Annotated in this window: 42 protein-coding genes; 10 read left to right on the top strand and 32 right to left on the bottom strand. The window is 64.8% G+C overall.

Going from position 1 to position 55,546, the window contains the following annotated elements; all coding sequences use genetic code 11:
- Window positions 1-109: 109 nt before the first annotated feature.
- The 3 genes from ACFTZB_RS07710 to ACFTZB_RS07700 all read right to left on the bottom strand — a co-directional run bounded on the left by ACFTZB_RS07710 (window position 110) and on the right by ACFTZB_RS07700 (window position 4,595).
- A complete protein-coding gene (locus ACFTZB_RS07710; RefSeq protein ID WP_378430879.1) occupies window positions 110-1,129 on the bottom strand; it encodes a hypothetical protein in 1,020 nt (339 codons plus the stop codon).
- Window positions 1,130-1,920: 791 nt separating this feature from the next.
- Window positions 1,921-2,262 carry a hypothetical protein gene (locus tag ACFTZB_RS07705; protein ID WP_378430877.1) on the bottom strand — a complete coding sequence of 114 codons (342 nt, stop codon included), beginning with the start codon at window positions 2,260-2,262 and terminating at the stop codon, window positions 1,921-1,923.
- 344 nt (window positions 2,263-2,606) lie between these two features.
- Entirely contained in the window at window positions 2,607-4,595 is a 1,989-nt protein-coding gene (locus ACFTZB_RS07700; protein WP_378430876.1) for a cutinase family protein, read from the bottom strand.
- Window positions 4,596-4,801: 206 nt separating this feature from the next.
- On the opposite strand from ACFTZB_RS07700, the gene ACFTZB_RS07695 reads away from it, so the two are divergent.
- The 3 genes from ACFTZB_RS07695 (at window position 4,802) to ACFTZB_RS07685 (ending at window position 8,196) form a co-directional block, all read left to right on the top strand.
- A complete protein-coding gene (locus tag ACFTZB_RS07695) occupies window positions 4,802-5,329 on the top strand; it encodes a winged helix-turn-helix domain-containing protein (RefSeq protein ID WP_378430875.1) in 528 nt (175 codons plus the stop codon).
- A complete protein-coding gene (locus tag ACFTZB_RS07690; protein WP_257890504.1) occupies window positions 5,308-5,883 on the top strand; it encodes an IS630 family transposase in 576 nt (191 codons plus the stop codon). Before ACFTZB_RS07695 ends, ACFTZB_RS07690 begins: the two co-directional genes overlap by 22 nt.
- A gap of 321 nt (window positions 5,884-6,204) precedes the next feature.
- A complete protein-coding gene (locus ACFTZB_RS07685) occupies window positions 6,205-8,196 on the top strand; it encodes a type IV secretory system conjugative DNA transfer family protein (RefSeq protein ID WP_378430874.1) in 1,992 nt (663 codons plus the stop codon).
- Between the two features lie 11 nt (window positions 8,197-8,207).
- Here ACFTZB_RS07685 and ACFTZB_RS07680 read toward each other — a convergent pair whose 3' ends face one another.
- Window positions 8,208-8,537 (bottom strand): hypothetical protein, encoded by a 330-nt coding sequence (locus tag ACFTZB_RS07680; protein ID WP_378430873.1) that lies wholly within the window; start codon window positions 8,535-8,537, stop codon window positions 8,208-8,210.
- Window positions 8,538-8,556: 19 nt separating this feature from the next.
- Here ACFTZB_RS07680 and ACFTZB_RS07675 point away from each other — a divergent pair, with 19 nt between their 5' ends.
- Window positions 8,557-8,856, top strand: coding sequence for a DUF4913 domain-containing protein (locus ACFTZB_RS07675; protein ID WP_378430872.1), 300 nt, complete (start codon window positions 8,557-8,559; stop codon window positions 8,854-8,856).
- A gap of 402 nt (window positions 8,857-9,258) precedes the next feature.
- Here ACFTZB_RS07675 and ACFTZB_RS07670 read toward each other — a convergent pair whose 3' ends face one another.
- Genes ACFTZB_RS07670 through ACFTZB_RS07655 form a run of 4 tightly spaced genes read right to left on the bottom strand, consistent with a single transcriptional unit; the run spans window position 9,259 to window position 15,330 of the window.
- Window positions 9,259-12,144 (bottom strand): tetratricopeptide repeat protein, encoded by a 2,886-nt coding sequence (locus tag ACFTZB_RS07670; protein WP_378430871.1) that lies wholly within the window; start codon window positions 12,142-12,144, stop codon window positions 9,259-9,261.
- Complete coding sequence (locus ACFTZB_RS07665) at window positions 12,141-13,343, bottom strand: VWA domain-containing protein (protein ID WP_378430870.1); 1,203 nt, start codon at window positions 13,341-13,343, stop codon at window positions 12,141-12,143. Before ACFTZB_RS07665 ends, ACFTZB_RS07670 begins: the two co-directional genes overlap by 4 nt.
- Window positions 13,340-14,296 carry an AAA family ATPase gene (locus ACFTZB_RS07660; protein ID WP_378430869.1) on the bottom strand — a complete coding sequence of 319 codons (957 nt, stop codon included), beginning with the start codon at window positions 14,294-14,296 and terminating at the stop codon, window positions 13,340-13,342. The genes ACFTZB_RS07665 and ACFTZB_RS07660 overlap by 4 nt, the downstream gene beginning before the upstream one ends.
- On the bottom strand, window positions 14,293-15,330 hold the full coding sequence (locus tag ACFTZB_RS07655) for a hypothetical protein (protein WP_378430868.1): 1,038 nt from the start codon (window positions 15,328-15,330) through the stop codon (window positions 14,293-14,295). Before ACFTZB_RS07655 ends, ACFTZB_RS07660 begins: the two co-directional genes overlap by 4 nt.
- A gap of 329 nt (window positions 15,331-15,659) precedes the next feature.
- Here ACFTZB_RS07655 and ACFTZB_RS07650 point away from each other — a divergent pair, with 329 nt between their 5' ends.
- Together ACFTZB_RS07650 and ACFTZB_RS07645 are read left to right on the top strand one after the other, a co-directional pair.
- Window positions 15,660-16,730 (top strand): hypothetical protein, encoded by a 1,071-nt coding sequence (locus tag ACFTZB_RS07650; RefSeq protein ID WP_378430867.1) that lies wholly within the window; start codon window positions 15,660-15,662, stop codon window positions 16,728-16,730.
- A 22-nt stretch (window positions 16,731-16,752) separates the two neighbouring features.
- Complete coding sequence (locus ACFTZB_RS07645; RefSeq protein ID WP_378430866.1) at window positions 16,753-17,883, top strand: trypsin-like serine peptidase; 1,131 nt, start codon at window positions 16,753-16,755, stop codon at window positions 17,881-17,883.
- A 620-nt stretch (window positions 17,884-18,503) separates the two neighbouring features.
- Here the strand turns inward: ACFTZB_RS07645 and ACFTZB_RS07640 are convergent.
- The 5 genes from ACFTZB_RS07640 to ACFTZB_RS07620 all read right to left on the bottom strand — a co-directional run bounded on the left by ACFTZB_RS07640 (window position 18,504) and on the right by ACFTZB_RS07620 (window position 27,336).
- Window positions 18,504-19,856: a hypothetical protein gene (locus ACFTZB_RS07640; RefSeq protein ID WP_378430865.1), complete on the bottom strand. Its 1,353-nt coding sequence runs from the start codon at window positions 19,854-19,856 to the stop codon at window positions 18,504-18,506.
- Window positions 19,857-19,912: 56 nt separating this feature from the next.
- The gene (locus tag ACFTZB_RS07635) at window positions 19,913-23,266 is read right to left on the bottom strand and encodes an AAA family ATPase (protein WP_378430864.1); all 3,354 of its coding nucleotides are present in this window, start codon (window positions 23,264-23,266) and stop codon (window positions 19,913-19,915) included.
- Between the two features lie 78 nt (window positions 23,267-23,344).
- Window positions 23,345-25,132 carry a restriction endonuclease gene (locus tag ACFTZB_RS07630; RefSeq protein ID WP_378430863.1) on the bottom strand — a complete coding sequence of 596 codons (1,788 nt, stop codon included), beginning with the start codon at window positions 25,130-25,132 and terminating at the stop codon, window positions 23,345-23,347.
- Between the two features lie 456 nt (window positions 25,133-25,588).
- Window positions 25,589-25,792 (bottom strand): hypothetical protein, encoded by a 204-nt coding sequence (locus ACFTZB_RS07625; RefSeq protein ID WP_378430862.1) that lies wholly within the window; start codon window positions 25,790-25,792, stop codon window positions 25,589-25,591.
- A complete protein-coding gene (locus ACFTZB_RS07620) occupies window positions 25,789-27,336 on the bottom strand; it encodes a hypothetical protein (RefSeq protein ID WP_378430860.1) in 1,548 nt (515 codons plus the stop codon). Before ACFTZB_RS07620 ends, ACFTZB_RS07625 begins: the two co-directional genes overlap by 4 nt.
- Window positions 27,337-27,908: 572 nt before the next feature.
- On the opposite strand from ACFTZB_RS07620, the gene ACFTZB_RS07615 reads away from it, so the two are divergent.
- Both ACFTZB_RS07615 and ACFTZB_RS07610 read left to right on the top strand, forming a co-directional pair.
- Window positions 27,909-28,271, top strand: a complete 363-nt coding sequence (locus ACFTZB_RS07615) for a hypothetical protein (protein WP_378430859.1) — start codon at window positions 27,909-27,911, stop codon at window positions 28,269-28,271.
- A gap of 453 nt (window positions 28,272-28,724) precedes the next feature.
- Window positions 28,725-29,405 (top strand): hypothetical protein, encoded by a 681-nt coding sequence (locus ACFTZB_RS07610; RefSeq protein ID WP_378430858.1) that lies wholly within the window; start codon window positions 28,725-28,727, stop codon window positions 29,403-29,405.
- Window positions 29,406-29,841: 436 nt separating this feature from the next.
- Here the strand turns inward: ACFTZB_RS07610 and ACFTZB_RS07605 are convergent, their stop codons facing one another.
- The 8 genes from ACFTZB_RS07605 to ACFTZB_RS07570 all read right to left on the bottom strand — a co-directional run bounded on the left by ACFTZB_RS07605 (window position 29,842) and on the right by ACFTZB_RS07570 (window position 39,753).
- Complete coding sequence (locus tag ACFTZB_RS07605; protein WP_378430856.1) at window positions 29,842-30,189, bottom strand: hypothetical protein; 348 nt, start codon at window positions 30,187-30,189, stop codon at window positions 29,842-29,844.
- A gap of 419 nt (window positions 30,190-30,608) precedes the next feature.
- The gene (locus ACFTZB_RS07600; RefSeq protein ID WP_378430855.1) at window positions 30,609-31,985 is read right to left on the bottom strand and encodes a DUF2637 domain-containing protein; all 1,377 of its coding nucleotides are present in this window, start codon (window positions 31,983-31,985) and stop codon (window positions 30,609-30,611) included.
- 157 nt (window positions 31,986-32,142) lie between these two features.
- On the bottom strand, window positions 32,143-32,514 hold the full coding sequence (locus ACFTZB_RS07595; RefSeq protein ID WP_378430853.1) for a hypothetical protein: 372 nt from the start codon (window positions 32,512-32,514) through the stop codon (window positions 32,143-32,145).
- Complete coding sequence (locus ACFTZB_RS07590) at window positions 32,511-33,293, bottom strand: AAA family ATPase (protein ID WP_317611884.1); 783 nt, start codon at window positions 33,291-33,293, stop codon at window positions 32,511-32,513. The genes ACFTZB_RS07595 and ACFTZB_RS07590 overlap by 4 nt, the downstream gene beginning before the upstream one ends.
- A 1,293-nt stretch (window positions 33,294-34,586) precedes the next feature.
- On the bottom strand, window positions 34,587-35,822 hold the full coding sequence (locus ACFTZB_RS07585) for a hypothetical protein (protein WP_378430852.1): 1,236 nt from the start codon (window positions 35,820-35,822) through the stop codon (window positions 34,587-34,589).
- Window positions 35,823-36,230: 408 nt separating this feature from the next.
- The gene (locus tag ACFTZB_RS07580; RefSeq protein WP_378430851.1) at window positions 36,231-36,815 is read right to left on the bottom strand and encodes a hypothetical protein; all 585 of its coding nucleotides are present in this window, start codon (window positions 36,813-36,815) and stop codon (window positions 36,231-36,233) included.
- Window positions 36,816-38,858: 2,043 nt separating this feature from the next.
- Window positions 38,859-39,116, bottom strand: coding sequence for a hypothetical protein (locus ACFTZB_RS07575; protein WP_378430850.1), 258 nt, complete (start codon window positions 39,114-39,116; stop codon window positions 38,859-38,861).
- Between the two features lie 361 nt (window positions 39,117-39,477).
- A complete protein-coding gene (locus ACFTZB_RS07570) occupies window positions 39,478-39,753 on the bottom strand; it encodes a hypothetical protein (protein WP_378430849.1) in 276 nt (91 codons plus the stop codon).
- A gap of 814 nt (window positions 39,754-40,567) precedes the next feature.
- Here ACFTZB_RS07570 and ACFTZB_RS07565 point away from each other — a divergent pair.
- Window positions 40,568-41,014, top strand: a complete 447-nt coding sequence (locus ACFTZB_RS07565) for a helix-turn-helix domain-containing protein (protein WP_378430848.1) — start codon at window positions 40,568-40,570, stop codon at window positions 41,012-41,014.
- A 272-nt stretch (window positions 41,015-41,286) separates the two neighbouring features.
- On the opposite strand, the gene ACFTZB_RS07560 is transcribed toward ACFTZB_RS07565, so the two are convergent.
- Genes ACFTZB_RS07560 through ACFTZB_RS07550 form a run of 3 tightly spaced genes read right to left on the bottom strand, consistent with a single transcriptional unit; the run spans window position 41,287 to window position 44,122 of the window.
- Window positions 41,287-41,850, bottom strand: coding sequence for an inner membrane-spanning protein YciB (locus ACFTZB_RS07560; RefSeq protein WP_378430847.1), 564 nt, complete (start codon window positions 41,848-41,850; stop codon window positions 41,287-41,289).
- 28 nt (window positions 41,851-41,878) lie between these two features.
- Window positions 41,879-42,964 (bottom strand): GAF domain-containing protein, encoded by a 1,086-nt coding sequence (locus tag ACFTZB_RS07555; RefSeq protein WP_378430845.1) that lies wholly within the window; start codon window positions 42,962-42,964, stop codon window positions 41,879-41,881.
- Window positions 42,965-43,003: 39 nt separating this feature from the next.
- Window positions 43,004-44,122 carry a cytochrome P450 gene (locus tag ACFTZB_RS07550; protein WP_378430844.1) on the bottom strand — a complete coding sequence of 373 codons (1,119 nt, stop codon included), beginning with the start codon at window positions 44,120-44,122 and terminating at the stop codon, window positions 43,004-43,006.
- 139 nt (window positions 44,123-44,261) lie between these two features.
- Here ACFTZB_RS07550 and ACFTZB_RS07545 point away from each other — a divergent pair, with 139 nt between their 5' ends.
- On the top strand, window positions 44,262-45,317 hold the full coding sequence (locus tag ACFTZB_RS07545) for a DUF3068 domain-containing protein (protein WP_378430843.1): 1,056 nt from the start codon (window positions 44,262-44,264) through the stop codon (window positions 45,315-45,317).
- Here the strand turns inward: ACFTZB_RS07545 and ACFTZB_RS07540 are convergent.
- From ACFTZB_RS07540 to ACFTZB_RS07505, 8 genes are all read right to left on the bottom strand, one after another.
- Entirely contained in the window at window positions 45,314-45,919 is a 606-nt protein-coding gene (locus ACFTZB_RS07540; protein ID WP_378430842.1) for a hypothetical protein, read from the bottom strand. The two genes, ACFTZB_RS07545 and ACFTZB_RS07540, sit on opposite strands and share 4 nt — an antisense overlap.
- Before the next feature lie 27 nt (window positions 45,920-45,946).
- On the bottom strand, window positions 45,947-46,483 hold the full coding sequence (locus ACFTZB_RS07535) for a hypothetical protein (RefSeq protein ID WP_378430840.1): 537 nt from the start codon (window positions 46,481-46,483) through the stop codon (window positions 45,947-45,949).
- A gap of 60 nt (window positions 46,484-46,543) precedes the next feature.
- Complete coding sequence (locus ACFTZB_RS07530; RefSeq protein ID WP_378430881.1) at window positions 46,544-48,082, bottom strand: NlpC/P60 family protein; 1,539 nt, start codon at window positions 48,080-48,082, stop codon at window positions 46,544-46,546.
- A gap of 119 nt (window positions 48,083-48,201) precedes the next feature.
- Window positions 48,202-49,014, bottom strand: coding sequence for a hypothetical protein (locus ACFTZB_RS07525; RefSeq protein WP_378430839.1), 813 nt, complete (start codon window positions 49,012-49,014; stop codon window positions 48,202-48,204).
- Window positions 49,011-51,179: a hypothetical protein gene (locus ACFTZB_RS07520; RefSeq protein ID WP_378430837.1), complete on the bottom strand. Its 2,169-nt coding sequence runs from the start codon at window positions 51,177-51,179 to the stop codon at window positions 49,011-49,013. The genes ACFTZB_RS07525 and ACFTZB_RS07520 overlap by 4 nt, the downstream gene beginning before the upstream one ends.
- 24 nt (window positions 51,180-51,203) lie before the next feature.
- Complete coding sequence (locus tag ACFTZB_RS07515) at window positions 51,204-54,314, bottom strand: hypothetical protein (protein WP_378430835.1); 3,111 nt, start codon at window positions 54,312-54,314, stop codon at window positions 51,204-51,206.
- A gap of 3 nt (window positions 54,315-54,317) precedes the next feature.
- Window positions 54,318-54,743, bottom strand: coding sequence for a hypothetical protein (locus ACFTZB_RS07510; protein WP_378430833.1), 426 nt, complete (start codon window positions 54,741-54,743; stop codon window positions 54,318-54,320).
- 151 nt (window positions 54,744-54,894) lie between these two features.
- A complete protein-coding gene (locus ACFTZB_RS07505) occupies window positions 54,895-55,233 on the bottom strand; it encodes a hypothetical protein (RefSeq protein ID WP_378430831.1) in 339 nt (112 codons plus the stop codon).
- Window positions 55,234-55,546: the final 313 nt, after the last annotated feature.

Here is a 55,546-nt window from a genome sequence, read left to right as displayed (position 1 = left end):
CTCCCAGAAGACGCCCTCGACACCGTCTGCGGTCTCTACCTCAACGACCCGACGGCCTGGACCTGACCCCCAACGAACTTATGGGCGGAACCACTAAGCAACGCATTTCCTACGGAAACACCGACGGATCGATCTTTCGTGCCGAAGCAAGAAGTGAGACGAGATGTGAGTGTGCCCGCTGAACCAGTGAGAAGTTACCCGGCTCGGTGAAAGCGTCTTCGGCGGCAGCGTCATCCCCCGCCATCGGATGGATGCCGTAATTCCGAACCAAACGGACATAACCCGCGAAACTCTGGAGATCGTCGGCCAGCGTCTTCATCCGAGGACCCCTAGCAAGAAGTTCCGACACCAAGGCCTGGACCTGCGCAGTCCTATCGGCGTCGAGGGCTGCCCCCAACTTGGCATCATGTGATCGAAGCGCTTCCCCGACTGCGTACCAAGCACCTTCCATCACAGCTCCTAGGAGGGTGACCGAACTGAGGTACGAGCCACGACGTGCGGCATCGAGGCACTCGCCCAAGATTCGCCGAAGTCGATCGTTCAGCAGCGGTTCGATATCAGATTCCCACTTTTCCACAGTCAGCAGTGGAACGTGACCGACCGCGGACATCCCAGGTGTTAGGCGGAACGAAGAGGGAATCTGCACCTGTCCGATCGGAATCATCATCGGCCCGCTAGTGGAGTACATGCTGGAGCCAGAGGAGAATTTGCAGTTCAGCATGTATTCGCTCTGCGGCGGGCTTTGATTGACAGCGACGATCAGCCCCTGAGCCCCCAGTCTGGCAATCGCGAGGCGCGTGGCGTGGAGGACTTTCGCGTACTTGACGACTTGCGAGTTCCGCACCTCGTCCGGGCCTCCCATTCCCACGTCGATCGAGCCACCCAGCACGACCTCTGCACCGACGGCCTGGCAGACAGCCACGGCCGCGTCGTGCTCACTCAGTGCGACATCGTTGCTCAACGCATCAAGGATCACGCCCGTGGCTGCTGAGACGTCCGCGTATGACGGTTTCGCCGCCTCCTCCGCGATCTTTGCGATCTCCTGCTGGTTCATTCCTGGCCCCTCGGTGCTTGCTTCGTCTGACATGTGTAGCGCCTGACAGTAGTCCGTGATGACCACGACCAGCACGTCCCGATATTGCAACGTTGATCGGCACGTCCCCGGAAGCGGGTCGTTGACCGAGACTCCCTGAGCTGCGCGTTCCCGTTTGACCCGTCCGGTGATGATCTTGCTTTCGGGGCGTCAATCGGGACACCCGAACGATCTGGAGCCGCGCATTCGCGGCGGTCAATGGCGGTCCGTTGAGCCCCGATTCTGACGTGGGCGTGTCTCACAACGATGGCGGATCCGCCACCGGCCCGCCACTCACCGTGAGATTCCGCCATGGTTCTCGAGACCCTACATGACAGGTGTGCCAATCCTGTTCGACGAAACTGAACGCCCGCGCCGCCGGTGACGATCTCCGATTGTCGGAACCTCCCAGCTCACCGAGCAACCTTGGGGTGTCTGACGCTCAGCCGAGGGGTCCGTGCACATCAGGCAGGCATCGGATGGTCTCACGAACGAAGCCGCAGGAAGTCTACTTTTTGCTAGCGTAGCGCTGATAGCTAGCAGCGCTACGCTAGCAAACCAGGTCCTCGCGCGTGTGATGGCGATGCCTACCTTCCGCGGCACCCACCGTCGGCATCGAAGTAAACAGACACCGGTACCTGCTCGGCACTTCCGTCACGGTGATGAATCTTCAGCAGGCCCTCCCCTGCCACCAGGTCTACCCCATAGTCGCCACTGCTCACGGGTGGAATCGGTAGTGGCGGATGGTCGAACGAGGACAGGATGGCCTCCGGCCACAGCAGGACCACCGCGGCTTGCGATGAGCAGCATCCGTGCCGCGAGACGGCACCTCGGGGGCGTGGGGTCTCTCATGCTTCACCCCGGTCGAGGATGTCGAGCGGGACACGGTTGCGGTGGCTGATTTCCCACCGACCGGCTTCGAGATCGTCGAGGAGGTCGCGGCACTCCTGATCGGTGCTCACATCCATGCTGTGTCCGATCACGGTGACCGGGCCGCGGATTCCGTTGCGCCAGTCGATGACCGTGTAGACGAACTCACCTTGGGTGGCGAAGTCGCGGTGGCGGGTGCAGACGACGAAGTTCTCCGAGAGTGCGCGGACGGTGTAGGGGCGGCGGGGTTCGATACCGAAGCGGATCCGGTCACCGGGGGCGAGTGGGATCGGGGTGGTCGGTGATCCCGTGGTGTTCATCAGGGTCACCACGTACCCCGCACTGTGAACCTGGCTTCGGACAGTGTTTGTGTTCCTCGCTGGTTCTCGGCGAGGGTGCCGCGGTCGATACTCCCGCGGCCCAACCCGATTGGCCGGAGCCCGACGTGGAAGCAGTCACTGTCCTGGGCTTGGTGTGGGCAGGGGTAGATCGACAGGCCGCGACGCTTTTCGTGGTGGGTGCGGGCGGCGCGGGCATCCCTGCGGGTGAAGTAGGTGCGTTTATCGCAGTGCGGGCAGGTCACCCAGCAGGAGGTGCGGCGGTGGGCGTGAGGGGCCAATGTTCGGTGCTCCTGTTCGGGAGGTGAGTGAGGCGGTCGGGATCGTCAGGCGGCGCGGGTGATCTGCAGGTTCAGCCAATCCGAGACCCATTGGATGGCGTTGCGGCCGGCGTTGTCGACGACCAGGTGCTGGTAGCTCTGGTGTGCGCCGGAGGCGAGGAAGCTGGCCGCGTTCAGGCCCTCACCGACGACCGCGGCGAGATCTTCGGCGCCCTGCGAGCGCGCCATCGTCGACACCGATCCGGCGAGTCCTTTCAGGTCGAGGGTCTGTGCCTGGGTGGTGATCGCATTCCCGACCGGGTTGGCCGCTTGTTTCCCCAGGAGTGTGGGGTCGGTCTTGCCGGCTGTGCCGGTGAGCATGTTCACGGCCACCGAGGCGAGTTCGAGGCCGAGTGGGAGCAACGCCGTGGTCTGCGCGGCGCCGCCGACCGGGTCGGGGAGCACTCCGGGCGGAGGGAAGAGTTTGTCCGCGGCGGCCCACGCGATTTCCTGGGCCTGGCCAGCGATGGTGGCCAGCTTGATCACGTCGACGTTGCCGAGAACGCTGGTGACCAGCGCCGCGATCTGGGTGTAGCCGGTCGGGTCCGGGATGATCGCGAGGATCTGGGAGATCCACTTCAGGTCGACACCGGCGGCCATCTTCACCACCGGCGCGAATTGCACGTTCAGTTCCCGGGCGGCATCGCGGGCGCCGCGGACATCGCCGGCGGCGATCTTCTGCGGGAGCACGGTCAGGTTGTGCAGGATCGCCGGTATATCGAGGGCGGTGACCCCGGTGACGACGTTCAGTGCCTGGTCGACGACGACTGTCGGTTTGAGGACCGACAGCACGCTCGACGCGGAAGAGAGGGCGTCTGCCGGGGTGGCGGCGACCGGCGCGATCTGGCCGCCGAGCGTTGCGGCGGTGCCCGCGAGTTCAGAGATCTCGGGGGCGGCGGCGGGCAGGGTGGTGGTGCCGTTGTTCGCGAGCGCGGCTGCGGTGTTCGCGATCGTGGCCACCGAGTCGAGCGCACCGGCCAGGTCCGCGTGACCGGCGGTGGTGAGGACCTGGGCGGCCGCGTGTTCCGGTGTGCCCACCGGGGCTGCGGCCAGGGTGGTGGTGGCGGTGTTCGCGGCGCCGGACTGCAGCAAATCGGCCAGTGGGCGCAGCGTCTTGGATAGTGAGGTCGCGGCGTCGGCGATCTGATGCACATCCACCGTCCCGCCGGTGTCGTTGCCGGACAGTTGTTTTCCGAGCGCGTCGACATTGGATCCGAGACCGGGCAGGTCGGCGCCACTGAAATCCGAGGTCAGCGCGGCGGCGACCGCCGCGTCACCACCACCGGCGCTGGTGTTGGTGGTGCTGGGGGTCTTCGACAGGATCGACCCGAGGGATCCGAGGAACGGGTTCGCGCCCTTGCGGATCGAGCAGTACAGGTCTTTCGGATCGCAGATCGAGGCCACCCGCCCCGACAACGCGCCCATGCCCTGCGACCGGGGACCGGCGATCCCCTCCCCCGAGGTCGTCGGACCCACCGTCGCAGCGCCCTGCGTGCCGGCACCCGGGTCGGCGATCAACGCCACCCCGAGGACCCGATCCGCCTCGACCGGTCCGCGAGCGCTTCCGATCATCGACGCGAGATCGCCTGCCGCGTCCGCACCCTGGGAGTACCCGGTGATCGTGATCTTCGCGCCCTGGCACTTGTCGGCGTAGGACTCCAACACCGCGGTGGCCTTGTCGACCGCGTCGAGTTTGCTGTCGGCGTAGGTGTGGCCGTTGTCGAACGCGCGCGCCATGTACGGCAGCGTGTATGTCTGCGCGCGGGCACCGTTCTTCGCCTCGATCGCCTCCGCGACCGGGGCCAGCATCCCCACCGGCCGGTCCGGGTCGGCGTTCTCGTCGGTCTCCCAGGTGCCGGGGATGAGCAGGTTGAACGTCGACGCACAGCCAGGGTCCGCGTGCGCGATCGCGGGCGCGCAGCTGAGGACGGCCCCGCACAGCACGGCGGTGATGGTGGTGACTGCCGCGAGCCGACCCCTCGCCGACCGTGCCATCGTCCGGACTCCTATCGCGTGGCAACCACTGCTCTTCCGGCTTCAGTCTCGGATAGCAGCCCTTCTCTCAGCGACGACCCCCGCACGCGGTCGGGCGTGTCGGCGGTGGGCCACTGACGTTCTTCCCGCACGCCGTATTACTGATATTTCGGTAATAGGGCGTGTCGATACACGTGATTCGCGCCGCGCTGCTTGATCATTGACGAGTGGCAGGAAAGAAGACCAACTCCGGCGAGAAGTCCGACACCCGGAAAGTCAAGCAGTCCGGGACTCGTCGAGATTTCGACGCATTGCGTGACCGACGCATGCGAGCCGCGGAGATGTTCGCCGCGGGCCGGCGGCAGATCGATGTCGCGGTCGAGTTGGAGATATCCCAACAGACCGCGTCCCGTTGGCACAGGAAGTGGGCAGCCGGAGGTCGCGAGGCACTCGAAGGCGCAGGTCGGGCGGGACGCCGGCCGCGTCTCGACGACGCCCAGATCGAGGTGATCCGAGAGGAATTACTCAAGGGGCCCCAAGCGAATGGCTTCGCCACCGGGGTGTGGACACTGGGCCGGGTCGCGATCGTGATCGAGCGGCTCACCGGCGTGACCTACGGGCCCACCCAGACGTGGACGATCCTGCGGACCCGGCTGGGCTGGAGCCGCCAGCGACCCGCACGGCGGGCCGTCGAACGCGACGAGGACGCCATCGTCACCTGGCGGGAGAACGAGTGGCCGCGGATAAAAAAATAGCGCGGCGCCGAGGTGCATGGATCTGCTTCCAGGACGAAAGCGGCGTGTCGCTGCTGCCTGTGGTCCGAGCAACCTGGGCGCCGAAAGGCGTCACACCTGTTCTGCATCACCGATTTTCCTGGAAGCGCATGTCCATGGCCGCAGTCCTGGCCTATCGACCCGACCGCAGCGAGAGCGCGTTCGTGTTTTCCATGACCGACGGCTCGTACAACACCGACAAGCTCATCGAGTTCCTCATCGAACTGCGTGCCCACTTCGCCGGGGAGCAGGTCATCGTGATCTGGGACGGACTGATGGCCCACCGGTCTGCGGCAATGAAGGCATGGCTGGCGACCCAACGCGACTGGCTCCACGTCGAACGGCTGCCTGCGTATGCACCCGAACTCAACCCGATCGAACAGGTCTGGGGCAACATGAAATCCACCGAACTGGCGAACCTGTGCCCCGATACCCTCGACGAGGTCCGTGTGGCGACCGAGTCCGGACTGACCCGGATCGGCTCGAGCTACGACCTGTGTCATGGCTTCCTCGATCACGCTGGGCTTTCCTTGTGATCTGAGCTCACTCAATTACCGAAAGATCATTAGGCGTGCGCTGACCGTCCCCGAATAGACCCCACCACCACGGGACAGCCTCCGCAAGAGCCTCGAACATGCACTGAAGAGGATCTGGTTCATGGCATCCCCGATGTGGAGTGGCTCGTCAAGCTTGGACGTGCCCCGTGACGTCGACCCGAACATCGATGCACAGACCTGCGCGTTTCTCCGAACCCGCACCGACGCCGCCCGGCGGCGGACCGACTCCCGCTACCAGTACGAACAACGACCATGACGGAATGCGTTTGCGATCGGCCGCCCGTGAGTGGAGACAAGGAGATGGCAGTGCTCAAAGCCATCGCCGTAGTGGTCCCCGCCTCCTTCCTGCCGGTGTTCGCCTACAACCTCGGCGGGGGTGACGAAACCCTGTGGCACCCGCTCGGCCTGATCATCGATGTGGCCAAGGGAACTCGGACGTGGCCGGGTGACGCGACCGCTGTACTGATCGGAGAAGTGGTCGCCATCGCGGCGCTCGTGGCGGGCGGGTTCTGGCTGCTCGAGAAGACGGGGCGGCTCGAGAAGATTCAGGAGAAGCGCGCGGAGAAGCGGATCGACAAGTACGCCGACTCCATGACCGATCCGCGGGACGTCGAGCAGACCGACGCGGCCGCGGCCGCCGAGGAGACCAGGCGGCTTGCACCGACGATCAGCGAGACTCATCCCGGTCATGGCGGCATCGTCATGGGCAACACGGTCAGATCGAACCGCGAGCTGCGGATGCCGTGGGAGTGGGTGTGCATCGCGATCGCCGGCTCCCGAATGGGAAAGTCGGCGACCCTGGCGATTCCGGCCATCTGCTACGCGCCCGGGTTCTGCCTGGGCACGTCCAACAAGCCCGACATCTACACCCACACCCTGTACCTGCGTAAACAGATGGGACGGGTCTGGCTCTTCGACCTGGAGGGTGTGACCACCGGCAACAGGCGTGAGAAGGCGAGCTTCTGGTTCAACCCGCTGCGCCGAGTCGACGACCTGCCGTCGGCGCGGGTGGTGTGCGACTACTTCATCTCCGCCGCCACCGACGACAACGCCCGGGTCGACGCCTACTTCGACGGCGCCGCCCGGGACCTGTTCGGCTCCTACCTTCTCGCCGCCGCGCTCGCCGGCGGCGATCTTCGGCACGTGGTGGACTGGCTCCGCGAAACACAGTCCCAGATCCCGGTGAAGGTGCTCGCCCAGAACGGGTACGCCGATCTTGCGTACACCATGCAGAGCAAGCAGAGCGTCAACGCCAAACAGCGGGACGGCTTCTACGACATGGTGCGCCGGTTCCTCGGACCTCTTGACGAGCCTCGCTACGAAGAAGCGATCCTGCCGAACACCCGGATCACGATCGGGACGGACAGTGATAGGCGCATCCTCGTCACCCCGGGCAGTGAAGTCCACGACCTGCCCGAACTCGATATCGACCAGGTCGTACGCAGCACCGACACCGTCTACGCCATGAGCAAGAAGGGAGCCGGATCCGCCTCCGCGCTCACCACAGCATTGGTCGGCGCCATCGGCGACGCATTGCAGGAGTTCGGCGCCCAACAGAGCGACGGGCGGGTCCCGATCCCGGCGGTCATGGTTCTCGACGAAGCCGCGAACATCTGCAAGCTGCAGCAACTCCCCGAGTGGTACTCGCACTTCGGATCCCGCGGATGCATCCTCATCACCATCCTGCAGTCACCGTCGCAGGCGAAGAAGGTGTGGGGTGAGACCAACTACGACGCCATGGTCGATGCCTGCAACATGCTCTGGTACGGCTGCAACGTCAACGACAAAGGGTTCCTGGCCTCGTTGTCCGACGAGATCGGCGACCACTTCGTCGAGGTCGAGAACCGCAGCCGCAGCGGCGGCATTCTGGCCAGTGGGCAGACAACGATCAGCACGTCCTACCAGCGGGAGAAGATCCTCACCGTCGACGACCTCAAGGCGCTGCCACAGACTCGGGCCATCGTCACGATGGGTGGCAGCAAGCCGCTGCTGGTCCGCAAGAACTTCTGGGGCAACACCCCGTTCGCCGAGAACATCAAGCGGTCCCTCGAAGAGTGCGACGCCGGAACCGATCGCGTCGAGCAGAAAGCACTCCCGCTCGGATTCTCCGACCGGGAGGCATCGGAGGAACCCACCGGCCCGATCCCACGCATCGCTGCCGCGGCCGACAAGGACCTGATCGAGCTACCCGTTCAGCAGAGCGGCGTCGCGCCGACCACGGGCGTCTCCGCAGCACCTGATGCCGTAGACGACATCTTCGAGTCCGAATTCTTCGCGGAAGGACGGCAGTGATGGTCAATCTCTCAGCAACCGAGGACGAGTGGCAGAGCGACGACGAGACCGGGTACGAGAACCCCTACGACTACGACCCGAACGCCGTCGACGAGAACGACCCCACCCTGGGCGGGGACGATCCCAGCCTCGACCCCGACGACGACCCGGAAGAGCTCGCCGAGGACGAAGACGACGAGCTCGAGGACGTCGAGGCCGACGAAGACGACGAGCTCGAGGACGTCGAGGCCGACGAAGACGACGAGCTCGAGGACGTCGAGGCCGACGAAGACGATGGCGAGCTCGCCGAGATCGAGCCGATGTATCCCAAGCTGCGAGGCGTGGGTCGAAGGATGGTTCACCCAGGTCATCCGCCGGAAAATGGGTCCCGGTGGCGGCGAGAGCGGTCTGGCCTGGGACGCGCGATGGTGGCTGTACCCCGAAGTCTCCGGCCGGTTCAAAGCCCTCTGGTACGCATGGGAAGAAGCACAGGCGTCCGACAAACCCTCAGCGATGTCCAACTGGTGGATCCACCACCTCGAACCACACCTGCGGGTCATCCTCGACGGCGACACCGGTCCCATGTCCCACGCCAAGGCCGACGGCTCCTTTTCTGGCTGGCCGGCACTCCAACACCGGCCAGTACCGGCTGATCTGCTCGCCGACCTCACCGACGACTGAGCACAAGGCGCCACACAAGACGAAACCAGATACGACCGAGCACATGGCGCATCCTGATTTCGGTGAAGCGTGGTGAACCGTCCCTCGTTTCATTGAGAGTGAGCCAGCAGTGTACGGCACACGGTCGGTCGGGGAGACTTTGAACAGTTCGGCGAGGTAGGTGATGGTGTAGTCGGCGGTGCCGTGCATGCGGCGAAGCTCCTTCTGCCGCTTGACGGACAGCTTGGGTTGTCGGCCCTTGAGCCGACCTTTGTCCTTGAGCGGCCACTGATCCCACCGGGGACTTGCTGTCGACGGCGATCGCGCCAATTCCCCCACTCGGCCCCCACACCTGACAGGATGTGTGATGCGCCCGGCGGTGCAGCGGAGAAATTCACAGGACCCACCGTTCGGGGGTGCCGGTCAGGTTCTACCTGGAAAGCCCTCGAGTAGCTCCTCGAGATTCGCGATCTGGTCCTGATCGAGTATTGCGGCCGCGTACGTCCTGAACTGTTGTCGGCCGACGACGTCGCGCAACGTCGACAGCGCTACCGCATTGCGCTCGAAGGGTAGTCCCATGTCCTCTCGCGCGAAGAGTGCCATGATGTGCCATTTCACGGCCTCGACAGGCCGGTCGCGCGCCGCATCGAGATTGCCCAACCTGCTCCACGAGCTCGCCGTCCCGGCGCGGTCGCCGAGCTTCTTGAAGATGGTCAGCGCGCGGGTGTACTGCCGTTCGGCCTCGGCATAGTCCCCGCGGTCCTGGGCGAGCCTGCCGAGCTGTTGATAGCCGCGAGCCCTCCCGGGGCGGTCGCCGAGCTCCTCGAAGATGGCCAGCGAACGGGCGTACTGCCGATCGGCCTCGGCATAGTCCCCGCGGTCCTGGGCGATCCTGCCGAGCTGGCCGTAGCCGGTAGCCGTCCCGGGGCGGTCGCCGAGCTCCTCGAAGATGGCCAGCGAACGGGCGTACTGCCGTTCGGCCTCGGCATAGTCCCCGCGGTCCTGGGCGAGCCTGCCGAGCTGGTGATAGCCGCGAGCCATCCCGGCGCGGTCGCCGAGCTCCTCCTTGATGGCCAGCGAACGGGCGTACTGCCGTTCGGCCTCGGCATAGTCCCCGCGCCGTTGGGCGAGGATGCCGAGCTGGTGATAGCCGCGAGCCCTCCCGGGGCGGTCGCCGAGCTCCTCGAAGATGGCCAGCGCGCGGGCGTACTGCCGTTCGGCCTCGGCATAGTCCCCGCGGTCCTGGGCGAGCCTGCCGAGCTGTTGATAGCCGCGAGCCATCCCCGCGCGGTCGCCGAGCTCCTCGAAGATGGCCAGCGAACGGGCGTACTGCCGATCGGCCTCGGCATAGTCCCCGCGGTCCTGGGCGATCCTGCCGAGCTGGCCGTAGCCGCGAGCCATCCCGGGGCGGTCGCCGAGCTCCTCGAAGATGGCCAGCGAACGGGCGTACTGCCGATCGGCCTCGCCATAGTCCCCGCGGTCCTGGGCGATCCTACCGAGCTGGTGATAGCCGCGAGCCATCCCCGCGCGGTCGCCGAGCTCCTCGAAGATGGCCAGCGAACGGGCGTACTGCCGATCGGCCTCGCCATAGTCCCCGCGGTCCTGGGCGAGGATGCCGAGCTGGTGGTAGCCGACGGCCGTCGCACGCGTACCGAAGATGTTGGCTGCCTGCGTCAAGCTTCCGGCCAGTGGCCAGAGCGCAGTGGCCATCCCGACTTTGAGGCCGCGCGGTCCGTACTCGTATGTGGCACCGAAGTGCAAGCCCAACACGTCGCCGGTGGCCAGGTCGACGAGCGGAGACCCTGCGTTGCCGCCCAAGGTGAAACAGTTGTGCCTGACGACGGTTCCTTGCGCTGCTCCCGCGGTGTCTACGCCGATGATCTCGCCAGGTTGGATGCGAAGGACGTCCGACGCGCCGCGCATGATTCGTTGCGCGATGGTGGGGTCGCCTCGAGTATCTGACAACGACGGATAACCCATTACGTAGACCTTGCGCCCCACCAGGTCAGAGGGTGGCTCCGCGGCAACCACCAGCGGCGTCGGCATGGCCGACTCGTCGCCCGCCTCCACTTCGAGCGTGATCGCCTCCAGCCCCGGATCACCCACCTTCTCAACGCGTACCACGGTGGCGCGCAGCAGTCTCGCAGCATCCGCCTCGACGTCGTCCATGGCAGGCTGGCCGAATACCGATTGTGGGTGGGCCACCCGGTTGACGAAGCTCAGCCATACATCAACGCCGCGTATTGGTCTCGGGTCGCGTCTTGTGGGGTCCAGATCGGCGGCATTATTTGACTCGTGCATCAGCACCGTCCGCGGGCCGATGAGAAACCCCATCACACCGCGAGCGAAGCGCCGGTCGAATTTCCTCGGCGCCAATAGACATACCGCGCTGAGCGTCCGCTCGATCTGCTCTCGGTGCTTCTCCAACACCTCCCACTCCGGTGGTGGAGTCTCGAATCGTCCATCCTCGACGCGCAGTGCGGGACTGAGTCGGATCCAGTACTCCCTCATGGCTTGGATGACGGACGGATCTTCGCCGAGAGACTCGAACAGCACCGGCATTCGGTTGGCAGCGTAGGCCGCATCCAGGACGCGTTGCCAGCGCGTTGTCAGCGGCAGGATCTCCGCGACCGGATTGAGTCCCGCCGTCTGCGCCACTCTCACGACGTCCGCTGGTGAGGGCAATCTCGACACGAGGACGTCGCGGAGCTCGGTCAAAGCAGGCAGTGGGCTGGGCAGCGAACCTTCATCTGCCTGTACCTGGTGTACGGCGGCAGCCCGAGCCTCCAGGTCGCGGCGCATGGCGACAAACCATCGCTTGTCCGCGGCGGCGCCGCCTGCGGTGCCTTCCTCTGCCCGCGTCAGCCAGTCCTGCGCACGCCGCGAATCGATGAAGTTGAGTGCGGTGATCTGCTGCGCCTCGGCCAGACCCGGCCGGCTCAGCCAGGCCGCGCAACGCTGACCGTACTCCCAGAGGAGGCGAGCGACGTCGCGCAGGCGACCGTTGCCGAACTCCTTGACCAGGCGCTGCAGCAGCAGATCCCGTAGATCCGGGTCGATCACATACAAGTCTTGGTCGACCTCGGTGCAGAGCGGGGAGAGGAGCAACGACGCTTCGGCTGTGTACGGGAGCACGGCCGGCGGGTCGAGGAAGTAGTTGACGCGCAGCAAGTGCACCAGGTCGGGGTTGAGCGCCACCGGTAAGGCTGCGTGGCAGGCCAGTTGGACGAGGGCGGGCTCTGAGCCGGACGCGAGGTGCCTGTGTCCGGTGAAGGCACTGAGCCGGCGCTCGGCCTCCTTGCGAGTCATGACAGCGGACCGCCGAAGGATAGGGGTCTTTCCAGACGCATGGGGTGGCCGCGGAGCACGTTTACCGCTTGGTGCATGCCGACGTGGTCCATGAAGAATGTGGGGACGTGGCGGGCGATCTGGGCGGCAGTCGTACCCTTCCACACCTCACACGGCAGCGGATTGAGCCACACGACCCCGCTACTCCACTCCTGTACGCCTTTAAGGAAGGCCACCGTGTCCAGCAGACGCAGCAGATCGTATCGACCACGCGCGGCGCCGCCGTCGCTGACGATCACCACGGCGGCCCCACGCCCATAGTCGGCAACGACATCATCAGCGGAGGTGGGTGACATGAGTTCGCTGTCGCTCATCAGTGTTCCGTCCGTGAGCGCCGGAATCTCGGCCAGCACCGGATCCAGGCTGGGAAACAGCTGACCCTCGAGTTGGTCGAGTATTGACGGATCCGCACCTTCCAAGGGGACGTCGTGGAAGTAGAACAAGCCGACCCGGCCAAGACGACCGGCCTGGCGGATCGCGTTGCACACCTCGGCAACGTAGGAATGGAAAGGTGTCATCGACCCTTGTCGATCGACCAGCAACAGCAACCGGGCCCGATTACGGCGCGGTGGGCGCAGCACTGGGGGTGACATCAGTCCCAGGTTTGCGCTCCTGGCCACCGTCGCGTCGACATCGAGTTCCGTGGCAGGTCCATCCCGGGCCGGACGCCGGAGGCGCCGCCAGGTCTGGGCAACCTCACGAAACCGCACCGGGTACTGCGGAAGGAACACGTGCTCGTACGGAAGCGCAGGCATCTCACTGAACCCCAGTGGCGGCAGCCGTCCCATCGAGGTTGTGGCCGGCGCGGTAGCCGCCATCTCCAGCTCGGGCGAGGGAAGCGGCAGGCCGTCTGGTTCCACCCCCGACTCCTCTGCCGGACTCGCACCGGCCTCGACTGGCCCCTTCGGTGCCAAATCGAGGCTCCAGTCCGCCACGACGTGTTGTTCGAACAGCGCCGCCACCACAGCCCGCTCTTCGTGTGACTTAGCCCAAAGCGCGGAACACACCTCACGCAGCTCCCGCCGCGACGACCAGCCGAAGCCGGCGCGCAACGCCAACCGCACGGCCTCGTACTCGTCGGGGCCGATCGCGAAGCCCCGCCGCCTTAGCTGTTGGAACAGCATCCACAAGAAGAACGGAGCCTCCTCCGGTTCGCTCATGTCTGGGCCAGATCCTTCCGCACTCGCTCCAGGTCCGCCCGATCTTTCAGGAGGGCCTCGGCGTCGGGAAGTTCGGCCAGCCTGTCGGGTGTGATACCACGGGCGTCCTCATACCGAACCCAGTCGATCAGCTCGGCGAGGCCCGGCTTCTTGCTGAGATCCTTCTGGCGAAGTTCGGTGATGAGTTCGGCTGACTTTTTCGTCAGGGCCGATCCGACACCATGTTTCTGCAGGATCCGTTCGAGCTCCCGGTGGGTCTGGGGGAACTCGACATAGTAGTAGACACAACGGCGCAGGAAGGCTGGAGGCATCGGCTTTTCCTCGTTATGGGTGACCACCACGAAAGGCCGGAGTCGACCGGCCCTATGGCCCATTCCGGGTGCTTCAGGGATGTCGAACTCCATGCGGTCAAGTTCCCACAGCAGGTCGTTCGGGAAATCCAGGTCGGCCTTGTCGATCTCATCGATCAGGACGACCGACTGCCGACCATATTCAGCGCGGGCGATCGCCCGCCCCAGGGGTCCGAGGGTGATGTAGTTGCCAGCGAAGCGGACGAGTGGCTGTTTCTTGTCGTCCTTGGGCCCTTCGGCTCCGAGCTGAGAGTCGTAGAGCCGGCGCACGGCGTCGTAGGTGTAGAGCAGGTCCTGGGCGCGGCTGGTCGATTTGACGTACGCGATCTCAAGCGGCATCCCCAGCGCGTAAGCCACCGAATGAGCGAGCCTCGTCTTGCCGCAACCTGGCTCTCCCTGGAGGAGCAGTGGTCGCCCTAATGCGATGGCCAGGTCGGTGACTCGAGCCAGGTCGGCGCCGGGAAGATAGACCTCCGCTTCGGTCTGCGTTCGAGACCAGTTCTCGGGCAGCACGGGGCTGCTGGCGTCCTCGATCTCCCGCTTGGATGGAAGGTTCTTGATCGCCTCGGCATAGCTGGGAGGAAGGTCATTGTCCGCCATCATTCTCCGATCAGTTGCAGGTCCCTCAGGGCGCCCAGTAGCTCGTCCGACGTCCGATGGTGCGTGACCAGATCTCTGTGGTACTCCAGCCGTTCGTAGACCAGCTCGATCGGCCAGTCGTGGGGATTGCCCGCGTAGTCGACCAGTATCACGCTGGCCCACTGTTCGACCACCGAATCGCGCCAGGCCAGCGTCGTGCCGATCTCCCTCACCCAGTTGGAGATGTCTCGGCTCGTGAACTTCGGGGCAGGGAGAAGCACCATGCTGGCCGGCACTGGCGTGTCCGCCGGCATGCCGAAGGTGATCACCAGATGATGGTCGAGCGTGTCGGAGAAGGCCGTGGCAAGGTCGCCCCAGACCGCGTCCGCTTCCGCAGCATCCTCGAGGTACATCGACCACAGGACGTGCTTCTTTGCGAGCAAAGATCGGACCTTGTCGATCTTGCTCAGCACGACTGCCGCGGTGGTGTGCTTCGGGTCGATGACCAAGGGCGGGCCCGTGGTAGCCACGTCGTTGCGGCTCCAGGTCCCATACCCAGCACCCCGCTGCTTGACGCTGTCACAGAAGTAGGCGAGCAGCCGCGGTGTGGGGGTGTTGACCACGAAGCCGGTCGTTCCTGCTTCGATGGGAAGCTGGCCGAGACACATCAGGACTGGCTGGCGAAGATCGAATAGGTGTACCGCAGCGACGTCGGCGGGGTGGAGCTTGACAGGCTGAATATCTTCCTCGACCAAGCGCAGCAGCTGCTGACGGATCGCACGCAGTTCAAGACCCAGCTCGGTGCCCTCGACCGTGTCGAGCGCGTTGTCGATAATCTTCAGCAGTCGCCACTCGCCCTTCGGTCCGAAAGCCTCCTCTGACTGAAGCACCAGCAACATCACGTCACCTCGCGAGTTCCCGGCATTCCGCGAGAAGTAGACGGCGCCGGGAATCCCAGCCAACAGCGCCGTCCGCCCTTTGTCGTTGTCATCCAGACCAACGAGGGGTACATCCATCAGGCGAGCCACGAGGTCGCGCCGCAGGTCGTCGGGAATCATGGCACCCCGGCCGGGGGCGTGGTGGTCTGTTCAATCTGCTGCACACGGGCCTCCTTCGGATCCAAGGAAAAGGATGACTCCAAGCAAAGCATGCAGGAAAAGCGGTGTAACCGCATAGAAATTCGCGACCGGCCGCACATCGTTGTGCGGCTCCGGGTGTGCTCGTCCCCGCTCGAGCAGCCGCCGCCTCAGCGCATCCGAGCTTCAGGCCGCGGTCAACGTCTTTCGCATCGCTGTGGACTCACGGCATCATGAGGTAGGTAGGCCGCTGGATCACCTGGCACAGGAACAACCAGAACGCAGTCCGAGACGCGGAAGAGAGTTCTTCGATGGCCACTCACTATCTCCAAGACCTAACCGACGAGGACATCGTTCTGGAGGCATTGCCGGATGATGTGCTGGCCTCGATGGAGAGCCGCGACCGATGGACGACCAGCCTTCCGCATGCCGACGGTGGACTGGAGTACCTGGTCGCCGACCTGCAGTCCTGGACGCCGGGTCAGACAGTCCGGGTCGCGTTTCTCGGCGGGTCCGATGAACTCTACAGCGAGATCGAGGAGGCCACCCGTCCGATATCGGAGGCCGCCAATCTCGTACTGGACTTCAAAGAGGCCCGATCGTATCGGGTTTGGTCCCCCCAGGATGCCGAGTACGCAGCGGAAATTCGGGTCAGCTTCGACGCCGGCGGCTACTTCTCCCTGGTGGGCACCGACAGCGTCAACCCCAACATCGGTCTGCCCCATCAGCCGGTCGGCGGACTGCCCTACCAGCGCTCACTGAATCTCGGCGGATTCCACGTAACCAGACCAGCGACCTGGAAGGGCACCACCCGGCACGAGTTCCTGCACGCCCTGGGAGTCCACCATGAGCACCAGAACATGCGTGGCCCGTGCCAAGTGGCCTTCCGCTGGGACGACGACCCCGGCTACCAGCCAACACGCGACCAGCGCGGGGCATTCGTCACCGACATTAACGGTCTCCGACCAGGTATCTATACCTACCTGTCCGGATACCCGAACGGATGGTCCCGGGCCAAAGTCGACCATAATCTGCGAGCACCCAGCGACGGCCAATCACTCATTTCTGGGCCGTTCGATGGGTCGTCCGTCATGTTGTACCGCTTTCCGCCACTGTTCTATCGATCGCACCCGAGCCCCTGCGCTCCGCGCGGTGATGGGCAGGAAATCTCCGAAGGTGATGAACGGGGACTCGAGGTGCTGTACCCGAAGGACGAAGAACAACTCGACGTCATCGGTCAGCGCAGAGAAAAGCTACTGGAGACCATCGAGCCAGCGCTCGATACGGACGAGGGACTCGAGTCGGCCGGTCCAGGGCTCCCCGAGATCGCTCGTGATGCCGCGCAACGGCTTCGCGCGAGCGTGCTGCAGTTGAAGCGCTGAGAGTCTGACGGGTCCGACGAGCATGACGACGAGGCTTGACCAGAAGTTGAAGGACCGCCTGCTTGATGCGCTCATGGACGTGCCCGGAACCGACGAGCGACCGGGCCGGACTGCATCGCTCAGCGGCATTCCAGGCCCGGTGAAGGGGAGCCTCAACCGCGCAGACAACCAGCTGATCGACCTAACGAACCTCGTGGACCAACTCGACAAGCTCGGCCGACTGGACAACGGTGAACGCCCCATCGTGATCATGGCCCACAACGCTTGGCGAGCGACTCGGGGGACGGAACTCGGCCAACGCCTGGCGGAGATCGAGAATGAGATCGAAGCGGCGTACGGCGGGGACGAGCCGCTGGCCGAGCTGTCAGATGAGCCGGAGACCCTGGTCTTCGGTGGGACTGGGGAATGGGTCACAGGAGCCTTCATCGAGCAGGCTCAGATGATCGGCCGCATGGTGGCTCGCCTTGTCGTCCCTCGCTACTCGGGCGGGAAGCTGGTCAGTCAAGCGGCCGGCACCGGCACCGGGTGGTTGGTTGCCCATCGGCTGCTTCTCACCAGCCATCACGTGATCAACGCACGCGACATTGGCCAGCCACCCGCCTCGGATGTCGACTTCAGGTGGCAGGGCGTAAAGACCAAGGCATGGTTCGACTACCATCGCGAAGGCCAAGACGGCGCCGCATCCGTGGACTTCTCTGAGGTCGTCACGAGCAACCGAGAGCTGGACTACGCACTACTGCGTCTGGCCGACAGTGCGGAACTGGCCGATCGGAAACAAGTCTCACTGATGCGGGAGCGGCCAGATCTTCCGCGTGGCGCGCGGCTCAACATCGTCCAATGTCCTGGCGGCGGACCATTGCGGTACGCCATTCGGAACAACTTCTTCGTCGGCTATGGTGACAAGCCATATCAAATCCGCTATCTGACCGATACGCTCAGGGGATCCTCGGGTGCTCCGGTGTTGGATGACAATTGGCAAGCAGTCGCCCTGCACCGCGGGTTCAAGAGGGTTAATCCGGACCTCTACAAAGGCGAGGCCGGAAAAAGCGAGATCGTGAAGTTTCACAACGAGGGCATCGTTATCCACGACATTCTCGCTCACCTCCCCCGGACGGTTCTCCAAGAGATCAAGGACGCGCAGGGCTGGGAATGACGACTGTGTGAAAGCCGTCTCGGCAGGCTTGGCGACAACAGCAAGGCAACGAAAAGCACTAGCCGAGCACCAAATTGCACTGGGTACCCTGTTCGACGGTGCCGAATAGCAGAGCAAGAAGCAAGACCGGACCATCCGAGCCTGAGTCTGGGTCGCGGTGTCGAACTGATGACGCAACTGATCATCGGACAGTACTCGAAGCGGACTACCAGATTGACGTTCAGGAATCGCTTCGCTCGACGTAGAGTACTGTCCACCAATACGGCGTCCCCCTCGAGCGTGGCTATATCCGCGTCGGACAGCGTTAGTGCTGGGCAAACCGCCCTCAATGCCGGGCCACAATCTGCCGATCTTCGGCGGCTATTACCGGAAGCCAGTCGAGGATGACCGCTACCGGCAGGGTGAAGTACTGGTGCATCGGGCAATGCCCGAACGCTCTCTCAATGGCCCCGAGGATGTGTCGTAGGGTGGTTCTACACTGCCTGAGCGACGAGAAGGGGTCGCCGCCCACTGCCATGGTCGACGAGGAGGTTTCCCTGTCGCCCTGATCCGCGAAGTCTTCTCGGATCGGCGGGGGTGGCGACCTCTTCTTTCTCTGTTCGGATCCGTTTCGGGCGGATCTAGACTGCGTGCGCGGTGTCTCGGCCGCGTTCACGGTCGAGTTCCGGTTCCTGCTCGAAAGCGAGTTCGCTCGCTTCGTCGGGCCGTTGCTCGACGTTGAGGAGTTCCTTGATGGATCGGGGGTGGCTGGACATTGTCGCTTTCATCGCGGGGGCAATGCTGGCCGCGAGATTCGCGAGTTCTTCGTTGAGCTGGGTCAGGTTGATCGGCGACAGATTGGCGGCGACGTCGTCGGCGCTGGCCACTGGTCCGGCTGCTTGGCCGAGTCCTCGTCCCACGGAGTCGAGCACGCTCTTGGTCTTGTCAACCTTGGATGGTCCACCTCTGGCGCGTTCCTGTTCAAAAGATTCGGCCGCTGGGGTTTCGGGCACGGGACCGAGCTGGGCTTCGGAAAGCTGGGCGAGCTGGTCGTAGGCGGGAAGCCCCCGCGCGGCGACATATCCCAGTGCGACGGCAGATGCTGCGTCGAAGACGCGGCGATCGTTGGTCGTCTCTCGCTCGATGCGCTCCTGGTCGGCGGCGGCGATGTCCTCTTTCGTTGCCTCGTTGGCCGTGTGGAAGAGGACCGCGTTTCGGCGTTCGTGCTCACGCAGTGCGTGCAGTCGGACGTCGTTGTCCTGGACGAGTTTGTTCAAGCGTTGGGCGTTGACCGACTCCGGGCCCTCGAGGTGGCGGGCCGCCGCAGCGGCGGCCAGGACCTGGATTCTGGTCTGGTCGATCGGTGCGCCGCGGTAGACGCCCAGCACCTCACGGATTGGTTTGGGGCGGGCGATCTTTTGGCCGGTTCGATGGCGTTCCTCGACGTTTGTCAGGAACGCTGCGATGTCGTGCACACGCTGATTGGGCGGCGGCGCGGCGCGCTGATTCGACCGCTTCGTCTGGTTGTCGCGAGGCCTCACTGCGATGGGGTCGACGCGTACTCCGTCGTCGACCCCTCGTGTGGGGGTGCGGGTGGGGGCGGGTTCTTTGGTGAGTGCCGGCGAGTGTGCGTAGTCGTCTGACTGGTCGGGGTCGTCGGCGGCGACCTGTTCACCGCCTTCGCCGGTTGCCCAGGATGGGTCGAGGTCGAGTTGTTCTTGCGGTTCGAGCGAGCCTGCGTCGGCCACCGTGGATTCGGTGGATCGGCCGGGGATCGGGTCGATGCCGGCCCCGCGGTCGTCGGGCTCCTGCTCGTGGTACTCCCACTCTCCTGAGGGTTTTCGTCTCGGTACGAGTGGGCGCCGCGGCGCGTCGAGGTCGAGTTCCTCCTCGTACCCCGTCACCTCCTCCTCGTCGTAGTTCCGTTCGGCCCAATCGGCTTCTTCGTTCATGCGTTGCTGGTACTCGTCGGTGGTTCGGTCGATGTCGGCCATGTTTTCTCTTCCTCGTTCCCCCCTCGCTGGTAACGGCGAGGATGTTCAGTGCTCGGCTACAGCTCCGGGCCTCGATCGTGTTCCTCGTCGTAGGGCGGTTCCTCGTCGTAGGGCGGCGGCGGTTCCTGCTCGTAGATGGGCGGTGCATCTTGCACGTAGATGGGCGGTTCCGGGTCGTTCTGCTGCTCGGCGACCTGTGCGTCCCGGCGCCGCGGTCCTCCTGCGCGGCTTTCGGTCCGGTGACGTTGTTCTGCCTCGATGAGCTCGAGCCGTTTCCGGTCGGCGGTGAGCGACTTTTCGAGTCGTGTGATGCGCGTCTGCAGCTGCCCGAGCACCCGCTCGTCGGTCTGCTCGGCCCGCTGGCGGCGTCCCTGGTTGGCGCGGTTCGCGGCCGCCGATGCTTCGATCGCCCCCCATCGCCGCTCGGACGGCACATCCGCTTCGGCGGCCTGCCGTGCGGCGCGGGCCTGTTCGATCTGTTCGGCGGTGGCGGCGGGATCGCGCTGGATCCGGTCATGGATCGCACGGGCGCGGCGCACCGCGAGGATCTTCTGCTCCTCGGCCTCGACCTCGGCGATGACCGCATTGACCGCGCCGGTATTCGATTCGTTGGTCGCACGATCGAGTTCGTGCCTCGCCGATCCGAGCATCTGCCGTGTGTCAGAGATCCGCCGACGCGCGGCCGCGGCGGCGGCGTTCAGATCGTCAGTGGCGTAGGACGAGTAGACACTGGCCGCCTGCTGGGGGGCGGTGATCTGCTCGATCTGCTTCTTGACCGCCTCGGCGCGGACCTCGTTCAACCAAGCGAACGGGTCGGCCACATCGTCGCCGACGTTCCACAGAATCCGTGAGACCGCGACCTCACTGGCCGTGCTGTGGAACAGGGCTTGCTTGCGCGGATCGATGCCGGGGTCGCCGAGTGCGACGACCCATTCCGCGCCGCCGTCGATCGCCTTCTCGATGTAGGTGTCGACGTAAGCGTGCATCTGTTCCTGGTGCTGACGGGCGTAGGCAGCGAGGATCTTGTCCTCGCCGGCCGCGACCTCGGAGAGGAACGGAACGCGGTATCGGGCAACCGCGTCGGTGCGGCGACGCGGCAGCTTTCCGGGTGCGGTTGCCTTCTCCAGCGCGTCGGCCATGACCTTGCCGGGGGTGTTCTTCTCGTCGTCGAGCTTCCCCTTCTTGCCGACCGCCCGCATCACCCTGGCGGCGTCGGTGAGGAGCTGGCGGGTGTCCCAGCCGAATGTCTCCGCCTGTGCGACGGTCTCGACGATCCTGTCCCAGCCGCCGAATGTGTGGACCCAGGTGAACTGTTTGTCGGTGAGGATTACGTCGAGCAGGGTCGCGGTGTGTTCCTCGTACAGGGCGCTGACGGCGGCGATGTAGCCGTCCTTGATGGCGTCGAAGGACTCGGCATGGGCGCGGGCCTGCTCGATCATCTGGTGTGCGGTGCGCTGTGATCCGTCGCGGGCCAGGATCCCCTTGAGGACCCCGAGAGCGCCGGGATGCTCCTCGGGGCGGTGCTCGAAATCCCAGTCGGGGAGCTCGTCTTCGGCCGCGTAGGCGATGTTCTTGCTCTTGCCTCGGGTCATCGCGACATAGAAGCCCTGTCGGTCCATCCCCGCGGAGGTGAGGACGTGGCAGGACCCGACCGTCATTCCCTGCGACCGGTGGACCGTGGCGGCATAGCCGAGTTGGACGTTCTCGGCGATGTAGTCGCCGGCGACTACAACGCGGCCGCCGCTGACGTGGTTCTCCAGGCGCAGTGAGCCGTCGGCGCCGACCTCGACGATGGTCCACAGATCACCGTTGTTGACGCGTCCGGTGCGCTGGCCCCTGTCGTCCTTCACGACGTACTTGCTGTTGTTCTTGCGGGTGACCACGACGTCACCGACCGCACCTTCGAGCCCATCGGCGAGCACGATCCCGGGCCCGGTGACGGTGCCGTTGTCCCGGTAGTACGCGGTGGCTTTCAGGTTCAGCTCACGCACCAGGTCGTTGGTCGGGGCGACCATGAGGGTGACCTCGTCGTCTTCGACGTCGGCGACGTACGCGTCGAAGACCTTGTCCGCGAGCTCGTGGGTCATGGCCGACTGGATGCGCCTGTTCTCCTTGTACCACCCGATCGCGCGCTCATCGCCATTACGGAGCCTCAGGCTCGCGGCGGCTTCGCCCTCGGTGCGGAATCGGTGGATCTTCGACAGGAACGGCGCAAAGGTGCGCTCGGCGAGATCACGCAGAACGCCGCCGGACTCCACTGAGGCCAATTGCTGGTGATCGCCGAGCAGGCGTACCACGGCCCCGGTATCCGCGGCGATTCGAGTGAGGTCGGCAAGGTTTCGCGCCGATGCCATGCCGGCCTCGTCCACCAGAAGAAGGTCACCGGCCTCGATTCCGGTCGGGATGCCATGCTTGTCGCGGGTCAGGATGTCCGCGATGGTGCGCCCTTCGACCTCGATCTCCGATCCGAGCACTTCCGCGGCACGGGCGGACGGGCCGAGTGCGATGACCTTGCCGTTGGTCTGCTCCCAGGCGCGGGCGACCACTCTCGCGGCGGTGGTCTTGCCGGCGCCGGCGGCGCCGACGGCCACCGCGACCGTCTTCTTGGCGGTGAGGAAGTGCTCGATCATCGCGATCTGATCGGTTCCGAGATGGAACCCGTCGATCTTCGATTCCTTCGCGACTGCCTTCTCGATCTTCCGGATCTGGCGCCGGATGACACGATCGGCGACGGTCAGCTCGCTCTCGGCGTCGGCGTTGCTGCGCATGAATGACTCAGCGGCGAGGACCGACTCAGAGGTGTATCGCATGGTGGTGCGGTCGACGGTGTGCAGCCGAACCAGGCCGCCCTCGATCGTCTCGGACAGCTTGTCCGGGGCGAGGTAGATCTCGGTGAACACGGGGATGCAATGGTTCTTCACGAGGGTGTCGACGGCCGCGCGAACGTAGACCTCGAGGTCGAGGTCGTCGGCGAAGCTGAACGCTCTCGCTTGCCGCTGCACCTCGGCGGCGAGGCTGTAGACGGTCCAGGTTCCGACCCTGCGGGACAGGTCTTCTTCGACGCCTCGGATCAGTTCCGGGAGATCGGCGGGGCCGAACGGGGGCCGGTTGTCGTGGCCGGTCTGCGCCTCGTCCACCAGCTGCCGGGGCGAGGTGTCGACGATGATTGCGCGTGCTCGCTCGTTCCACTCGGCCCGCAGTTCTGCCATCGAGCGGGGCGGGTTCTTCGCGTTGCGGGTGTCCAGCGTTGCCTGCTGTGCTTGCGCGAATTGGACCTTCTTCGGCGGGTTCTTGCCGTGGCGCGCGGTGTATTCACGGGCCAGTTCCGCCTGCCGGTCCACGATGGCCTGGCGGCGCGAGAACTCTTCGATCAGCGCGAGGGGGATGCCTTCGACCTCCGGATCCGACATGATGTCATTGGAGCTGACACGAACAGCACCACGACCAGCAACTCGCGCAGGAACGCGCCGAACGCCATTGGGCGGCCGCTACGCTCCCTCGTTAGGCGCTAGATCGGTCCCGCTGGCGTTCGTAGGATGAACCGGTCGCGCCTGGACCAGGTTGACTTCCTCATCGCCATCGAACCGGATCAACGTAGCCTTCGGATTCTCTTGCGCCGGCTCGAACACGGCAGTTTCCGCCGTGAACTCTTTGACGACGCCGCGCATCAGTGCCGCCTGACGGCCGACAACAAGGACTCTCTGGTCGAGCTCGATCGCGATGTCGCGGATTAATCGGAGATCGACTTCGTCCCCGACTTCGTACGAAAATGTCTCCGGATCTGCATTAGTGTCTCGGTCAATCTTGACTCGATCCCATGTCGCAGATATTGGATTCCCGGATAGAATCTTGGCGGAATCTATGATGTTGATGGCTTGCTCGCCGGTGACGATTTCGGGGAACCTTATTCTGGTGCTTGTGTAGTCCTGAATCGTTGCCAAAGCTCGTGCCAGCTTTGCCAGTCGAGAGTAGTCGCCATCCTTCTCTTTAAGTTCCGAGGATCCAGTGGCGAAATTTCGTGGACCAAACGCTTGGGATATCGCCATGGTGTTTGGTTTGTGCATGTTGGCAAGGAACTCAAGGCTGGATACTATGGCCGCTGGCTTTTCTCCCGATGCGGCAACCTGTATGGAAATGTTTGCGGTGAGGTCGGGGTACTTCTTCGCGAGTATCTCCAACGTGATGAAGCCTGGTTCGTCCGTCCACACGGTTCTTCGTCCGCCGGCCTGTCCCACCGTCACTTCTACTTGTTTGACCTCGATCTCGGCCAAGACGCCCTCGTCCGGAGAGAGTATGGCTACAACTAGGTCGCGCTCCGCTTCGTCCTGATCTTCAATTTTAGTCGATGCCCCAATTGTCACGACCGGTTCGTTGATCTCGCCTCCGAGTCCGCCAGGTAGGTCCAGGTTGACCGTCGCCAGTCCGGATGGAAGGGAGACTGGGGTTCCGTAGTTTATGAATTTATCGTAACTCTCGCGCACGGGGGCGTCACTGGGGACATTTACTTTGAAGGTGCCCGTGATTGGGCGCTTCTCCATGGCGGCCAGGGAGCGAGCAAATATGCTGACATTGACCCAGCTGCCTTCGGAGCCTGTGCTGAATATTGCTACGAGGCCGGGTGAATTCGCTGGTGCATCCGAGCTCGCGCTGGGTGGGTTAGCGGTCATCGATATTTCGTACCGATAGTGTGGATCGCACTCATTCAATGCGCTGTAGATGCTGCGAAGGTCGCTCGTAACATCGATTGGACGGAGCTCTTCGCCCGACTCACGTGTCTCTCTTCGGGCAATGATCGCTGTGAGGCGGTCCATCTGCTGTTGGAGGCGCTCGCGGCCGTCTCGGAGGTAGTAGTCGGTTATCTGCGGATGCTTGGCTACAAGAGCTTCGATCCTGTTGAGGCCAACCCACCGACAGGGGAACAGATGATCCTTCGAGAGCGTGTCGAGCCATCTGAGGTCGTTCGGGGTCGGATTGAGCGGCAGAACCAGTCGCCACACAGAGATGGTCCAGCCCTGGTCCTTGGCGGTGTTGACAACCTTGTCGAGGGAGTTCTTGATCTTCCGCTTCTCGCTGGAGGTAAGTCTCTTGCTGTACCGCTTGACTTGGTAGATCTCCCGGATCGATAGGTCATCGGATATCGGGACGAATACATCGATTCCACCATCGCCCTTGCCCGGCTGAACCTGTGTCGCCTCAAAATTCTCGGCGCACAGAAGCATTGCTACGGCGTCTTCGATGGCTTCGCCGGGAAGCCGCGACCACTCGATGAGAGACATCCACCGAGAGTAATACTGCACTAGGCAGCGAAACCGGAAGCGGTGGGCGTGGTCTTCGTGAGGTTTGATCGTCGGCCACCAGGATGTCGTCCGGGCGGGACGCGACGGCCCTGGTGGCCGCGACCGGCTCGTTTGGGTTCCGGGCGGGGTAACCTCCGGGGCTGCCGATGACGGTCCGCGTCTGAGGACCGCTTCTCGGCGCGCAGCGGGCGGTGAGGCTAGGTCGTAGTTCCCGGTGATCTGTTCTCGCCGGAGTTCGGACATGCGCTTGTATGTCGCCAGTCCCTCGTAGACGTCGAGGACCCCGGGGGCGGTGATGCCGTGGCCGGTCGGCGGACACCCGGACGAGGTTGCGCATGACGGCGCCGGAGATGTCCGGGAATCCGGTGGCATCCCAGTGCACCGTCGACGGGATGAAGTAGTCGATCCACTCCTGTGAGAACGGGCGCGGCCGGGTCACTGCTCGGTCTGGGCTCGTCGGAGCATGATCGAGTCGAGAGCATCGTCGAGCGTGATGTTCTCCTGCAGTAGTTGGACGAGGAGTTCCTTGGTGGACTCGTCCATCGTTCGTCCCTCGATCGCCATGATCGGCGCGAGCCGGGCGTATTCGGCTCGCGCCTGCGCCTCGGTCAGACCACGCTGGGCTTCGTCGTCGTTCATACGGCGCGCTCGCCTTCTTCGTCGATGCCGTAGCCGTGGTCGATCTCGGCTTCCGGGTGGATCGGGGTGACGTTCCCATTGTCCGCGGCAGTGGTGGTGCCGAGGACATCACGGAGCGGGCGGGCGTGTCCGCTGCCGGCGGCCTTGATGCCGTCGATGACGGACTGCTCCACGACCGTGGCACCCGGTGGGGTCGGCTCGATGCTGGCGTCGGTCGACTGATCGGGCGCCGTGGCTTGTCCGGCGCGGAGTTCGACGACGCGGTTGAGGCTGGCTTCGTACAGCTTCTCCCGGGGCACCTCGCGTTCCTTGGCGAGCGTGTCGGCGCTCCGTTCGCCGGCGGCGAAGGCGTCGCCGCGGCGGTTGGCGGCTCCGCGATCGGTCTGCCCGGTGCCGTCCCAGGATTCCCAGTTCCACTGCCGGCCGTGCCAGTACGTGCGGGCGCCGGGCATGCCGGAGTTGGGGTCGAAGCCGTACCGCCACTCGTACTCGCTGGCGTCGAGGGTTTGCCAGGGCCGCCGTGCGAGGTCTTCGGCGCGGGCTTCGGCGTTTTCTTCCCACTCCTTGCGGGCGGCGGCCATGCGCCCGGGCACGCTCGCGATCACCGCTTCTCGCGTCATACCTTGCTCCTCCGCCCATCCTTCGGTCGGGTTGAGGTCCAGCGACCATCCTCGGTGCTGGCCGTCGGCCCGGCGGCGTTCGGTGTCGAGCCGCTCGCGGCGTAGCGCCTCGGGTGAGTTCTCCCGGGAGTTGACCTCGAGGCTCAGTTCGTGGGCCTCGAGCTTCGCCTGTTCCAGTTCGTCTTCCAGGGTGAACACCAGCTCGGATTCGGCGGTGGCGACGTCGAGTTTGGCCTTGTCGCGTTCGAGCTGAGCTGCGAGGGTGTCGCCGCGGTTGCTGACGGCGGAGAGGTGATTTCGGGTGGACTGGATGAACCCGGTGGTGGCGCTGTCGAGTGCGACGATGTCGATCATCTTGTCGCGTTCGATGTAGCGCTCCTCCCCCGCGATGTCGACGATGTAATTGGCGAGGGTGTGCGAGTAGCCGAGGGTGTTCGGGACTCCGTTGATCGACCCGATCGGAAGGAACGTGCGTGCCTTGGTGACCTCTTCGCGGGCCTGTGCCAGCGCTTCGGTGATCGCGGCGCGGAGTTCGGGTGCCTCGCTGTCGGGCACGGCGCGGCCGGCGACGTGCCAGATGCGTGTGCTGCGGTCCGGGGTGGCGAGCCAGTCCTGGAGTTTCGCGCTCTGTTCCGTCAGTTTGGGCAGCCGCTGTGTCGCGGCCGCGATCTGCCGTTCGAGAGAGCGGATCGTGGCCTGTCGGGCCGCGTTGTTGTTGGTGACGGCGTTGCGCCCAGCTTCGAGCATGGTGACGTTCTGCTCGGCCTCGACCTGCTGGACGAACACCGGGTCGCCGGTGGCGGCGGCCTTGGTCTGCGCCCACGACAACGACAGGTCGCCGCCGACGTCCTCCATCGTCTGGGGGACGTCTTCGCGGCGCAGCTGGGCGACGAAACCGGACTTGCGGGCGACGTACTGGTACATCATCGCGTCGTAGGAGCGCCGCGACGACGTTGATGACGCTGACCTTCTCGAAGGTGTTGCCCTGGCGGATGATGCGCCCGATCCGCTGTTCCATGTCCGCCGCCGTCCAGGCCGGATCGAGGTTTGAGTGCGCGCTGGACGTTGAGTCCGGTGCCGCCCTTCTTCGTCGAGGTCAGCAGGACCCGGATCCGCCCGTCCCGGCAGGCCTCGGTTGAGTGTGGCTTTCGCCTTGGGCGAGTTGTAATCGTGCATGAACGCGATTTCCTCGGCCTTCATCCCGCGTCCGATCAAGGCATCACGCAGTTCGGTGTACACGATACGGGCGCGGCGACTCTCGCCGACCTTCGGTGTTCCGCGGTCGCAGAACACGAGCTGGAAGGCACCGGTCATGTCCGGGCCGTATTTGTCGGCCGGAACGACCACGTCGGCGTTGTCGACGTAGGCGTCCCAGATGGCATCGGCGGCGTCTGGTCGGAACGCTTCTCCGGGTGTTCGGGCCGGGCGCCAATCGGACCCCGTGCCTGGTGCGCTGGTCCGGGAGGGTGCCCGCCGGCCGGGTCAGCAACGAGTTGGTGCACGAGGTCGACTTCTTCACCACACTGGTGACCGCCGAGGGCGGCACGGTCCCTGGGGACCGGCAGATCGATGGAATGGACATGTCCAGCTTTCTGCTGGGTACGGACGAGAACTCGGGCCGCGACATGGTCTTGTACCTGCAGGGCAATCGGCTGCAGGCGGTGAAGTGGCATCAGTGGAAGGTTCACCTGTTCGAGCAGGACGACTTCTATTCCACCTGGGCACCGACTAACGTGCCGATCCTCTACAACCTGGAGCCGGTCGCCGCCGGGGGCCGGCGCATTCCTCAAGTCGCTCGCCGTCGAGCCGCCCATCCGACCGGGCACACCCGACCCGTACGTGCCACCCGAACCCGGTGAACTGCAACCGCAGACACACCTGCAGATCGGCCCCACATGCACTACATCACCACCCTGGTCAGATCCAACGACGAACCTCCCGACCCGGGTCATGGGATCGAGCACCAATCCGGATGAGCGTCGGCCCGGCCGGGGGCTGCCCGCAAGCCCCACCCGAGCCTGTTGTGCCTGACAGCCATCGTGGGGCTGTCGGTCACGCCCTCCAAGCAGTGCCCGATGGACGGTGAAGAATCGATCCCGCTGAGGATCCCGGACCGGACACCGCCGGCGGCGAGGGAACGCTGCGTGCCGCAAGCACGGACACAACGATGTCCGCCGCTCGCCCGCCCCAGCAGCACCGATCTACGCTCCTCGTGTCCCACTTCCGGTCGGGCTGCGTCCGGGCCGCCGAGGGCGCAGGGCCCGTGACGTTGGTCCCTTGCGGGGCGGTGCCGGGCCTCCGATGCTGGTCGTATGTCAGTCGGACGCACGATCCTCGGTGTCGCCGGGGCGGCAGCGGTCGTCTACGGGGCCTGGGTACGTCCTCGGCTCGTGCGGTGGGGTGCGACGGATGAGGAAGTTGCGGGGCCGTATCCCGGCGGTGACCTGGTTCCCGGCGGTGAACGGGGCGGGGCGATGGCCGTCACGATCGACGCCCCGCCGGATCAGGTCTGGCCGTGGCTGGTCCAGCTGGGCGGGGATCGTGGCGGATGGTACTCCTGGGACCACCTGGACAACGCCGGCCGCCCGAGTGCCCACAGAGTCCACCCCGAGTGGCAGGACCTCGCCCTCGGCAACCACGTGAAGTACTGGACACGCCGCCACGGCCCCGTGGACGCGTGGGAGGTTGCAGTGCTGGAACCAAATCGGTTCCTGGGACTGCGCGGGTTGAGCGATCTTCGAGGCCACAGTCTTGAGCCCGAGCAGCCACGGCCGTCGGCCTACACGGAAGGACTCTGGGGCTTCCTGTTGAAAGAGTTGCCCGGCGGGCGCACCCGTCTGGTGATCGGCGGGTATCAAGTTCTCCGCCCGCGCTGGCTTGGACGTTTCGTCTTCTACTGGCTCTTTCCCCCGGTTGTCTGGATCATGCAGGCACGGATGTTGGCCGTCCTCAAGCGCAACGTCGAACGAGCGGCCCACTGCGGCGCTAGCTAGCGTAGCGAGGATAGCTATCCTCGCTACGCGGTTGCGGCTGCGGCTGCGGTCGCGGAGCTTGTCGGCGCACGATCGATGGCGCCGAATACCGGGCCGAGTGTTGCAGCCCAATCGATCTGAGCGTTGCGCCCAGCTGCCGCCGCACGTGATGGCGATCCGCGGCCGACCATCGGGTCGCCGGCAAAAATGGACAACCGACCCAGGCTAGGTCACTTACGTCACCGTGATGAAATCGTGCCCGCTCCCCCCTGCCAGAAGAGCCGCACCAGATGGGTTCGCCAACCGTTCAGCAACCGAACGTACCCTCGTCGATACGCACACCGATATGCCAACGGCATCGTCGAACGACTCGCGCGACCGCGATGACATTTGACGAGACCCGCACTTTCGTGGCGCGATCGATCGCGGTCACCCGTCGGGATCGATCACCACCGATCTACTCGCCCGCTTCGGGATCGAGTGGCGGGGTAGGTGCGCCTTTGGCGGGCGGCAGCTCGCCGGATACACGGTGCTGCATCGTGCGGGCGTGGTGTTGCTTCGCGGTGATGGCGGCCTCGATACGGCAGCGCAGGTTTTCGTCGTCCAGGCATGGATTGTCGAACCCGGTCACCACCGCCAGCTCGATTCCGATGCGGATGTGGGCAGTCTTGTTGACCACCGATCCGTCGTCACGGCACACCAGGTCGCGTCCAGCGGCGATGACCTGAGCCATGGCGTCGGCACGATCGGACGCCTCCCCTGCGCGCACCGACGTCCGCTGCATCTCCAGATCCCAAAACGACACGAACCACTCCACAACCGCTCCCTCATCCACTGTTCCCGAGTGAACTGTATGAGTCACCGGTGCCCGGTATGCAACGCGGCGCCCGCCCACCTGCAATGCGCAGATGATCGCCGACGTTGTGATGGTGTTGCATCCGCATTGCGGTCCACACGTGCGGTTGTCTGTTGCATCCGAACCGGGGGCCGACGTTGCAAAGCTCGTACTGGTCGGCGTTGCGTTTCCGCGACCACGCGTTGCGTTGCCAACCTCATCTGGTTGGTCTGCAACGTCAGGCTGTGTTGCGGTCAGAGGCGCTGGGTGTTGCGGAGGTTCGGAATTTGCTGGGTGGGGCGCGCCTCGTTCCGTTGGTCGGGTCGTCTCCCTGGTCGCGCCGCGGAGGGTACGAACTGGCCGTCGCCGCGTTGCCGGGGGGTGGGCGATCAGGGTGCCCCGACCAATGTGTACTGCGGATCGAGCGTTGCCGCATTGCGTCCGTCCGCCATCTCCTCGAGCTCCGGCAACGGGGGCGTCCGGAACCCGGCGTCGACCGCGCGTTGCGCCACCTTGTCGAATCGGCGCATTGCGGTGCTGGCGGCCTTGGCCCGCGTGAGCGTGGCGATTTCCGCGTAGCTGTGCTGTTCGATGATTCGCAGTCGGGCCGTCTCCTTCACGACAGGCTCGAAGTCGGCGCACGTGTCGATGAAGTCGAGGAGGTTCTCGATGGTCTGGGCCTCGTCCGGCAACACGAATGGCTCTTGCGAGTCCTCTGGCGCATTGCCGAGCGTTAGCGCATCGGCGTTGCGTCCGTCCAGCGCATTGCGTGCACTGTGCTCCTCGGTGCGGGTCGCAACATGGGTGAGGTCATCTGGGTTCGCCTCGGTCGGCTGCGCGGCATCCGCAACGTCAGTGGCACCCTCAGGCCCGGCCCCGGCGGCCTCACGGCCGTCGTCGAGTGTCGAGAAGTCGTCTGGTGTTGCGGTGTCGGCGACCTGCGCAACGGGCTGAGCAATGCGCGGCGCAACCTCGGAGGCCGACGCAACAGGCTGAGCAATGCGCGACGCAACATCGGAGTCCGATGCAACACCGGGGACCTGCGCAACGTTAGAGACAGGTGCAACGTCGGAGTTCGGCGCAACGTTGGGGTCGTCTGCAACGTTGGGGTGGTGTGCAACGCTCGGAGCAACGAGACCCGCAATTTCGCCGCCGGTGCGTTCGGATGCCGGCATCGACTCCGCCACCGACGTCCGGTAGTCGGTCGTGATGTCCTCGTCGTCTCGCTGTTCGCGGTCGCGGGTGTCTCGGACGACCGCTGTGTATTCGGTGTGGGCGGTGCCGATGGCTTTGATGAGGATTCCGACACCGTGAGTGAAAGCCAGGACCAACAGTGGCGGGATGACTGCAATGAGCGATGCGCCGGTTGGAGTCAGTGGGGTGTAGCCGAGGTCGATGCCCGCTGCAACGCGTCGTGCGGCGGCTTCGGCGGCGCGGTAGGCATGGTAGGCGTTGCCGAAGACGCTGATGAAGACGACGACCACCGCGAGCCAGAGGAAGAAGCGCTTGCCTGTTGCGCTGCCGTTGATTTTGCTGAGCGCAACGATGGCGATCGTTGCGCCGAGGATTGCGCCGTCGACGATGGCGGGGAAAATCCAGGTGAGATGGTGTGGGATTGTGCCCTGCAATGCGAGGTCGCGTTGCACGGCGAACGACAGTACGAAGGCTCCGGTGGTGATGCCGACCGCAATGACGATCGCAACGATTAGAGCGGCAATGAGGGCGCGGAGCTGGATTCGTGCTGCTCGGATACTAAGGTCGTTCATGATCGGGGTTTCCTTCCACGGGTTCCCGGTCCACGAGGCCCCCGCCGGCGCAATCGGCGGGGGCCTCCTTATGTTGGTGCGGCCAGTGCGTTGCGGTGGGCATATCTCGAACCACGAGGCGCCCACCTAGCTCTGCTAGCTAGTGTCGCTATAGGTGCTAGCAGCCGTTTTTGGCCAGGTACTCGATGAGCGCGGCGTCGGTGACCGACGAGATGGTGATGCTCCGGTCCCCGGTCTCATAGCGCAGCTTGTCCACGCCGCGCGTCAGGCGGGCCTTGGTAGAGGGCCGCAACCGCACGTTGTGTTGTTCGCTGAGTTTCTCGACAGGCGATGCCGCCTCGGGTGCAGGAGACAAGACCGGCGTGACGGGCACGTCGGCGACGGGCCTGATGGTCGATTCGGTCGGAAGTTGCGTCGGCGGCTGGTCGACGGCGGCCGGGGTGGGGTCTTTGACGACCCGGGGGCGCTCAGGAAGATCTGCGGCGGGATGCGCCGGCCTGCGGATAGCGGGTTCACGTTGGACGCTCATACGGTCGCTCCTGCGGTCTTGATGGGTAGTTCGTTGAGAAGGTCGGTGTAGGCGAGCTGCAATGACAGCGATTTTCCGCCTGTGAATTTGTGGATCGGGGTGCGTGCGCTGTGTGCGTCCTGCCGCGTGGCGTATTCCGGGATGGTGGTGCGCGCGACGAGGTCGCCGTAGACCTCGCGCAGTTCGCTCTCCCGGAATCGGTGTTCGCCTGTCCCCCGCTGTCGGCTGAGGACGATCTTGTCGATAGCCAGGTTCGGGTTGGGGCGTCGCTGGACGTTCTCGACGGTTTCGAAGAGTTTGGTGACGCCTTGAACGCTGTCGATTGTGGGCTCGGTTACTGCGATGACCCCGTCCACTGCACAGAAGACGGCGAAGAGGAGTTTGCCGAGTGACGGTGGGCAGTCGAAGAGGACTGCGTCGTAGGCGGAGAGGTCGAGGCCCTCGAAGGCGATGTCGAGGCGGAAGATGAGGTCGTTGGCCCCATCTGACTCGATGTTCGCGAGCGTCTGGTCGGCCGGGATCAGATCGACGCCGTCCCATGGGGTGGCAATGACGGCGTCGATCGCCGTGCCCGACTCGGTTCGGCTCATCAGGTCGTAGGTCGTCAGCATCTCGTCGGTGATCGTGACGCCTACGCCGTTGGTGGCGTTGCCCTGGGGGTCGACGTCGACAATGAGGACGTGTCCGCCAACGTTGCTTATTGCGCTCGCGAGACCGAGGGTCGTGGCGGTCTTGCCCACTCCCCCCTTCTGATTGCAGATCGCGCATTTGCGTGTCATGACTTGGTTTCCGTTCCGTCGAGGCCAGGAGACTTCCAGATGCGCGCGATGAGCGTTAGTGCAACTCCGCACGCTCGCGTAGGGAGCATAGCCAGGCTTGGCCACTGAGCTAGCTCGACACGCCGAGCAACGCTAGCGTTCTTTGCTAGGTGAGCTAGCGTTCTTAGCGTTCATAGCGTAACTACTTTCTCTAGTTTGGCTTTCGTAGCGATCGACGCTGCAGACGCAGACATAGCTATGGCCTCTATGGTTGCGACCCTATCTACGCTCTCTGCAATCGCTTTGCTCGCAACGATTACTGCACTAATTTTCATAGCGACGTTAGATACGACTGCGCTTATAGCGATGACAGCAACGATCGATAGTCAAACTTCCCTAGCAAGCATCGCCCTCGTAGATGTGTTCGCACTCATAGCTCTGCCAGCACCCCTACGACCCCTAGACTGCATAGCCAGCTTATTCAGGCTAGAACGCCTAGAAAGGCAAGTCGGCCAAGACATGCAAGCGTCCATAGAAAGCGGCGCAACTATAGCGCTCATACGGCGTCTAGCTCAGGTACATATCGTTGCTGGCATCTCTCTGATAGCGACGATTGCGAGAATTGCTGCGCTACAACGAGTAGCTGCAATCGTCGCCATAGCAGAACTATCCTCGATATGAAGGCTAGAGCCGATAGCCCAGATCGACTGGATAGTTGTGCTTCCTTCCCTGCCACCAAAGCAGATCCCCAATGCTATCGGAGCTAGCGTTGATATTTCAGCAGGTAAGGGGCCGTCGGCCGCAACTATGCCACGAGGCGCCGTCACGCGAAACGCATCCCTCCACCAGATCGCATCTGCCTAGGCACGGGCGGAACCCGGGAAACAGAACAGGCCGGCTTCGAGTCTTCACAGCTCGACATGCCGCCCGAGCGGACCTCGCCCCGGATCCACCAAGTACGATTTTCGCGCTTGCGGCCCGCTAGCGGGCCTATCTCTGTGAGCGAGAACTGCTATTTCCGCCAGCGGCGTTAGTGCAACGGTCGCTACACCGCTAGCTACTACGTCACGCCTAGCAGCCGTAGGAAAGCGAGCAATCAACGCTCGCATAGCTCATCAAGATCGCTATAATAGCGTTGCTTTGCTATCTAGCGTCTCTAGCAACGCTACGTAGCATGACTAGCATCGCACCGCGGGTTGCGTCGCTGTCCCAACGAGCGCACATTCGCTGGGCAGCGCGTCGCAGGAAAGCATTCCCCCGGGCTAAGAAGGAAGCGGCAGAACGTGTGAATCGGGTGTGCACAGAGCCGACGGTTCAGGGCAGTAATCGGTAGGCGAGTTGTTCGGCGTTGAGTTGCCGAATGCCGTCGTCGACGGCTTGGCGGTCGGTGAGGTCGACGCCTCGCTCGGTGAGCGCTGCGGCCACCTGTTTGGCGGGGCCCCAGGTAGTTTCATCGTCGAATGCGTCATGGAACTCGGGTAGGAAGGTGTCCACAGCATCAACGACGCGGCTGATCCACTGGCGGTCGAGCCCTTGTTGGGTCAGCGCGAAGGTCAGCCATCGGCGCAATACGAAGGGCAGTGCGTTGCGTTGGTCGGCGTCGAGGACTGCTTTGCGGGGAAGCCAATCGGTGAGCAGCAGCATCACCTCGCCCGGGCTCCAGCACAGCGGTCCGGCGCCTATGTAGCCGTCGCCATAGTCCAGGAACAGCTCGGCCAGCGACCGGCTCACCTCGTCGTCGCTTCCGATGTCGGTGAGGAAGTCCTCGACCAGTTGGCGGCGCCTTTGCTCGGGAAGTCCGACGTGTTCGGGCCATTCTGGCAGGTAGTTCCGGCAGCGGGACCATGCCAACGCCCGGTGATCGCAAAAGTCCTCGTCGGCGGTGCGGGGCCAGGTCATGTCGGTGGTACGTAACGCGTGCGCGAGATCGGCGAGCACCTCGGCGACCGGGACCGACTGGAGCGGCATCGGTGCCTCGTCGGGCTCGCGCAGCTGGTCCCACGTGGTGGCTGCGCCAGGATTCAGGAGAGCAAGCTTGTCGATCATCAGCCCGCCGACCTGGTAGATATTCGCCATCAATGTGTGTGGGTGCGGTCCGTCGTAGTCAATGAACAGGACCCGTTCGCTCTCGTACACGTCGACCGCGCGCCACGCTGCGGTCGGAGTCCACGCCGCGACGGTGTGCCAGGCCGGCAGTAGTTGGGTTTCGGCCAAGATGCCTAGGGTGTCGGTCAGCATGGAGATGTCGGCCGCAGGTGCGACCCGCGCAAGCGCGTCGACCGCGGCCAGCGAGTGCGGGGACGGTGTGGAGCATGCTCGGCCGGTGACCTGCATGCACAGTAGGTGCTCGGGTTCGTGTTCGGTCACTGCCGCCGTCGACCACGCCTCGCCGAGCCAGCCGCTGGCCCAGGTCTCGGCGGTGAGCACGTCGTCGATTTCGAGGAGTTGCCGAGCGTCGCGCAGCAGAAGATCGGCTGGGTGAAGTTGCCGAGGAGCACGGCGAACGGGTCGGCTTTTGCCGCCCTTGCGGCGGCCACGGCTCTTGGGCATATCCGCAGTCCACCACAGACACCGACCAAGGCGCCATCACGACGCGCCGTCCGGTGAGATTCGGGCGACGTCCGTATCTGCCGTCACGTGACAGAAACCGTAGGTGGCCCGGGTATCAACGCTCGCCAAACTATTCGCAATAACCAGAACTGCCTAGCGGTGCTAGCTCGCATTGCTAGCAATGCGAGGTCAGCGTGCTTGGCTGCTGAACAGCCGGGAAGGACGCCGTGCCCGTTGAGCGGGGCCTATGGGGTCGTGCGCCGTTGAAAAGTCTTCATCCACGAAGATGGGGTGAACCGCCTGCTGTGCGAGAGGGTCGACTTCGATTGCCATGCGTACGAGGCCATCTCGGAACTGTTGCTGGGCAGATGGTGCGGTGTCAGAGTTGCGTCTGCGAAGGCTCAGGCATCATGCGTCCCTCATGGTGACGTTCTTGCGAGCTGGACCGCGAACCACGACTGCGGTTTCCACGACTGCGCGTGCCTCGTCGGAAAGGGCGAGAATCGCGTGATCTCTAGCCTGGACCGTGGCCTCGTCGTAGGCGTGGACAACGACATTGTCGTCGGCCCACACAGCAGAGTGGTCGCACGCTCTGATGAATGCGTGGTTGTGAGCTACAACCCGGCACTGGTCGAAGGCAGTAACCGTCGCGTGGGTGTAGGCCCAGACATGAACTTGCCCGGTGACTTCCACGGTCGTTGCGTCAGTGGCGACGATGTGAGCGGTCGCGGGTAGTGGTGAGTCGAGATGAATCCGTGCCTGCGATCCAGCGGTAAAACGCAAGGTCCACTCGTCGCCGGCCGATGCGAAGGTTTTGTCGTCGAGTTCGATTAGCTGCCCTGCAGTGTCGACCACGACTGTTTTGGCGCCGTTACGGAGGCGCTCGCGGATCGAGTCTGCGTTGTGGCTGATGCGGGGAGGCGCTTGGACTCGGCTGACGTAGACCCGTGGGTGGCGTTGGGTCGATCGGGACATGGTGTTCTTCTTACCCACGAGCGCACTCCGTTCTGTGCGAGTCGGCCACGATGATTCTCGCAGTATATGGCCGAGACTCGGTGGCGAGTGGTACCTCGCTCGGCGCGGTGGTGATCGTCCGCGGCCGGTCCGGCCAGCGTTGCCGTATGTGCATGGTGCGCCGAGGATCGATGGGCATGGTTACGCCGCCTGCCTTTGGGGTGCCAGGGTGGCGCGGATCTGTTCCATGAACGCTTTGCGGTGCTCAGGCGACGCCGCTGCACGACGGGCTCGCTGGCGTTCGGCGTCACGCTCAGCCCGGCGCTGTGCGCTGTGCGCAGCCTCTGCGGCGCGTTGCTCGCTGGGGGAGGGGCCCGACCAGTCGATTCTGGACAAACGCCAGGTCAGATATCCGATCGGTGTGCGAACCGTGTTCGGCCAGAGCTCACCTCGCGAGACCGCGTCAGCGGTCAAAGCTTGGGCGATATCCCGTCCTGTCCAGCGGTTGGTGTCGATTCCTGCGCGATCGATGACGTCACACACGGCTCCGATGTGGCCGCTGGGTGCGATGACTGGAGCTGCGGCGACCAGGGTGGAGGCGGCTCGTTGGAGATTTATCGGGCGCGGGTTCGTCTGATTCGAGGATGAGGGTTGGTTCTCGCGCGCGCACGCGCGTTTGGTGATTACTTCTCTACAAGAGATCCCCTTCGGGGAAAAACCACTCAAAGATAGGGGGTCACGGTCGCGGGCTTGGGGATTGGGATTCGAACCCGTCGGGGTGGTGTGGTGAGCGTGCTTCGCCGCGCGGTGTGTCCTGCGGGGGGAGCTGCCGCGCTTTTTTGGTTGTGGGGGAGCGGGGGTGGCTGCGACGAGGTCAGGTGGGGAAGATAGAGCCCACACGCTGGCAGCGCGGTGCTGACGTCCACCGTGGTGGACTTCGGCGGCTTGGAATTCACGCGTAGTCAGGGTGCGGCCCCGTACCAGCTCGAAGCCGAGGTGTAGTGCTTTCAGCACGCGGCGACCTCGTTTGACCACTGACTCGGACACACCGGCGCGGGCGGCGAGATTCTGGACTGTTGCAGTAACGCGGCGCCCAGTTTTCGAGTCGGCTGACGACGCGTGCGCGGCGGCGATGGCGACCATACTTTCGACGCCAATCCTGTGTCGGGCGGCTGCGGCGCGGCCGGCGGCGGTCTTGGTGACTGCGTACCGGACCTGTCGCATCCATCCGTCGCGGCTAGTCCAGATCGGGATGCGTGACTCTTGGCCGGGGTTGACGGGCAGCGTCCAGGACTTTCCACGCTGATCGGTATCCGCGTTGAGTCGTCGCAGCTCGTCGATCCACGGGGTCTGAAGTGGTTGCGTTGTTGGTTGCGGGGTTTGGGAAATCGGCGAGTTGTGTGATTTAGCCCACGACACGCCGAGCTCGCAATGTTGAACCATGGAAAGGGTGTCAAGGCATGCGTTACTATCAGACTTACCTAGCACAGGTAGTCCTTTCGGGGATTGCAGTACCGAGTCGAAGAGGCTGCTCACTTCTTCTACTCACCTCGGGGAATGACCGTCCTGCCAGACGATCGCCCTAGACGGGAGGACCTGCCAGTCCTCCCAGCAGGATTCATTGACTAAACCCACCCCCGCCCGGGGGTCCCGTTGGGTGGTACCGCTGCTCTTGAATTAGCTATCGAGGTAGTTCCGATGCGCTATTCGCCAGGCACACCGCCCTCCTCGGTCAGAAGGGCCGGTACGCGCATAAGCGGCACCGGAAGTCGCAGCTCAGAACCCGCAGATTCCGTCGCGTAATAGGCGCCCTGGTAAGCCAACACAGGGGTGGCACCAGCGAAAGGGACTCGATTGCGTGGGAGCGCCGTAGCCGGCATGTGGTCTCGTTGAGACAGACCCGTGACTGACGGGAGGTTCGCAGGCAGGCCAGAGTTGCGGCCGTGCGTTATCATCGAGTAAGCACCGCCTCTTCCTTCCGAGGTAGTGGTGGTCAGGGAGCTGGTAAGGTCCCGAAATTTCATACACGGACAACCCCCGACGCCGCCAAGCCCTGGGGGTTGTTCCGTATCTAGGTGTCGTTCATGCGCCCATCGCCAATTGCTCGACGCGATGCAGCGACCCCGCAGCTTCGACTTCGAGTAGCCGGAGCTGTTCCGGTCGAAGTTTCTCGCTGATGTAGTCCGGGATGTCCAGTCCGTGCGTGATGGCGAGGATAAGCACGGAGTAGTCGCCAGCAGGGATGCCGAGTTCGGCTGCCCGACTCTCGTAAACCTCGTGGTGTCTGAGGGGTGCGCGGGTAGCGATTTGCCCGCGGGGCCCCTTGTTGTGCTGTGCCATGAGGAAACCCTAGATCGAACCTGTAACAGATACGGGTAACCGGGACTGTTCGGTGTGTCGCATGTGACTGAAGTGTCCATCGGAGAGGGTTGCCTTTCGTGTCTGCGGCTGGAGGTACTTAGACCTCATAGCCAGATCTGGTGCAGGGGGGTCGGGAAGGTCGGAGGCGGGCTGATTCGGATCGATCAGGACAAGTGAGGCGAGTCAGCGGTCGCATTCGGGCGGGAGTTCGCCGCACCCGAAACTGCTGAGTTGACCTGGCTTCGCGGTTGAACGCCGAAAAGGCGTTGCCCAGCAGGAGCCGCGCGGCCGTCGCGCAAGCGAAGCGACCCCTTCAATCGGGCGCGCAACATCCGACACATCAGAGTCTGATGGTCGGCGCCTGAACGTTGTGGGTCTGACTGGTCCCGGTCGTCCCAAGTAGAGATTGGATGAAGACGGCAAGATCGCGAACCGCGTCGGTTGTGACGGTCTCGGGGTAGGTGGCGGCATCGTCCGACAACGCGAGTAGCTGTTCACGCGTCAGCTCGTCGAGATCGACCGAGTACGTCCGTGGCGCCATCAGGATGCCCGTCGAACAGGCATCGGCCTTGGGTGCGGTGCCTGGGAAGAGGTCGCGCGCGGGTGCGGCGCGCACGCGGTGGTGCGGTCGGACGGGTGGCACCGTCCGGACTGGAACTGGTCCGCAACCGCGACGGCCTCGCCGCCGACAGCCTCGCCTGGCACAACTACTGCTGAAGACCGCGTTCGGTCTCGGAGACGGATGCCGTCCCGCGTCCGAACCCATGCTGCCAGTGCAGAGATCCGAATGGGATCCCCGTCCTGGTCATAGGCCACTGCGGCCCACACCATGGAGGGTGTCTCCCCTTCTCGGGCTTGTTCCGCGCAGGTCGCAAAGAACAGGCACCCCTTGCACGCATCGATTGCGGCCAGGAGCTGACCGGTGCTGGCAAGGTCGGTGTCCCATCCCTGCGGATTGCGTGTGCACGGGAGTCGATCATCGGTGGCCGGAGGCCCGTCGATGCGATCGGGAAGGTTCGAGCTGATCCGGCGGAAGAATGTCTCTTCATGCGCTGCTCGGTACACGGCGCATCGCTCTGGACCTGCAGAGCATGCGCACACCGAGTCGTGGGCATGGATGAAATGTCGCAGTTGAGAGTTTGTCCAACTCAACACGTCCGTCTCGTCGACACTACCGCCGACGACGCCTATCGTTTCCATTGGCAGATCTCCGTTCTGCTAGCTGAAGAATCACGCTGACCAGGGCGGCAACCCTGTTCGGTTCAGGCCCCTGTCCGGCGGCAACCGGGCGGGGGTTCTTCTGTCAGATCACCGACTCCCTTCATTGAGTGCCGGTCACGACCAGGGCGTATTTGATCTAAAACTTTGACCTGGAGTGATCGTAAGGGAGATGGTGCAAGGTGTCCACAAGTGATGGACGGAGTGTTTCGGTGAGTCGACGGGTGATGCGCGGGTTCAACCCTGCTCGGCTCGGGAAGCTGCGTGAAGACTCCAAGCTGAGTCGGCCCGAGCTTGCTCGCGCGGCCGGCATCGGACACGCGACCCTCTACCAGTGGGAAACGGGCGCAACTTCGCCGCAGGTAGATCTCCTTAAGCGGGTCACCGACACCCTCGGCGTGCCGATCAGCGATGTCGTCGTAGTCCCCGAGGATGAGCGCCTTCCGGGGGACTGGCGTGTCCTCGCGGGTTTGCTGCAGCCGCAACTTGGGAAGCTGGCCAAACTCAGTACCACGACTGTGGCGCAAGTCGAGCGCGGGCAGGCAGCTCTGACCGACGAGACGGCGCGAAAGGTTTCCGCAGCCTTGGGGATCTCCGAAAGTGTGTACCGCGCGGCCTACGAGCGCGCGCGAAGTCGCCCGCCCGGCACCCCGGCGTGAACTCATCGAAGAGCTAAGCTTCGGGGGCAGGGTCTCGGTGACCGTGGCGGTGCAATAAGCAAAGTGAGTAATCATTCGACCTTCTCGCGAGCATGACGAAAAGCCCCTTCGAAGAGGGGCTTTCTGCGTGCTGCGCGGGCAACGCGAAAAGGTCGCGCCGCAACCTCGGGTGAGGTGCGCTGACGTCGGCCGACCGGGCACGTGCCAGAGGGGGGCATCGCACAGTCAGTCCGCGTAGCGAACTCTATGTCGAACCAACGTCGGAGGGGATATTACACAGCTTCCTCGGATTGGTGGGCGCGCCACGCCGTAAGGATGTAGTTGCGATGCCAGGTGGCTTGGGCGAGAGCGAGAGCCAAGAGGCTTCCGGGTGCGACGAAGACACGCCAGTTGACCCACGTGTCCGTGGACATCGTGTAGGCGACCACGATATTGACGGCGCCGACCGCGACCAGTGCCACGAACCAACTCCAACTCAGGAAGCGCCAGACGGCGTCCGGTGCGCTCACCCATCGTCCGATGACGAGACGCACCGGGTCACGCTTCGCGACCATCAACGACGTCAGGAAAGCGCCGGCGATGAGCCAGTACACACCTGTGGGACGCCACTTTATGAAGGTCTCGTTGTGGAACAACAGAGTCGATCCGCCGAGGACGAGCACAAGGCATAGACCGATCCACTGCAGTTTGTCGACCCGTTGGCGTCGGGCCAGCGTGACGATGATCTCGCCGACGACGCCGGCCATGACCACGACCGTCGCCGCGAAAATTCCGGCGGCCTTGTAGGTCGCCATGAACGCAACAACCAACGCGGCGTTGTAGAACACTCTCCACACGAGCTTGTCCTCCGAAAAATATTCTCCGTCAGGAGGTTTCGTCAGGGATGGTTTCGATCTCGGGGGAGATCACCGCGACACCGATCGAGTCGCTGACGAGAGGATCGAGAAGGAAGCCCCGGAATTCGGCCTTCAGCCAGCCGCCACCGCCCCGTCGTGCCCGCACCGTACCGGAGACTGGCCCCTTGCGCACCTGCTGGACCCACTCGATGATCTTCGGCCAGTCTTCCTCATGGAGCGCGAAGGTCTGACCGGTGCTCACGCCGTGTCCGAGGCCGGGAACGTGCTCGGTCACCCACTTCAGCCAGTACGGGTACTGGTACGACAGATCCCCGACCGCAATGTACATCCCAGATGTCGATGCCAACATCGTCGACAACCACGCGTCGAGCATCGATTCGTGGACAAGGGCTTCGTCTGTGCCCGCATCCCAGCAGATCCCGCGCACACGTCTACCCGCCGGGCCCTCCACACACCGCTCGGCGTAGCGCAGCTCGCGGGTGACGTCGGTTTCCGCCCGGATGGTGAACGTGCCGTCAAACCTGTCCTTTACCTGGGAGTCTCGGATTTGACGCACATGCCGCAACGTGTCGGACAGGCGGGCCGAACGGGTGTAGAGATCCGCAGGACCGAAAACCGATCGATCCTGATGCCGGACGGACATCCCGATGAGCTCGATAGCTCCGGGGTCCAACTGCAGCTGCGGCGGGGGCGGATTGTCGTCCGAGCTCAGAACCCACTCCCAGGCCCCGACATTGGGGCGGTCCGGCGGGTTCTTCTTTGGGTCACCGCTCCAGATCTGAACTGCTACGACCACGCTCTTGTCGGGAGTCAGGATGGGGTGGGCTGCCCCGACCGGGCCCAGGGCGTCGGCGACCTTGCCCTCGAACGGCTCGATCTTGAGCTCGCGATCGGCGATGCACTTACGGATCAACCCCAGGACAGCGGTGCGGGCAGGTCCGCGAACGACGTTGTTGATATTGCGCCATTCGCGGACCTTGGCGCCTTCGGCGACGACTTGGTGGTCGTCGCCGGCACCGACGAAGACCGTCGTCCATTCGCGGATCGGGTGGGTGGGTTCGGCGTGCGCGCACACGAGGGCATCAGTTGTCATTGGTTTATCCGTTTCTCCCGTACTGGCTTGCGGGTCACGTCAGGTCAGGTGGACAGGCATCTCGGTGGGGCCGTGAGTGCGCCAGGTATGTCGCCGGTCGAGTGTTTCCGATGGCTTCACCAGGGACAGGGCCGGGTGACGTTGGAACAGGCGGCGAGTAGCAATGTCGAGCTGCATTACGGCGAGATCGGCGCCGAGACAGTAATGAGGTCCGCGGCCGAAGGCCAGGTCCGGGCGATCGCCGCGCGCGGGGTCGTTGGTCGCCGCGCGCAGGGAGAGATACAGAGGACTGCCGGCGGGGATGCGGGTGCCGCCGACTGTGATGTCTTCAATCGGGAATCGCCGTATCGCATAGGACCCGGGCGCGGCGTCGAGGACGAGCTGCGTCACCCGGGCGCGCCAGAGCTGGTCGTCGGCGATTTCGACGAGTACCTCGTCTCGATCGAGTCCGGCGAGAATGCCGATGGCATTGGCGATCTGGTAGACGGAGTTCTCGAATCCGGCGAGAAACGTCAGGAACGCGAGGGAGATGAGTTCCTCTTCGGTCAGCCGGTCTTCGGCGTCGCGGGCGGTGATCCAATCGGTGATGACGTCGTCACCGGGCGATTTCCGTTTGGCCGCGATCACGCGCATGAGCACGAGAACTATCGTGGTCATGGCCGGGATACGGGGGTCGTCCGCGGTGGGTTCGCCAGGATTCATTGCCATCACGGTCGCCGCGGCGGTACGGAACTCGTCGGCGTCTGCATCGGTCACGCCGAGGATCTCGGCGATGATGTCGGCAGGCAGGGGAGAGGCGTAGGCGGGGAAGAGGTCGACAACACCGGTATCGTTCGGGTCTAGGTCGTCCAGGAGTCCGTCGACACGGGAGGTCACCATCTGCCTCACCGCTCCGATTCGGCGCCGTGAGAACGCGGGTGCTGCCAGAGCGCGGACGCGGCGGTGATCGGCGGGGACCATATTGAGCAGGTTGCGGGCCAGTGCCGGTGGCAGGGGAAGGCCCGGGCTGCCTGACGGGCCGCCGGGCCGGACATTGACGATTCCGGGGTCAGCGAGCAGTCGAGATACGTCATCGTACCGGGTGATGATCCAGACGCGCAGTCCATCGGCGTCGGTGGCCTCGACAACGGGGCTGGCGGCGCGAAGGTGCTCATGCAAGCGATCGGCCTCCGCGACACTCAGGCCGGGCGCAAACGGATCGAGCACCAGGTTCCCTTCTGTGATGTGGCAAATACCTCAGGACGAAGATACCGGCTGACCGGGATTCTGCATGGCTCCGGCGGCTAGGGTGCGCTACGTGAGTGCTCAGGTCGACACCGTACTGGATGAAAACGTGCACAAGGCGGATGCCGCCGACCGTCGGGGTTGGAGGAGATCCGCAGTAGTCTGCACTCTCGTCGCGATCGGCTCGTGCCTGCTCGCCGTCGCTGTCTTGGTCCCTACCTACGGTGCCGCCCGGTTGAAGGTCATCCCGCTCGATGTGCAGTCGGCGACAGTGTCGGTTGCGGAGGACGCGGCGGTGCTCAAGGCCACCTCGGTGGCCATGAAGGGTCCGGTGAAGACTGACCGGGGCGTCCCGCTGCGGATTCAGGTGTACGTGACGACAGAGAATCCAGTTTCAGCCGATTCCACAACTCTGCAAGCGGCACAAAAGACGGTCCGGACCGACTGGGGCGACGGGTTGGGCCTGGTCTCGGCAATGGTCGATCGCGTCACGATCGACCGACGATCAGGCATGCCGCTCGTCGAGCCCGTCCCAACGACTCAAGCCGAACTCGGCAAGCCCCCGACGGAGACGCCTCGCGCCGGAATTCAGTACAAGTTTCCGTTCGACGTCGAGAAAGTCAGCTACCCGTACTACGACGGAACCGCACGTGAGACGCATTCGATCGAGTACGTCGACGACGATCGCGTGGTCGACGGCATGCGGCTGTATCACTTTCAGCAGACGATCGGCCCTCTGAACCTTGGGAAATCGATCGGCAGTGTCGCGACGACGACCTTACCCGCTGAAAAGTGGGGGCTACCTGGCACGGAGCCGATAACGATGGATCTGCACTACTCCACCACGCGCGATGTGTGGGTCGAGCCTGCCTCTGGTGCGATCGTTGCTGTGGAGGAGCAGCCGAGGCGATGGCTGGCGCGGTCGATTAACGACCCGAATGCGGTGACCACGCTGGAAGCGCACACCCATTTCGACGACGAAACGATCAATGGCCTTGCCCAACAAGCGAAAGACGCCCGTACCGCGATCCTGTGGGGAACTCGCTACGGGCCCGCCCTCAGTGCTGTGGCCGGCATCGTGTTGGTGGGGACCGCGCTCATGCTCGCGCGCCGCTGGTCACGCCGCTAGCCGAACTGGTCGAAGGCCGCACGTGCGTAGGGGAGTGCCCCGGCGTATTCGTTGCGAACCTTGTCTTCGGTGCCCAGGTAGGACATGTTGTCGTCGTAGGCTTCGCGGTCTTCGAAGTACACACGGCCGCCCAAGTGGTCGGACAGTTGGATCGCCACGGCATAGTCGACCGGGTCGTCCCTCTTTGCAGCATTCTCCGGGCTTTCCGCACCGGCATAAAAGTTCTCGATTGCGTCAGCGACGGCTCCGTCGTCAAGGGCAGGTCGGTTGTCCCACATCTGGCTCCAACCGAAGAGATTCCGCCCTCCCGATCCGGAATGGTGAACCCGCCATAATCCTTCAGCTCGTGAGGCGACCAGCGCCGCGATGATGGCGTTGTCAGGCGACTTCCGCTCATTGCCCAGATCGATGATGCGGGTGACGGTTTCCTTCTGCTGCCCGTCGGCGGTGTCGTCGACAAAGGGATCGAGAACCTGGCTAGTGGCGTCGATCGCGGGTGACGGCTGCGATGCGGTGTCGTCGACGGAGTTGCTGCCGCACCCCGCGATCACCGCGGCGGCGAGCACCATGACCGTCAGAGCTGAGGTGGCGCGGAAATTCAAGGTTCCCCCTCGATAGTTCGGTTGTGTTCAGTAGGTGAGGTTATCGATCAACCATCCGTCGTCGGCTTCGGTGAGGGTGAGCCAGACGGTGATGTCGGGTTCGACGGGGCGGGTGGTGTCGCCGGTGACCGCGGTTTGGGTGATTGTGGCGACCCGGTGCGCGGTGGTGTCGGTATCGGGTGGACAGCCGGAGCAACCGATGGCGACGTTCGCGATGACCCGGGCGTTGTCGTTGATCCATTGCTGCCATTGCAGGCTGGGTCCGCGCTCGTTTCGCACATCGGCGGTCAGGCGTGCAGCCAGGGCGGGTGTGAACCATTGTGTTGCGCGCCGGAATCCGTTGGTGGGGCTCTCGTCGGTGGGCGGGGCCCAGGTGAATGCGACGGCCATGGCTTGGCGGGCCACTTCTTCCGGCGACGTCGGTTCCGGTCGCTGAGGTGCGCTGTTGCCCGTTTCCGGTGCAGGTGTCGGCGCGGTTGTGGTGCTCTGCGGTGTTGCGGTGCCTGAGGGGTTGGCATTGTCCTGCAAGGAGTAGAGCAGTACCGCGACTACGGCTATGATCACTGCGAGCACAATCAGGGCTTTTCGCATGGATTTCGCTTCTCCAGTCCCTCTCATCCTCGGTCATATACGACGTGCACGCATCCCATTTTGGACGGGAGCGAGCTTGACGACCTCACCCGTGGTGGGTGCGTGGACCATTTGTCCATTGCCTGCGTAGATTCCGACGTGGCCGGGACCGTCGGCCTCCCAGGATCCGAAAACAAGGTCGCCGGGTTTGGTCTCTGACAGGGAAATTTCGGTGCCGACCGTCCACTGCTGTTCGGAGGTGCGGGGGAGGACGGTCTTGCCGCCGGTGGCTCGGGCGTAGGCGTACTGGGTCAGTCCCGAGCAGTCGAACCCGCCCCCGGACGGGCCACCTGAGCCGCCGCCGCCCCACACATAGGGAGTGCCGAGGTACTGGCTGGCCGCCTCGACGACATTGCTGCCGCCGGCGGTGGGGGAGGGAACGAACTCGCCGCGGCCGCCGGGCTGCTCGAGCTCGGAAATGTAGGAGAGGACTTTCTGCACGTAGGGTCGGGTTTCGCTGGAATAGTCACCACCGGAGGGCATCCCACCGGCCTGCTTGATGGCACCCTCACCGGCGTTGTAGCTGGCGATGTAGAGCGAGAGCGGATCACCCTTCACCGAGCCGTTGGCAATCCAGCTGTCGACCGATCGCGCGATCTCGCAGAAGTATCTGCCCTGAGCCATCACGGCGTCTCCGACATCGCCTTGGGAGATCCGGCCGTTGCCGTCGTCGTCGCGGCCGTAGATGGCCCAGGTCCCATCCATGAACTGGGTATAGCCTCTTGCGCCTGCGGGGCTGGTGACAGCGCGGAACCCGCTTTCGGCTTTGGTGTCCGCGGCCAGCAGTGCTGGGCTGATCTGCGGGCACAGCGACCCTGCTTTACGGAACCATTCTTCGAATGCCGGTGGCACACTGCCGGGCTTAAGATCACCGCCGCCGGCGGTGCCGAAGCCCTTGCCGCAGTCGACGGGGGTGGATGCGGCCATGAGATCGATATTCGATCCCGGTGCACTCACGTCATGTCCGGAGGGTGCAGGGGCGCCGCCGAGTTTGGTCGTCGGGTCGATCGCGGTACCGCCCTGCAGTCGGCCACCGTCCCAGTACTCGAAGTGCAGGTGCGGACCGGTGGATCCGCCGGCGTTGCCGATGTCGGCGATGTGGTCGCCGGCCTTGACGGGCTGCCCGCGTGTGACGTGGATGCCGTTGGCGTACATGTGCCCGTAGACGGTGGAGACCGGGCGGCCGCCGACGACGGAGTCGATGATGATCCAGTTCTCGAAACCGACACCCGGGCTTTCACCGCTGGAGCCGGCGGCGGCGACGAGGCCGTCGAGGGCGGCGTAGATCGGGGTGCCGACCGGGGCCGCGAAGTCGACACCGTTGTGCATCGCTCCCCAGCGGGGTCCGAAACCGGAGGTGAATGTGGTGGTTCCCGGTGCGGTGGGTTGCTGGATCGGCCCGGACGGCGTCAGCGCCGCCGCCGGCCGATCATCCTGCGTGCTCTCTCCGCGCGGGCCCCCAGAATCGGAGGGGACAGGCCGGCAAGGTTTGGGCAGGTCGATAATGGCCCCGCCAGTGCAGGCGCATGCCATCCCGACTGCGAAGGTGGCCGCCAGGATGGCGCCAGTCACACGCAATCCTGTGCGCTTTACAGGTACGACGACGCGTCCCCTGGAGGGCTTTTCCTCGGGAGTGGGGTAGTCGTCGTCGTTCACGCGATCGGCCCCGGCAGCGGTGTGTCAAGTTCGGGGATAGGAATCGGGCCGGGAACAGGGACCGGCGCAGGGGCGGGGTTGGTGGCCTTCTGGGCAGGAGGAGCAGGCTCCGAAGATGACTGGGCCGCGGGGAGGCGCTGTAGGTGCGGTGCTGTGCCGGGGGACGGCGTCGTGGTGGCCGTTGTCGTGGTCGGCGCTGTGGTGCGCCAGGTGGTGGGAGCGGCCGCGGCCACGTCGTCCAGGTCGAGAGTGGGGAGGGGAGAGGCGACCTGCCAGCCGTCGTCGGTGTCGGTGACCGCGACGGTCATGGTCCCAGCGCTGGTATCGATCTCCACAGTCGTTCCGGTGGTGCCGGTGCCTGGCAGGGTGCGGGTCGGCCCGAGAAGCGACACCGGTGCGGTGGGCCGGGCCGCCGCGAGGGCGTCGTTGACACGCTCGGGGCGGGTGACACGGCTGAGCGCGACCGCCCACTGAGTTGGCGAGGCGGTGGTGTCGACGAACGCGTGAGCGTAATACATTGCCGCTGTCGCGGGGCTACGACCAATCGACCTCGCCGACATTGTCGCCACCGCGGTTTCGGTGACTTCTTCGGCTGCCGCAGTCGTCGAGGTCACTGACGTGTTACTGGTTTCTGCGTCGTGGGCGAGCACGTCGCTTCCGCTGGTCTCTGCCCCCGTGACCGCGGTGACCATCAGGCGGGCGACGTAGAGGACCGCGACCATGATCGCGATCCCGCTCGCGAGCCGGCCGGGACTGCGCAGGACCCAGCTACGGATCGCGGTGGTGATCGGGTTGGCACCTGTTCTCACCAGTTCACTCCCAGATCACGATTCGGCCGGTCGAGCACTCCCGTCGACTGCGCCGACGCGGCGTCCTCACGCAATCCCGCCCGGGGCAGATCACTGCTGACGGGCCTCGCCGACGACGAGGCCGGTGCGGGCCGGGTGATCGACACCCACGGACGCTGCGGCTTTCCGGACGCTTCGGCTTCCTCACTCGGCCGATAGATGGTGGTCGGGGCGATGACCGCGTCCGGCCCGCCGTCCCACCTGTTCACGTCCTGATGAGGAACGAAGACCTCACTGTCACCGGTGTCGAGGGCCTCGAAACCGTCGGTGAAACCCGTTGCGGGGGTGTGTTTGCGCAGATCCGCGAGCTCGGTGCGCCCGTTGCCGTCGGCTGGGCCGGCGGTGATGTCGACACCGGGTAGCCGGGTGCCGGACTCGGGCCCCTCCGGGGACGCTTTGCGCAGGTCCGCCAGCGCTCCGCCCGCGGGGCGGTCGCTGCTGCGTAGGGCGGCCAGCTGTGCTTGGCGGGCGCGGTCGCGGTAGTCGTCGGTGCGTGCGGCGGACAGGGCGCGTCCTTCCTGCCGGACGATCGGAGGCTGGTTGCCGCCGATCATGTCGGACCACTGCCGACCGGCCCCGTCGGCGGCGCGGTTGGTGCCGCTGCGGGCGAGTTCGAGGCTCTTCTCGGCCAGTCCCATGGCGGGGTTGGTGACCATTGAGCTGGCGGTGAGCAGCTTCTGCTTCCAGGAACCGTGCTTGTGCCGGTCCATCGCGCCGCCGATCATGCCGCGATGCGACTGGGTGATAGTTTGCGAGAGCCTCTTGAACGGGCGCAACAACATCCAGAAGACGATGGTGAGGATGACCAGGAACCACAGCCGCCAGGTCCCGTCGACCGCATCATTGCGGTACAGCTTGATCAAGATCAGCAGGTAGACCGACATCAGCACCGCGGCACCGACCGCCCACAGGTAGATCCCGCCGAGGATGCGGCCGACGCGGAGCAGGATCGATCCGGAGACGATGGCGAGCGGAACCCATACGGGGGCGGTGATGATCGCCACCCGGATCGCCAGCAGTGCCGAGAGTTTCAGCACCGAGGACCCGCTCCACAAGATGGAGGGCATCGAGGTCTTGACCATCGACAGGAACCCGGTCGTGACCCGGCTAGAGTCTTTGCCCTGAAAGGTGTAGAACGAGAGCCCCTTGCTCTCTAACGGCTCGACGACCTCCCGCCGGAACTTCTCGGCCTTGGCCTCGTCGATCTCCTTCTGCGCGGAGTTGTCGGCCTGGATCAGGGCCTGCTCGTCGTAGGTGTATGCGATCGACTCCCGCAACTTCGGCCACAAATCGTCGAGCGTCTGAGCAGAGGCGTTGGTTCCGAAATACCCTCGCTGCACGTCCGGGATGATGATCCGGTCGGTGATCACCAACCGCGGGTCATCGGTCATGCCCGCAGAGTTGAAGATCTCGCCCTGAGTCTTCGTGATCAGCGCGCTGAACGTGTCGTCGGAGATCTGGATCGCCTTCGCCGGGGCACCGACCATCAACCCACCGATCGCCAGCGCGCCGGCACCGATCCCGAGCTGCCGGAACACCGCCGGGGCATCTGATCGCAGACCGCGGTAGAGGATGATCAACCCGGCCGCGGCCACCCCCAGCCCGAGCCACGGCCCGTAGACGGTCGGCCGCAACGAGTCCGAGACCGCGAGCACGATCTCGTCGAACTGCGCGATCGCCCCCTGACGGCCGGTCTCACGGCCCTCGGCGGGGGTGTTGGCCTGCTCGTCGAGCCAGAACGCCGCGGCCGCGAACGATTGCCCGATCGTGAGGAAGGTGTTTCCGACGTCGGTCTTGTTGCGCACCAGCGACACCCCGGTGATGTCCTCACCGCAGCCGAGGTCGTAGATGTGCCACGTCAGACCGGCCCAGCCGTGCCCGCCGTACCCGGTGCCGGAGAGCTGTGATTGTGCGGGCTTGTCCACCGACCCGGAGTCGAAGAACGCCGGCGCCGCCGAGTTCGGGGACTGCGGTGCCGGCACGTCCTTGCAGTTGAAGCCCGCGGCGTGGGCGGTGCTCTGCCCGCACAGGGCACTGAGCCCGACCAGCATCATGACCGCGCACAGTTGGGTGATCCGCTGCAGCAGGTGTGCGGGCGAGCTGGTGGTGCGGGCGGTGGCGGGCATCGAGAATGTCCTTCCCAAAGGGGGTCAGGCGGCGGTGGCCCGGGAATTCAGTGCTTGCGCAACGTGGGCGATGTGGGTGAAGTTCGTCCAGTTCGCGCGCACCAGTTCGATGTCGCCGCCGAGGCGGACGACGTAGGTGCGGGCTTCGTCGGCTCCGGTCTTCGCCGCGCGCTGCTTGCGGGCCTTGTTCGCGCGCGGGTCGTAGGTGTCGTTGCGGCCCCCGCCGAGCTGGTTGGCCAGGATCGTCTCGTACCCCTCACCCTCTTCGAGGCCGAGGAGTGTGAGTGCGTCGGAAATCGCCCGTTCGGAGGAGCCGAGACGGCCGATGATGATCTCGTCGGTCAACTGCGACTGGTCCTGGTCATCGGCGCCGTCCGCCAATCCGAGGAAATCGCCCGCGAGCTGGCTGCATACCAGTGCTCGGGTGCGGAACTTGCGGGTGTCGCGGCCGAGCCGGACGTAGAGGGTGCGGCCGGCCCCGGACTGCTTGAGGTACTTGTTCTCGTCCAGGAACAGCAGTTTCGGCAGCGCGCGCGGCTTGTCGTAGACCAACCGGGTCGCCAACCATGCCGCCAGGTGGATCAGCGGCCCGGCCAGGCGTTGGCTGTCGGTGGCCGCACTGCCCTCGGCCTTGTCGTCGATCTGCAGGCCGGGCATGGTCAGGATCGTCAGTCGTTCGTCGAGGACCGAGTCGAACAGTTCGGCGGCGGCGTCGTCGCCGGACGTGGCCGACGGGAACAGCACCCGGGCGTCGCGCAGCTGCGACATCGTGCGCAGCATCGGCCCGATCCGGCCCGCGGCGGTGCGCAGTCCTTCGCCGATGGCGGGGGTGGTCTCGGAGCTGTTGGTCTGCCCGTTGGTCGTGCCGTGGACGGCCCCGTGGCGGTTGGTGTAGACCACGCCGGCGGCGATGTGGTCGATCGCGTCGACGACCTTGCCCAGATGGTTGGTCGGCTGGCCCCCGACCATCGCCGCCGCCATCCGGACCACGCTCTTGGCGTCCCGGTCGCTGCGGTCGTCGGCGTCGAGCATCGAGATCAGCACCCAGGACGCGAGCTGGACGCGTTCGGCATGGGCGGCACCGCGATCGTCCTCGTAGGCCGCTGCTGCGGCGGCTGCCGGGTCGGATTCGTGCGCGTACTCGGGATGGCCGGGGCGGTAGATCTCGTCGGCCGGGTCGGGCTCGGACACGACCCGGTAGACGTTGAGGACGCCGGGCTTGGCGCCGCGCCCGGTCAGCTCGTAGACGCGGGTGAACGGCTTGAGTTCGGGCAGATCGGCGAGCGCGCGCAGCGGCCCGGACGGATCCAGGATCACCCCGTGCGCGCCCAGCCGCAGCGCCTGATAGGTGACCATACCGGCCAGATGGGTCTTGCCTGCACCCTGAACGCCGACCAGCGGGGTCAGGCCACCCTTGTCGAAGAAGTCGTGGGCGGCGAACAGATTCCAGGCGACCGGCCGGACCGAGATCGACGCGGTCTCGCCGAGGATGATGCCTTCCTCGTCACCGATCCGGTCGGCCGCCGCCCCCATCCCCGCCGACATGGCGAGGACGCTCATCCTGCGCTTGTGGGCGGTGTTGGCGAGCTTTTCACCGGGCATGAATTCTTTGAGCAGGTGGTACTGGCCGTTCTCGACTTCGAGTTCGACATCCGGTGCGTACTGCTGCTGCAGCTTCGAGACACGGTCCCGCACCTGCTGCGGGGAGGAACCGGAGACGGCGATCCGCCACCACCCCGATCCCCGGGTGGCTAGTGCCCCACCGTTCGACATCTCCGTCCGCAGCCGCCGGGACAACCCGTGCTGCGCCGCCAACTCATCGGGTGGGGTTTCGTCGTGCTCGACGGTGTAGTGCCGGTACTGCGACTCGATCGCGTTGCGCTGCTTCTGGATTTCACCGAGTGTGTCTTCCTGGGTGTGCAGGGTGATCCGCTCGGACCACTCCAAGGGCAGCCCGAGCTGGTCCCCGAGCAGCTGCCACGGCATCTTCTGCTCGGGGATGGCCAGTGGTGCCATCCGCCCCACCGTCAGCACCGTCACGTACGACCGGTAAGTGCGGCCGGCGATGGTGCCCTCGACGACGGTGTGTCCGGCGCCGGGTGTGTAGTGCATTTCGGTCAGGTTGCTCAGCGACAACAGATCGGACAGGCTCCAACCCGACGGTGTGTTAGCGGCCGCCGGTTCGGTCAACGGCATCCCCACCGCGGCCGAGCGGCGCAGCAGATAGTCCACCTGACCGCTGTCGGCAGGCAGGGCTTCGACACCGGGGGAGAGCATCACGCGTTCGATCTCGGCGATGTGTTCGGTCGCCGCGTCCTGCTCGGCGATCAGGACCTGCTCGGACCACTTCGACAACCGCGGCCCCACCCCCTTCACCCCGAAGCACATGTCGGCCACCGCGACGATCGCCTGCGCGGTCATCGACCGCCGGGGCAGTTCGATGCCCCAGTAACGGCGCTTGCGGGTAGGGGCCGAGTCCAGCAGCGCGACTTGCTGACCGACCAGGTAGTCGTCCCACGCGAGGGCACCGGGAACGTCGGGGAGGCGGTCCTCGGTGAGCTGCGCGTGTGCGCGGCCCCACTCCTTGACCGGCCAGGGCTCGCGCACCGTGCGCCGATGGATACCGGAGACCCCTTTGCCGCGCAGTTCCGCCAGCACCAGCGCTTCGTCCCGGATGAACCGCGACTGATCGGCAATCGCCCGCATGCTCCACGTGCCGGGCGATTGCACGAACCACAACGTGGCGGTGTCGTCGGTGATGGTGACGTTGCCCAGCACCGCCCGCAGCCGCCACTTGGACTGCTTCCGCATCCGCGCCCTGCTCCCGCGTTCAGCGGCCGCACTGGTCGAATGCCCCTGCCGGGCTGGCCGGGACTTCTTCCCGCCCCGCGTGCTGCCTTTGTGGGGAGTGGGTTCTGCGGGTGCGCCCTCGTCATAGTCAGGGTTGGTGACCGGGGAGGGGGCGGTGAGCAGTGCATCACCCAAGCTCGTGTGGGGTGCGGCGGTGTGCGCGTCGGCGGTCTGCAGCCCGGCTTGGCGCGCCGCGCGCAGCCACGACTCGGGCAGCACCGGCGGCAGGGCCCCGGGGGGTGGGACGAGGTCAACCGGGTCGAACCGGTTACCGGGATAGCTCATGACCTACCTGCTCGTAGTCGAAGAAGTCGTGTGATCGCCTGCGGCGGCGGGGGTGAGGCGAACGCGCGCGATCTGGTCGGGGATCGACACCGTCTGCGGCGTGTTCCGGGCTTTCGTGTTGCGGCCGGCCGCAGGGCGTGGGGAGGTGAGGTCGTTGATCGCGGACCGGGCCAGCGACCGGATGGTGCGTTCGTGGCCGAGCCCGTCGACGATCCGTTTCGTCCCGAGATAGGTCAACCCCAGCATTACGGTGACGGACCAGCCGCTCCACGGCACCGACAGCACTCCCATGACGAGGATGTACGACAGCAGCAGCAACACCGCACCGATACCCACAGCCTGCCATCTGACTGGTCTCGGGAACGCCCGCCCCGGAGGGCCTAGCCAGTGCTGATCCACCCGGTACAGGTCGTCATCGGTCTCGATCACCGCAGGCCCCTCACCGGCGCTCGCTGATGGCGCGACCGATTGCGAACACGATGGCGGCGGCGATGACCACGCCGAAGATGATCGTCATGACAGACATAAGGGTTCGTTCCTATCAACTCTGGGGCGGGACCGGTCGTGAGTGGGAGCGCAATCAGATTCCGGGGAAGACCAACCGGGCTATTCCGGTGCCGACATTCATCGCCGCGTCGGGGTTCGCCGACAACCCGAACCAGCCCAGCGCGATCAGGGAAAGGCCGGCGATGGTGATGACGGCAGACCAGGACGAGCGAATCGCCTTCGCCAGAAGCACAATCGCTCCGACACCGAGGATCGGAGGGACCACCTGCTCGCGGAGGAAACCGCCCACGTTGGTCGTATCGATCCCCTCCTGTGCCAGGAACGTCAGCTGCGACGCAGCCTCGAAAGACTCATGAAGCATGCTCTCTCCCAAAAGATTCGCGGGCAACACCGAACGGTGACGCCAGAACATTGGCACAGGGCCGCTTCGGCACACGAAGACCCCCGCACGCGCTCGGGCGTGTCGCTGAGGGTCGGGCGGGTTGGCGGTGGGGCCACGAGGACGGGCCGTGTTGCGACGGGGGACTGAGGGCGGGGACCGGCGCTGCGGGGACAGGTGCTGCCCTCCGGACACGCTCCCTCGGACAACCCTCGCGAATAACGTGATTGGCCCCATGCGGGGCACGTGTCGACGATTGGGGGATCGGTGATGCCTGCCCCCCACTCCCTTCGGGAGACGCCTCCCCCCTACGGGGGGAGGCGAAGTTGTAAATAGCGCCCCGGAC

Origin of the sequence: Rhodococcus sp. NPDC057014, assembly GCF_042673295.1 — a bacterium.
GTDB lineage: Bacteria > Actinomycetota > Actinomycetes > Mycobacteriales > Mycobacteriaceae > Rhodococcus_F.
Note: the sequence above shows the minus strand (reverse complement) of the source record. Positions and strands in the feature narration are given on the sequence as shown.

Bases quoted from the DNA above. Each gene is read 5' to 3' on its own strand.
- ACFTZB_RS07705 (WP_378430877.1), bottom strand. From the start codon at position 2,262: ATGAACACCACGGGATCACCGACCACCCCGATCCCACTCGCCCCCGGT.
- ACFTZB_RS07700 (WP_378430876.1), bottom strand. From the start codon at position 4,595: ATGGCACGGTCGGCGAGGGGTCGGCTCGCGGCAGTCACCACCATCACC.
- ACFTZB_RS07685 (WP_378430874.1), top strand. From the start codon at position 6,205: ATGGCAGTGCTCAAAGCCATCGCCGTAGTGGTCCCCGCCTCCTTCCTG.
- ACFTZB_RS07675 (WP_378430872.1), top strand. From the start codon at position 8,557: ATGGGTCCCGGTGGCGGCGAGAGCGGTCTGGCCTGGGACGCGCGATGG.
- ACFTZB_RS07670 (WP_378430871.1), bottom strand. From the start codon at position 12,144: ATGACTCGCAAGGAGGCCGAGCGCCGGCTCAGTGCCTTCACCGGACAC.
- ACFTZB_RS07665 (WP_378430870.1), bottom strand. From the start codon at position 13,343: ATGAGCGAACCGGAGGAGGCTCCGTTCTTCTTGTGGATGCTGTTCCAA.
- ACFTZB_RS07660 (WP_378430869.1), bottom strand. From the start codon at position 14,296: ATGATGGCGGACAATGACCTTCCTCCCAGCTATGCCGAGGCGATCAAG.
- ACFTZB_RS07655 (WP_378430868.1), bottom strand. From the start codon at position 15,330: ATGATTCCCGACGACCTGCGGCGCGACCTCGTGGCTCGCCTGATGGAT.
- ACFTZB_RS07650 (WP_378430867.1), top strand. From the start codon at position 15,660: ATGGCCACTCACTATCTCCAAGACCTAACCGACGAGGACATCGTTCTG.
- ACFTZB_RS07645 (WP_378430866.1), top strand. From the start codon at position 16,753: ATGACGACGAGGCTTGACCAGAAGTTGAAGGACCGCCTGCTTGATGCG.
- ACFTZB_RS07640 (WP_378430865.1), bottom strand. From the start codon at position 19,856: ATGGCCGACATCGACCGAACCACCGACGAGTACCAGCAACGCATGAAC.
- ACFTZB_RS07635 (WP_378430864.1), bottom strand. From the start codon at position 23,266: ATGTCGGATCCGGAGGTCGAAGGCATCCCCCTCGCGCTGATCGAAGAG.
- ACFTZB_RS07630 (WP_378430863.1), bottom strand. From the start codon at position 25,132: ATGTCTCTCATCGAGTGGTCGCGGCTTCCCGGCGAAGCCATCGAAGAC.
- ACFTZB_RS07625 (WP_378430862.1), bottom strand. From the start codon at position 25,792: ATGAACGACGACGAAGCCCAGCGTGGTCTGACCGAGGCGCAGGCGCGA.
- ACFTZB_RS07620 (WP_378430860.1), bottom strand. From the start codon at position 27,336: ATGTACCAGTACGTCGCCCGCAAGTCCGGTTTCGTCGCCCAGCTGCGC.
- ACFTZB_RS07610 (WP_378430858.1), top strand. From the start codon at position 28,725: ATGTCAGTCGGACGCACGATCCTCGGTGTCGCCGGGGCGGCAGCGGTC.
- ACFTZB_RS07600 (WP_378430855.1), bottom strand. From the start codon at position 31,985: ATGAACGACCTTAGTATCCGAGCAGCACGAATCCAGCTCCGCGCCCTC.
- ACFTZB_RS07595 (WP_378430853.1), bottom strand. From the start codon at position 32,514: ATGAGCGTCCAACGTGAACCCGCTATCCGCAGGCCGGCGCATCCCGCC.
- ACFTZB_RS07590 (WP_317611884.1), bottom strand. From the start codon at position 33,293: ATGACACGCAAATGCGCGATCTGCAATCAGAAGGGGGGAGTGGGCAAG.
- ACFTZB_RS07585 (WP_378430852.1), bottom strand. From the start codon at position 35,822: ATGCCCAAGAGCCGTGGCCGCCGCAAGGGCGGCAAAAGCCGACCCGTT.
- ACFTZB_RS07575 (WP_378430850.1), bottom strand. From the start codon at position 39,116: ATGGCACAGCACAACAAGGGGCCCCGCGGGCAAATCGCTACCCGCGCA.
- ACFTZB_RS07555 (WP_378430845.1), bottom strand. From the start codon at position 42,964: ATGACAACTGATGCCCTCGTGTGCGCGCACGCCGAACCCACCCACCCG.
- ACFTZB_RS07530 (WP_378430881.1), bottom strand. From the start codon at position 48,082: ATGGCATGCGCCTGCACTGGCGGGGCCATTATCGACCTGCCCAAACCT.
- ACFTZB_RS07520 (WP_378430837.1), bottom strand. From the start codon at position 51,179: ATGCCCGCCACCGCCCGCACCACCAGCTCGCCCGCACACCTGCTGCAG.
- ACFTZB_RS07515 (WP_378430835.1), bottom strand. From the start codon at position 54,314: ATGAGCTATCCCGGTAACCGGTTCGACCCGGTTGACCTCGTCCCACCC.
- ACFTZB_RS07505 (WP_378430831.1), bottom strand. From the start codon at position 55,233: ATGTTCTGGCGTCACCGTTCGGTGTTGCCCGCGAATCTTTTGGGAGAG.